This is a genomic window from Frigoribacterium sp. VKM Ac-2859, assembly GCF_013204925.1.
Classification (GTDB): domain Bacteria; phylum Actinomycetota; class Actinomycetes; order Actinomycetales; family Microbacteriaceae; genus Frigoribacterium.
The window spans coordinates 1,059,265-1,116,935 of the sequence record NZ_JABMLC010000002.1 but is presented as its reverse complement, the minus strand read 5'-3'; the positions used below and the strand labels follow the sequence as shown (position 1 = coordinate 1,116,935).

Below are 57,671 nucleotides of genomic sequence, written 5' to 3'. Positions count from 1 at the left end.
ACTCGGCGATGCCGCTGGGCCAGTAGGCGACGCTGTTCGCTTCGACCTGGGTGATGGGTCGTGCGACGCGGTCGCCTTCGACGCGGACCGAGGCGGTGCCGCGGGCGCTGACGAGGGCCGAGGTGACGTCGACGACGGTGCCCCACTTCTGGCACTCGCCGCAGCGCCCGGCCCACTTGAGCGACGTCCACCCGCACTCGGTGCAGCGGAACGGGGGAGTGGTGGTGCGAGCCATGCCGTCAGCCTAGGAGGCGCCCCCGACATCGGCGGAGGCGTCCTTGGGGGACGTGGTGGCGCCTCCTGCGGTGTCCGTCGTCGGGATGTCGCTGCCGGTGCCGGCAGTCGGGGCCGCGGCTGCTGCGGCCGTGTGCGCCGCGACGGCTTCGGCCTCGCGGGCCTCGTGGGTTGTGGCGGCCTCGTCGGCGGCGATGCGGGCGAGGCGGGCGGCGATGGCGGGTTCGAAGGCGGAGGCCCAGACGCGGTACCCGCGGTCGTTGGGGTGGAAGAGGTCTCCGGCCGAGTTGCGGTAGGTGCGGAAGAAGCCCTGGCGGCGGGTGGTCTCGTAGAGCGGGGCGACGGTGAGGCCGAACTCGCCGGCGACGCGGCGGACGATGGCGTTGGCCTCGACGAGCTTCTTCTCGCGGTCGGGAATCCACATGGCGGGCAGGTCGCCGACGATGGCGTGGGAGGGCAGGGCGCCGTAGATGACGCGGAGGTTCTTCTCGAACGACTCGGGGTTGAACTGGATGATGTCGTTGGCGCCGATGGCCACGGTGACGACGTCGGGTTCGTACTTCTCGAACTTCGGCAGCTGGTCCCTGCGGCAGAGCCAGGTGGTGGAGCCGCTGACGCTGAGGTTGACGACGCGCAGCGAGGTGTGGCTCTGGCGGCGCATGTACGCGGAGAGGCGGCCGACGTAGCTGCGGGCCGGGCTCGAGGCTCCGATGCCCTGGGCGGCGGAGTCGCCCATCGCGACGTAGAGCAGTTTGCCCTTGCGGTCGAAGCGGTCGCGCCACCAGGCGGAGTGGACGGGCAGCAAGGCGTTCAGGTCGGCGGCGGCCGCGTTGCGGCGCTGCATGAAGCGGCTGACGCCGGCGCCGGCGGCGGCCGTGGTGGCGAGGGTGACGCCGACGCCCGAGACGAAGGCGAGGACGGTGTGGCGTGAGGGCATGGGCCGAGGCTACGCCGGGCTCCGATGCCCGTGCCGGGCGTCCGTGCACCCTGTGCACAACCCCGAGGAGGCGCGGTGCGGTGGACGAGCAATCCCCCGGTTTCGTCCCTGCCGCCGGATGTACTAAACTCGTCCTCGGTACCGTGTCCGAGCGGCCGAAGGATCATGTCTCGAAAACATGTGTGGGGGTTAACTCCACCGTGGGTTCAAATCCCACCGGTACCGCCAAAGAAAACCCCTGGTCATCCGGGGGTTTTCTTCTTTTTTCCGCCTGCCGTGGTGCACACGTGGTGCAGGTATGGGAAAAAGCTTGCCTAGGTGACCCCAGATGACCGTGCACCCGAGCGTTTTGCGAGGAGCTTGCACGCTTCCTGTTCCCGACTTTGCCGACCCCGGCGCGCGAGGATTGGGTAGGGGCGGACAGGTCGTGTCACGAAGGACCCCTTGACGCTGTCGGTGGGCCATTCGTGAGAGTCTGAGCCGTCAGGCCCTCGACCGCCCCAATGGCTTCTCTCCGGCGTTTCGCTCAGTTGGGCGTCGGTAATTCAGTGCAGGCAGGGCCTTCACGACGCGCACGGTCTCGAGGCTGACGGTAATCAAGCGTTGGACTAGCTCGAGGATGTAGCTGGGGTCGTCATGCTCGGTGCCCCAGTCGTTAGGGTCGTTGACGATCCCAGAGGCCTTATCCGTCTTGACCTGGTATCTCTCCAGGACCCAGTCCAGGGCCGAGCGAGAGCCCAACTTGTATTCATGCACCTCTACCGGAATGCCCGTGATGGTGAGCGTGTCCGTAACCCGAATCGTTGTCCGGTCAAGCTTCCCCGGCTTTCCGCCATACCGCATTTTGTCGATCCTGAGATCTGTGGGCACCGGCCCCGACAACTCGACGGGGAACAGCTCCGCCGTTTCGTAGCCGATGTGCAGCTCAGTCAGTTCACGGCCAGCGGCGGCGAACGTGCGAAAGTCTGCCGGGTCCGTCAGCTCAGGGATACGAGGCAGCATCTTGCGAAGATCTGCCGCAAACTCTGTTCGGTACTGTTCAGAGTGCAGGAGCCCGTACACGGCGAAGAACACCTGGTCTGCCGTGACCTCGGCGCCGTACAGCTGCCGGAAGCGGGTGAGGGCTTCGTCAGTGATGTTGTCGCGGCGCTGGGGGCTGTCGAACATGGCAAAGCCGCCGTCGCGTGGCTCGGTCTCGTAGACATAGCGGGGGAAGAACTGTCCGCTGCCAGACCCCCACAAGGCGAGATCCGGCATGACGTTCGTAGCCAGTACAGAAGTAGCGTGTCCTGCTCCCGGCGCCGTCAGGTAGAAACCAGAGTTAGCCCCATCAACCGGGAACAGCCTCGGAAGCTTCGCGCGACGGTCATTCAAGGCCTCATCGAAATAAACATTTTGGCGTTCGAATGGTCGGTACATCGCGGTACGGACCGCTGTCTCGCTGTACTCGATGCTTTCTCGCCGCATAGCGCGTGGCGTGAGACCGGAGGACCAGCTAATTTTCTTGGCATCAGCGGTCAAGTCTGCAGGCGTAGTCACGCCGCCTTCCCCAACCCTTTCGACTTCCAGGTTATATGTGGCGATCATATTGGAGATGTTCTTCTTCAATGCGGGCCGCGAGGAATTGAAGACCCAGGCGTCGCGATTCGTCTTCAATCCGCCGGAGTAGAGGTGAAAGATGCCATTCGATGGCTTTTCCTTGGTGCTACTGGCAATCGGGGTGAAGCCTTCAAATACGTCATTGCGTTGGTTGAGCCAGTCGCCGTGCGCATTGGGGACGATCTGCTGCCAAGGCACGCCGTCAATGCCTCCGTAGTGCTGGATGAGGGCGAGCTTGTCAGCGCGGCTCAAGTAGTCGCCGATGTCGTGGTAGTGAATGGTTCCGGTTGATGATCGTTCCGGGTCCTTCACGAGGAGCGAGATCACGATCGTGGCGCGGCTGCCGGCACCAAAGGTTTGCCCGCCTTCGCGGAGCGCTTGCTCGCCCGAAGTCCTCGTATTGCCTCGTAAGTTGAAGATGTAGAGCTCGGTGAACTCGTCTTGCAATGTGAGCCGCAGCCCCGCTGCGGTATTTCCGTCGAGGAAACCGCCGTTGGTGACGTAAGCGATGATGCCTCGGTCTTTGACGCGGTCCGACGCCCAGCGGATTGCGCGGATGTAGGAGTCGTAAAGGCTGTTTTTGAGTGTGGCAGTAGACCTTGCCGCGTAGGTAGTCGCGATGCGCTGGTCGAGGGACGGGTATTTAAGGTTCTGGTTGTTGTCGTTGGCTGAGTCTTGTCCAGATGAATAGGGCGGATTGCCTACGATGACGCGGATGTCGAGCGCGTTCTGATCCTTGACCCGTTGGTTGTTGTCGCCGAAGATGCCTTCGTCGTCGTACTTGTCGTCGCCCTCGGAAGACTGGAATGTGTCGGTGAGCACTATCCCTGGGAACGCCACATACTCGCCGCCCTGCACCGAGTTGTAAGTCGACTCGATGTTCACGGCAGCGACGTAGTAAGCCAGAAGCACAATTTCGTTGGCGTGTAACTCGTACCGGAACTTGCGTGCCATGTCTCCCGGCTGGATGAGCCCAGATTGCAAGAGCCGCACGATGAACGTGCCCGTACCGGTGAATGGATCTAGGACGTGGACGCCCTCATGGGTAAGACCGGCGCCGAAATGGTCCCGGGACAGTTGGTCGGCACTGGTGAGAATGAAGTCGACGATCTCGTTTGGTGTGTAGACGATGCCGAGACGTTCGGAGGTGTTCCGGAACGCGCCGGTGAAAAACTTCTCGTAGAGCCGCTTGATTGTCGTCTGCTTACCGGCGGCGTCGGTGATGCCGGTCACGGCCCGCTGCACGCCGGCGTAGAACCCAGCGAGGTCCGCGGTCTCTGTATCGAGGTTCTGGTGCTCGAGCGCATCGACCATGCCCTGCATCACCTGCGACACCGGATTGTTATCGGAGAACGCGTGCCCTGAGAACAGAGCGTCGAACACTGGCTGGGTGATGAGGTGCTGGGACAGCATCTCGATTGCCTGCGACTCGGTGACACCCGGATTGAGGTTGTCCTGCAGCCCCTTTACGAATCGGGTGAACGCCGTGCGGAGGTCAGTGTTGGATCCGTCGACGAGACCCGTGATGCGGGTGATCTGTCGGCCAGCTATCTCGGCGACGTCCTTCGCCCAGTTCTCCCAGTAGTCGCGTTCGCCGACTTTGTCGACGATCTTGGCGTAAATTGCGCTCTGCCAGTCGGCACCGAGGACAGACATATCCAAGGGGACTTGGGCCGAGTCTGGGGTCGCATTCTCCGATGTGCCGCTGGGCAGGTCTGCGTCTGATTGCCAGGTCGCGATCACGGGGCCGGTGTCAGTTCGGGCGTTGAGGTCGATTTGTTCGATCTTTGCCTCGAACCGCTCGTCGTGAGCACGGAGTGCACGGAGGACGTCCCAGACAACTTTGAATTTGCGGTTGTCGTTGAGGGCCTGCTCGGGTGTCTGTCCGGCGGGAATCGCGATCGGAAGGACGATGTAGCCGTAGTCCTTGTCGGGGGCTTTCCGCATGACGCGGCCGACGGACTGGACGACATCGACTTGGCTGTCACGCGAGTTGAGGAAGATGACCGCATCCAGCGACGGGACGTCGACGCCCTCGGAAAGGCAGCGGGCGTTGGTGAGGATACGGGCAACGTTGTCGCCTTCGGTATCCGCCTTCAACCAATCGAGGTGCGTATTCCGCTCGAGCACGTTCATAGTGCCGTCTACGTGCCGCGCTTCAAGTGCGTACGTCTGCTGCCCGTTGTCGGTGTCGTCGATGCGTCTTCCAGCGATGCTGTCCGAGCGGACTCCGTCGACCCCGTCGTACCCGTTGAGGAGCCCCTGGACCGCCTTGCTGTCCTTGATGGAGCGGGAGAAGGCGACTGCCCGGCGAAGCGGTTGATGCGCGTTAGGGGCGGTGGTGTCGATTCCTTGGACGCCGCGCTTGGCGAGGCCGTTGTAGATGCCGACGATGCGGGCAGCGTCCGGAATGTTCAGCTCACCGTTCTGGGCGAACTCCTCCTGGAAGGCACTGCTGATCGAGTCCTCATCGATGGTCAGGACTAGCACCCTGTAGTCGGTCAGGAGGTCACGTTCAACGGCTTCGCCGAAGCCAAGACGGTGGAACACAGGACCGTAGGTGGCCTCGTCGTCCATGGACACCAACACGGCTGCTTTTTCGTCGGCTTCCATCCGGACCGATTCGGCGTAGATCTTCGGCGTCGCCGTCATGTACAGGCGCCGCTTGGTCTTGATTGCCTCGTCAGAGTGCACCCGCAGGAATGCGGACTCGTTGCCGTCCTTGAGCGTGAATCCGGCTGTGCGGTGCGCCTCGTCGCAGATGACAAGGTCGAATTCGGCCAAGCCTTCTGCTTGGGCTTTCGCGACAACGTCGATGGACTGGTAGGTGGAGAAAAAGACCGTGAGCCCGTCAGGGGTGCTTGCCTTCGCCACCTGATCCAGCAATTGAGGGGTGGAGGTAGTCGCTGGGTAGGCGAGGTCGGAAACGGTGAAGTCCTCATTGCTCTTACCGACCTTCGTGTCGGAGCAGATCGCGAACGCACGAAGGTCCATCCGTCGTTCTTGCGACCATTCTCGAAGCGTCTGAGACAGCAGTGCTATCGAAGGGACGAGGAACAGCACTTTGCCACCGCGGCCGGCAATGTCCTCCGCGATGCGGAGGCTGGTGAAGGTCTTTCCCGTGCCGCAGGCCATGATCAGCTTGCCGCGATCATGGTCAGCAAAGCCAGCTTGTACTCCGGCAAGAGCCTGCACCTGATGCTTCCGGAGAGTTTTGATCTTCGGCGCAGCAACTTCGTCCGGTTTTGAGAATGAGTATGTAGACCAGTCGATGTCGGACTGATCGAAGTCGTCGACCCCGAGGCGCAGCGTCGTGATCTGTTGACCGTTCAGGGCATCCTCGGCGTGCTTGCCCCACTTGGACGAAGTGGACACGAAGATCCGCGACGAGAACGGGTGCTTGCCGGACGCGGTGAAGAACGAATCGAGGTCCGACTTCTGCATCGTGTGCTCAGGTGCATAGAACTTGCACTGGATCGCGCAGAAATCGCCGGTGTGCCGCTCTCGTGCAACGAGATCGATGCCCGTGTCCGGCTTTCCGTCGCGGCCAGGCCAGTCTTGCCACAGCCACACCTCGTCGTAGAGCGCAGTCCACTTCGGATCCGTGGTCAAGAACGTCCGCGTAAGGCGTTCCAAGAGGAGGCCCTTTGTGCGCTTGTCGGGCGCGATCGAGGCGTATTCGGCCAGCAGGTCATGGATTGTCGTCACAGGTAGCGCCCCTCAACTACCGGCGTTGATTATCCGGCCAGAATCGAGCGTACCGGGGCCCCAACCAAACCCGAATTGGCCATGCCTGACGTGCAGCGCCAGAGCCCTTGCCGCCACAGCCGTTGTTCAAGGCATCCGTTGGATTTGAGTCTCGCCCAAGAACTGCCCTGTTTCGCTGATGCAATGGTGAGAGAGCTTTACTCGACGAAGAAGGCGGCGGCACCGGCTGTGTCCGGTGCACTCAGAGGCGGTGTCGGAGGAGCGCCCTACGGTCCTTGCATGGGAGTTGGCGGATCTGGGGACGTGATGCGGACCGTACTGAGGCGTCTGCCATATCGGCACCCGTACGCGATCCCGGCCTTCCTCGGCGCACAAGGTCTGTGGCTGATCCAGGTCGGCCAGGCCGCCCCGCTCGGGTACGTGAAGAGTCGCACCGTCCGCGGCGGCTACGTCTTCGACGTCTACGCCCACTGCCGAGACGACGCCGGCGGCCGGCCCTGGGTTCACACGGCGACGTCGTTCAACTCCGCCGTGGCGTGGGCCGTGCAGCACGACCCCGAGATCCGCGCGCTGATCGCTCGGTCGGCTCCCGAGCCGGACGTCTGGCCGCCGCCCCAGTAGCCGGCCGCGGGCGTGGATCTGGTCAGAGACCGCGTGAGCCGGCGAAGAACCAGAGCTTCAGGACCTCCCCGATCATGAAGAAGACGACGAGCGGGCAGATGAAGATCCAGATGATCGTCATCAACCAACCGAGGCCGTTCAACTCGGGCAAGCCGCAGGTCTCCAACGCTGGCGCGCAGTCGTAGTTGTACCCGAAGCGCTCGAGGACGGCGTGGCAGACGTAAGCCAGCCCGATGGCGGCGCCGATGATGATGAGGCACGCCCGCCTGCCGTTCCGGATCCCTAGTCGGAGCTTCGTCGGGTCCTCTTCCGTCTGCCAGTTCGTCTGCTCGTCGCTCATCGGTCCCTCACCTGATCGACACGACAGTAGCGGCTACATCCGCTCGGCCAGCAGGTCGTCGAGCGCGCCGAGGGCGCACCAGTACGCAGCGACCTCCTCCGGCTCCGAGTGCGGATCGCACTCTCGGCGGAGGACGAAGAACTCGAACCGGTCACGGAGCTCGGCGGCGCTGATCATGAGACGACGCTCTCGCGACTCGAGGCGGCAGAGCCGTGTCTCCACAGGCCGCTGCCTCTCAGCCGGCCGTTTGGACCGACTGTGGAGGAGAAGCGATCACCCAAGGCGAAGTGGGACTGTGGATGACTAAGCCCCGTGTTGCCGGGCATGCTGTCGGAACATCGGTGCCGTGTGAGACGTCCACGCGGTGCTTGTGCCACCTACCCGTCTCTGAATCTCAGCCTTCAGTACGGGGTCATTGGCGGACGCCCCAGGCATGACATGTCCGTCTTCGGTAACGACGATGTACCCGCTCTCGAAGAGAGCGTCACAACCAAGGAGGCACACAAGCATCGCCACGGACCTGTAGTCGTGACGCTGTTCATCTGAGAGCTGAGCCCGGGGAACAATGTGGCCTGCGATGAGCATGCTCGTGGGCAGGATCAGCGTGCAGATGGCGCACGGAGCAGCCGCACGCCCCTTGAGAAGGAAGGACCGGAGTGCGCCCTGTTCTTTGCGGATGCTTGTGATGACTTCGGCATCGGTGGCGCCGTGTCCGGGCACCCAGTTTTCATGCGGACGCCCCGGCAGCGAGCGAGTCGGTGCGTCGATGTCGAGCTCGGCGAGAATGGCGAGGGCGTCCTCATCGAGGAGGGGCGTCAAATAGGCCTCGCGAGGCATGCCCACCCGCGTCAGCGGTCCAGGCGTTCCCCAAGTGATGATCTCCCTAAACCGATCACGATGGAGCTTCAGCTGGTCAGCGATTACCTCGACGCGGACCAGCTTGCCGTCGTCGTTCTCGTCAGACTCGCGTGGCCCACGCGGGTAGTCGTTAGGCCTCGGGAAATCGACCGCGGCCGTGACGACCCGGCTGACGGCGCGGACGTGGGCGTTGCCGTAGTGGAAGACAATGTCGTCGACTTCTAGCTCCTGCAGGGCTGCCCGTTCCCGGGGCAGCACTCCGTTGACCCGCGGGCGCGTCCACAGCGTGCCGTTGGGGATCGCCGTTCGGTAGTTCTTATTCTGACTCGCCCACCAAAATGCCATAGCCGCGAGTATGCAGCACTCCGTCATTAGGTCCTGCGCGCCCTACTTGATAGGTCAGCTGCACCCGCCGGACGGCACTCCTCAGTTCCCAGTTCCCAGTTCCCAGTTCCCAGTTCCCAGTTCCCAGTTCCCAGTTCACAGGAGCCAGCTCTTGGCTTCTGCGGTTCCGTCCACAAACTGGTGCTTCGGAAAGCGGAGCTGCCCAAGAACTTCAACGCTCTCAACTTCGCCAGACCGCATGGCCTGCTCGATGCTCTTGTCGTCCCAGCCGGAGTGCCCACGCAGCCAGTCCAGAGATCTCGTGCTGGAAATCAGCTCGTAGTCCTGGGTGCTGATCTCGAGTTGAACACCCTGAGCCCAGATTTGATCGCGATTCGGGCGGACAATCACCGTGTATGAGCCTGTGTCGATGAGCTCGTTCAGCATGACGCTGACTGCCCCCTGGCGTGACATGGGGGAGGAATGCAGATCCAAAGTTGCCGTGGCTACGGCCCGGAAAAATGCCGCTGGACTCACTGTGAGGTGCCGCAGCGACTGGATAAATTGCGCAGCCGCCTCTTCGTCCATGTGCATTCCACTCGTCAGCAGCTCCGGACCCAACCCATTTCTCGGGACACGGCCATTTACGCCTGTCGTTGGTGCTGTCATGCTTTGGCTTGTCTCGGACGAGAGCCGGTGTCTGATCGCCCCTCGATCACCACCACTTGTCACCCTCGATGATCTCGGCGATCGCAGCAGGATCCCCGCCGTCGCGCAGCCAGGACCTCGGCGTCTTCCGGCCCTCAGCCACAAGGCTGCGCTGTCTGACGGACATGAAGGCACTGATGGAGATCCAGTCCCAATGCTCGGTCAGGACGGGCAAGACGGTCTCGAGGTGGGGGATGAGCTTTCCGGGTGAGCCGAGGCTGAACTGCCAGCGGGGGAATCGGAGCCTGCCCCGGACAGGAATGCCGTAGATGCGCTGCTCCTCGGCCGCGGCCAGGACTTCCTTTTGCGTCCAGCCCAGAAATTGGGCAGCTGTGTTCGCGGACCATGTCTCTTGGTACGTCCCGAGCCACAGCTCCCCGGCGCTCTTCTCTAGCGACCCTCTCGCGACGCTCCTTTCGGACGCCACGAGCTCGGCCTCCGTCATAGCTCCGGACTCGATGACGAACTTTCGTTCCTCAGCAGTCATGCCTGGTCCTCCACCGCGCTTCTGGCGCCGGAGGAAGTCTGTGAGGCCCTCAACGAGCCAGCGCCCGTCGACGCCAAGGGCATTTACTGTGTCGACGAATTCAGTCACTGCGTCGTCGGACGGGTCGAGGGTTAGCGGGTGCGCCTCGTGGCCGGCCGCATCTCGGTAGAGGGCACTCGGTGCTTGGTTGTCATCGTCACTCATGGGCCGACCGTATGACGCCCCCTGCTTATTCCGACGCAAGCTTTTGGGGCCAAGGCGTCGGCAGGGGACCGTATGTTCAGGGGCGACGATTCGTATGAGAAATGAATCCAAGGTGATCTACACGTACACGAGCAGAATCGTCACATTTCAGATCGATGCAGACTTTCGGAGGTCCCGGCTTGGGTGCAAACCGTTCTGCCATCAGGTCGGGCGTGTCGCCCGAGGCTGGAGTCTGGGCGTTCCGCGGCCTGCCGAGGGGCGTCTACGGGGCGTCTCTTGGACATTCTGTGGCCTGCATCCGACCAACCCGTGGCAGGACAATTGCTGACCGCTGAGTGGCCGCCACCCGACCCTGATGTGGTCGGGTGGCGGCCGCAACTCGACAGGTTGCGACCGTGTTGCGGCCGTTCCTAGCTTCCCTATCGTTCAGCACCTTCTGTGCCCCTGCCGCGCATGGGGTCGTCCACCAGCCGGGCCACATCGTGCCTGGCCGCACGGGCTTTGGCCATGTCTGCCATGAACCGGTCCCGAAGTGGAGTGCCGCCGACTCGCACCTTGTCGAGCCACCGATCGAAGTCGGGCGGAAGCTCCTGCAGCCGGTCGTTCGTCGCCTGCAGCCTGGCCCGTTCCTTCTCGGCCTCATCTCGCGCAACCTTGGCTGCGAACCGCGCCGCTGCTGCTGCGTGCCCGGCGATTTCGGCCGCCTCAGCCGTGCGGCGCGCCTTCTCCTGCTCAGCCATGACCTCTCGCTCCTTCTCAGCCAGGACCGCCTGCTGGGCGTCGAGGTTGCTCCGGCGGACGTCAAGGCTCCGCACGAGCGTCTCGTACGTCGCCTTCTCGTCCTTGATGTCCTGCGCGGCAGCCTCGAGCCGGTTGGCCTTGGCCTGGAACTCGCTGCTGCTGAGATGTTCCGTCGACCGCTCGGTGACACGAACCTCGACGTCGTACCCGGCCTCTTCCATGTGCGCGCGCAGCTCCTTGTGCTGCCGCCTCAGGTCCGAGGGGCCCTTGAAGAAGTCTTTCTGGGCGAGCCGGCCATCTTCCGTGACGGGTGTCATGAGGACTTGAAGCTGGGGGCTGTACTCGTCGAGGTGGAGCGAGAAACCTATGAGGTTTTTCTGGCCGAACTCTTTGCAGGCCCACTCCAGCGAGGCATCCAGGTTGTCGACTGCCGCCTGGTTAATACCGGTCTCTCGCCAGCCCGGGTTGTGCTCCTCGAACCATTTCGGGTCGAGCTGCAGGATGATCCCGCGGATCGGAACAGCGTCCTTCCGGAGGCCTTTAGTGACCGTGGCCAGGCGCTGGTTGAGGTAGTCCTCGAGCTCCTGAGACGGCGGCCGGCCGTCGACCGACTTGAGTGCGCGGAAGTCGCCAGCGCCGTCGTTGACCCGGGTGAAGTTGAGCTTCGTGCGCTCCGGGACGATGTTTTTGTTGACGTGCTGGAAGTGGAAGCCGGCCGCCTGGTCGGCGTCGCGGGCGATGTGTCGAAGGAAGTTCTTGACGTGGCCCCCACCGATCTTGACCTTGTGGGACACGTCGAACGTCATCGTGTAGCTCATGCTTCGCTCCCCTCTACGACTCCCGACAGGTGATCCGCCTTCGGCGCATCGCCTGTCGGGGCCTCCGGCGGCTCTCCCGAGGGGCTTCTACTGCCGCGACTCCGACCACCACCCCAGTGCGCCTTCGGGAGGGTGGTGGTCTCCTTCGCGGCAGTAGAAGGTGTAGCCCCATACACTTCGGCATCGCTCCGCTCGTCGAAGTTCCTGGTGCCCTGCGGGGCGCCTCCGCGCAGAGCGCGTCGAGGACTCCCTGACGGGAGTCCCAGAGACCCGTCGCGCTGGTCGCTTGACGGGCGGACGGCTGCCGAGCGCTGCGCGCCGACGCAGCCACGGAGCGAGGGCTGACGAAGCCCGCGGAGCGAAGGCTCAACCACGGAATGCAGGAGTCGCATCGCGCACCTCCCAACGAGCCTTGTCCAGCTCGGCAGCTTGAGCTCTGGCGTCGGCCTCGTTCCGTTCCCGACGAGCGCGGTCGTCCTCCATCTCCGTGCCAGTGAGGGTGGCGACTCGGTCGAGAATCGCTATGGCTTCGGCGGCCGCGAGAGACCCAGTTGGACGGACGTCCCGGTGCGCGGAGAGCATGCCGCCCAGGACCTTCTGGCCTACGGCGTCGCGGAACTGGTCCTTGCCTTCCTCGGTCTCGATGGCTTCGAGGGTCTGGGCGAGTTCTCGCATATTGCATCGCATCGTGAAGAGGTGGCGAAACGCCTTGTACTCGTCGGTGCCCTCGAAGAAGCCCTCGTTGGCGTAGAACTCGAAAGTCTCCGGAGTGACCTCGGCAACGAAGGGGAAGCGCCGGAATGCCTGCCGATCGTCTTCGGCCTCGTGGTCGGTTCCGTCGGGACTGCGGTAGCTACCAGCGAGGTCTGCAAGGAACTCCCTGTACGGGACCACACCTGTCACGATGTTGACCGCCTGAACCATGCGGACTGAGCCGTTCTTGATGTTGATGTCTGCCCGTCCAGGCGACGTGTCGAAGGCGCGCCAGACGGAGGTGCGGCTGCCGAAACCAAAGATCAAGTCCTTTGGTCGGTAGTCGTCGAGGATCATGACGGGCTGGCCACCGTAGTTCTGAGCGAGGACCTTGGGGTCCCCTGCGTCGTAGTAGCACTCCTCGGGGTCCAGGGCGGGGTAGAGCGCTCTGGCGAACATGCGGGCGAGAACCGACTTGCCGGCGCCTGACTGACCGTGGATGTAGTAGTTGACGCGGACGCTCGGGGGCGGACTCGAAAGCATGAAGTCGCGCCGCAGGTCGTGAAACTTGCGGAGGTTGCGGGCGTACTCGAGAGGGTGCTCGCTGCGCAGCTGGCGAAGTGTCAGCTCGCCGTGCAGGACGCCGAGAAGGAGGCCGTCGAGCTTCTTGGAACCTCCGCCACTACCTCCACTGGACCGGCCTGCCACGTGCTCATCAACGGCGCCTCGGAAATCGAAGTTGGCGCTGACTTCAGAATCGTCGTAGCGGTGCTTCCCGAGCCCCTGCTGCTTGGCGTGCTCGTGAGTCAAGTACTCAACCAGGTCCAGAAAGACGCCATGGCCACTGCGCAACTTGATGAAGTTGGGGGCGATGCCCCACGCGCGAGCTACGGCGGCGAGGGATGTGGCGTTCTTTCTTTCCTCGACGATGTGGACATGAGCGGGCTTCGCCGCCCCGACTACAGCGCGTGGGTTGCTAAGGGCGTCCTCGGAGGTAAACGGGTCCTTGTCGTGGTTGATCCAGGCCGTCCTGAGATTGCCCTTGCGGAGGATGCGCTCCTCGACGACGGCGGGAGTAATCAAGACTTCACCGGTGTCGGGGTGGACCCAATCGGTGGTGATCATAAAGATGCGTCCCTTGAGGCTCTCTGCGTAGTGCCAGGGGCCACCAGGAGCGAATGGATCGGCGGGCGCCGGCTCTTTCTCCTTGGCACTTGCAGGGCTGACACCCTCAGAAGTGCTGAGATCCACACTTTCCACAGTTGGGTGGGCGGGGGGCACAAGCACAGTGCCCCCCGCGTTCAAGCCTGACGATTCGGGGGTTGATGCTTCAATCGGGCCGAGATCCACAGTTTCCTGCGGCATGACGAGCGCCATTAGCGCAGTTCCTCAGATGTGCTCGCGTGCTCCTGGGCCAGGAGCCACGAATCGACGGCCTCAGGCCGATACCGAGGGCTTCGACCCACACGAATGAACTTCGGGCCGCGACCGGTGATACGCCACTCGCTGAGGCTGCGTTCGGTCGTGCCGAGCCGTTCGGCGAGGGTAGCTGGGGTGATGAGGGAGTCGAGCAATGGAGTGCTGACGGGGGCGGAAGTGGGCATGGCTGTTCCTCGAAAGTAAATACTTCCGAAGAGGCCTTCGTCGCCGAACCTGTTAACAGCTCATACTGGCGTGCCTTCTCGTCGAGCCCCGTGGCTCTCGGTCCCTTTCATTCATTCGAACCTGCGCCCAGGATACACACATGTCCACCTAGGCTCACAAGTACACAGTCGAATTCATACCCACAGGGACGCGATGGGCACCGTAAAGCCGTACAGCACGAAGACGAAGGGCCGGCTCTACGAGGTCTGGTACACCAAGCCTGATGGAACTCGCGGTCACGATCGCGGCTTCAAGCTCAAGCGCGATGCCGAGGCGCACCTGGCCACGGTGGAGGTGTCGAAGCTCAAGGGCGCTTACATCGACCGGGCCGATGCAAGGGCAACGGTCGCCCAGCTCGGCGAACAGTGGATGGAGCGTCACCGGTCGAAAATCACGGCCAGCAGTTACCATTCGGTAGATAGCGCCTGGCGGATTCACGTTCTTCCGGAGTGGGGTGGCTATGCGGTCGGTGCTGTCACCAAGCGTCAGGTGGAGGCGTGGCTGACACAGCTTGGCGAACGTCGCTCGCACACGACCGTCGCACGAGCTCGAGACTTGCTCGCGGGCATCTTTGACGACGCGATCGAAGACAATCGCGTTGCGAAGAACCCTGCCCGCGGAATCGTCATCAAGAGGAAACCGATCCCCGATGAGGTCTTCCTGACGCATGTCCAGGTGGAGGCCCTCGCTTCTGCATCGCGGTATCCCGGGCTGGTCCGGTTCCTTTCCTACACAGGACTTCGCTGGGGCGAAGCGACCGCATTGCGGGTGAGGAGCATCGACCCCGAGCGGCGTCGAATCCACATTCGCGAGGCGGTCGCGGAGGTCAACTACAAGCAAGTGCTCGGAGGGGTGAAGTCACACGAACGTCGCATGGTCGCGTACCCAGATTTCCTCGACTCAGAAGTGGCAGCAGCTTGCGCGGGGAAAGCGCCAGAGGACCGCCTCTGGAACGCCGAAGACGGAACGTTTCTGCGGGCCGGACACGCTCACCAAGGATGGTTCGCCGGCGCAGTCAAGCGCTGCGAGAAGGCGGACCCGACCTTTCGCCGCGTGACACCACACGATCTGAGGCACACGGCCGCTTCACTTGCCATTAGTGCCGGCGCCAACGTCAAGGTGGTGCAGCGGATGCTGGGGCACAAGTCGGCCAAGGTCACTCTCGATACCTACGCGGCGCTCTTCCCTGATGATCTTGACAATGTCACGGACGCGCTGGCTCAACAACGGAGTGAACATCTCGGTGCCGAGCGGGACGTCGAGGGACGGCGATCGGGCACCCGGACGGGGATCGTGTAGCGAGCCGTCACAGGACTGAGTCGACAATGCTTGATGGTGAGCTAATCTCGGCGATGGCCACAGGTATCGACCTCTGGCTTGTAGCAAGGGGGAGCAAGTGGTCGCAGTTACTGAAGCCAAACTTACGAGCGCGTGGGACACCGCCCGGCACGGGGACAAGGGTTGGCCTCTCTTCCTAACGTCGGTAGAGATAAGCGGATTGCGCGGATGGTCTGGCGAGATGATCGAGTTCCGCTACCCGGTTGTAGCCATCGCGGGGACCAACGGGGCCGGCAAGAGCACGATTCTCAAGGCGGCAGCGGCTGCGTACCGAGCTCCGTCGGGAAGCTCAGCTTTGTCGTATTCGCCCGATGACTTCTTCCCCAAGACTCCCTGGGAGCATGTGGGCGGTGTCCTGTTGAGATACACCCTGAGGCAGGGTGCGAAGACAGAAACAAGTACCGTCAGGAAGCCGACATCCAGGTGGAAGGGCGCTCCCGAGCGGAAACAGCGCCCTTGTTTCTTTCTTGATATCTCAAGAATCCAGCCCGCTAACACGCAAATCGGCTACGGCCGTAAGGCGCAAGAGGTGATCAGTAGAGGCACGGCGCAAGACTTCGACTCCAATCAACTGAAGCAACTAAACCGGACGCTAGGGCGGAAGTATGAGCAGGCGCGTATCGAGAAGAGCGCGAACAAGCAGATTGGTGTCCTGACGCAGGCGGGAGTTGAGTACTCAAACTTCCACCAGGGTGCGGGGGAGGACTCTGTACTCGATTTGCTTGCTCTCGTTGCCTCAGCTCCGGACAGGTCCCTCATCGTGATCGACGAGGTTGAGGCCTCATTGCACCCGCAGGCGCAACGAGGGCTCATCACCGAGCTACTGGAGATTGCAGAAGAGAAGCGACTGCAGATCATCCTCTCGACCCACTCTCCCTACATCCTCGAGCAACTCCCACCCGTGGCGCGGATGTTCGTCTCCGTAGACCGAGCTGGTAAGCGCGACGTCCTGTACGGCGTCACTCCGGATTTCGCGCTGAACCTCATGGACGATGAGAGGCACGACGAACTCGACATTTATTGCGAGGACGAGGAAGCCAAGTACCTCGTCGAACAGCTCCTTTCACTAGGCAGTGCTGACTCGTTGAAGCGGGTCAAGATCACTCCAGTGGGTCCCGCTGCGACCGTTGTCCTATTGGCAGGTATTGCCGCAGCGGACAAGCTTCCCCGTGCTGGCTTCTGTGTCCTAGACGCGGACCAAGCTGCTGGAGCGGACTACATCACCCTTCCGGGAACCGAAGCCCCAGAAAAAGAACTCTTTGCCGCGTTGAGTGACCCACAATGGGGATTGGTGGCAGCTCTTCTCAGGCGTTCGGAGGGAGAGGTCCTCGACGCTAGGGATCACGCAATCCAAGTTGCAAACCACCACGCGTGGACAGGTCGCATGTCCAAGCTTTTGGGTGGAACGCTGCGCCCCTCAAAAATCTGGGAAGCAATCTCCGACATCTGGGTTCAGGACGTAGTTGGAGAAGCAGCGGCCATTAAGTGGGCTAGGGCCATCGAGGACAAACTCGAAGCCGGCGCGTAGCAGCCTCTTCGGGCTGTCGCTTCTCATACGTCTCCGGGGTTGTGAAGTCCCATCTTCGTGAGCGTGCGTGGCCTCCTGCACCGAGAGCAATATGCAGCGGAAAGAGCTCATTCTCGTGGCGTCAGTGCCCAAAGGGTGTCTTGCCGATCCGGGATGAAAATCGTGAATGGCTTCGGCCAAGAGGAGTGCGGGATGGCCGAGAGCGACACCCTTAGTCAGCAGGAGCGTGACATCCGTGTCCCGGTAGCAGGCGAGGGCCTCAGCCTGGGTGCCCTTGTTGATGCGTCAGGAAGCCAAGCGGGACTGATCTTGCTCACGGCCCTCGCCAAAGATCCGGGCACGGCGAAAAGCTCACACAACATCGTGACCCACGCGTGGGCCTCCGTAATCGGGGCAGGCATTCGCGGCCCAAGAGCGAAAGAGCTTCAGTACCGGATACGGCGTTTCGTTGCTGACGCCTTCGGATGGGCTTTCGCTCGTGGCCTAATCGGACCTGTCGACGGACACCCGGCGCAGGAGTGGATTATCACTACTGAGGGCCTGGCCGTCGTCGCCTCTGGGTCGAGTGCGCATATCGATGCGTCGCTGCGTCTCCACGCCGAACTGCATCTGAAACTTAATCAGACAGCGCGACCGAACTTCGAGCGCGGCGCCTATGCAATTGCAGTATTCGCCGCCACCCATGAAGTCGAGGTTGCGGTCCGTGAGGCGGCCGCATTTGGACATGAAAAGTACGGCGTGCAGCTGATGCGCGACGCTTTCAAGGTCGGCGGCCCTCTTGCCGCTGCTGATGACCCGACGTCGGAGCAGGAAGGCGTGATGTCGCTGTTCGTCGGGATGATGGGCGCGATGAAGAATCCAAGTAGCCACCGAGTAGTCGAGTTCGAGAGCCCGATCGAAGCAGCGAACGTGCTCCACCTTGCGGACACCCTCCTACGGATCGTCGACCGGGCGGCAATGCGCAGGTCCGGAGGCTAGGGCCGGATCGCTGGCTTGACTCCGTCAGCGCATCTGACTGACCGACGCTTCGACGCCGTGGGCAGCCGTCTGTGGTGGTCCACGGGCGCCACTTGCCGCGGATCAGGGCCAGCTCAGTTTTGCTGCCGTGGTGCATTTTGGTGCAGGAGGTTCCGTGAGTCCATGGGTACACATGTGAGGTGATGGAGTCAAATGCCCCGTGCCGCTTGCCTTCTAGAGGCGTTCCCTCCAGGTGAGGCGGTAGTGCCGTGGGTTCAAATCCCACCGGTACCGCCAAAGGGCTGTTCGCGAAACTCAGGCAACATGTTCGCGAAACTCAGTCCAGCAAAAAGGGCCCCCAAGCGGGGGCCCTTTTTTGCTTTGAGCGCTCGCCGCGTGTTCGAGTGGGGCTCACAGCTACGGTTCCTTGGTGCTTGTGCGCATCTGGGCCGGCGCGTGGACGTTGATTAGTCGGCTCTCGTCCTCGAACGTTCGAGGCCTCTCGCTGCCGCCGACCGCCTCGCCTCAAAGTTCGATGCCGCGAGGCTCTGTTTTAGTCGATCTATCCTCACTCGAGCGTTAGTGTGGCGGCCAAGGGGCACGTGCCGTGGGGCGAGGCTGTTGACTTGACGTGCCCTCGATTGCTCGTGCGTGCCTGCGTTGAACCTCGGCGAGCATGGCGCCGATCAGCTCGGTGACGGCCTCCAACGTGGCGGCACCTAGCCGTCCGCGCCTCTCGACATGATTGGGTCAGATGAAGCTACAGACCGTGTCTATTTTTGGTTTCCGTTCAGTCGAGAACCTGGTGGCTCTCCGGGTCGGATCGCCCCTCGTTCTAGCCGGACACAACGACGCTGGTAAATCGACGATCATCGACGCCATCTTGTTTCTCCTGGGCACCTACAAGCTGACCGATTCCGATCGCACCTACCTCGACGAAGGCGAATCTGAAGAAGTCGACGTGCCGCCGGAGCCCCGACGCGTCAGCCAGACGTCAGTCGAGGGTGATTTCGGACTCCGCGAACATGAGGTCGGGGACCATGGCGGGGCCCTCTCCATTCGACTTCGACGAGTTTCCCAAAATGGTGCCGCGGGCAAGCTCGAGATGCTCGTAATGGCGCCCGTAGACGCCCGGTTACGTGACTACGAGACCTTGACAGTGCAGCCGCTGAAGGATCGATTGGCCACGCTTGATCTCGCGCAGAGCGGAACTAAAACGGAACTCATCGAGCGCCTCGCAGAGGCTGCAGCAGGTGCAGATCAGGAAGAGCGCTGGGTCGCGGCACCCTCGAGCCTGGAGCGTCAGCTGCCGACCGTCAAACGATTCGATGCCAGCAGTGCTGTGAACGCCGACGCAGCCATTCAGTCCACCCTCCAGACTGCCTTTCGGGCACACCTCGAATCTGACGAGTTCAGCGGCGACATCCGAGCCATTGAGGAAGGCCTCGAGGGCAAGCTCGTGGCGGACGCTCAGGCCATCCGCGAGCACATCGCCGAGAAGGTTTCTGACGTCGGCGAAGTCATAATTCGGCCCATGGTCAACCTGAGCAACGCCAACGGACTAAAGGCCACACAGGTGACCGTGCAGAACTCGCGAGGAGAGGCAATCGACTTGCGCTTGTCAGGCGCCGGTCGGGCGCGGCGAATCGCACTTGCCGTGTGGGAGTTCAACGCGACGCTGCTAGCGGGGGCCACCGAGGACATCGTGTTGCTGTACGACGAGCCAGACACCCACCTCGATTACGGCCATCAACGTGAGCTAATGCGCCTCATTCACGAGCAGACGAGGAACCCAAACGTCACCGTGGTCATCGCGTCCCACTCGATGAACTTGATTGATGGAACCGATATCGGCGACGTCGCTCACATTAAGCACGTGGGCCATCGAACTGTCGTAGAGCGACTCACCGACGACGCCGGCGTTGGCGATCACCTGGGCGCGATTGCGGCAAGTGTTGGATTGCGTAACACGGTGCTGTTGCACGAGCGCCTCTTCGTCGGTGTGGAGGGTGATTCTGAAGCGCGTGCGTTGCCCGTCCTTTTCCGACTTGCAATGGGGCGCCATCTCGAGTCCTGCGGTATCGCAATTTGGCCCTGCAACAACAACGAGGGGGCTGTCCGGTTCGCCACGTTCCTTGTCCGCCACAGTCGAACGGTCGCTTTCCTTGTAGACAGGGATTCGCAGACAAACGCCAAGCACATCTTCAGCGACGTCAAGCTTAAGAAAGAGGGGCTTGATCCAGAAAAGCACTGCCTCTACATCGGGGAGAACGACGAGATTGAGGACGTCTTTTCGGATGAGCAATGGGCTGCCGCAGCGAACACGCTGTGGCAGCGAGACGGGGAAAATGAAGTCACGAACACTTGGTCTGCGAGCGATTTCGGGGCCCATCGAAGTGGCAAGTTCAGCTCGCAGATTCTCGACATGTTGAAGAACGGGTCAACGTCAGCCCCGTATGGCAAACCGGAAGCGCTCCGTGATCTGGCTCTCACACTTCGAGATGCTTCCGAGGTGCCGGCTCCACTCGTGGAGGTCTTCAAGGATCTAGTTAGGCGCGCCTCTTGACGTTACGAGCGCGCATTCGTGCCAATCGTTGCGCAGGCGTCGGCGACTCCCAGAAGTGCCCTCCGACGGCTCGTGAGTAAGTGTGGCCGTGGGAAGAGCGTGCTCTCCCGCACCAGCGGCACCCGTCGGGGGTGGGAGCACTGTTGTGGCGAACAACAGCTGTTGTTGACGTCATTCGTCTCCTCCTTCCCTTCTTCACACATATCAGCAGGACCCACTGACACTCCGTCTTAAACAGTCCGCGGGGCGGGGTCATCTGGCCCGATGGGGCGGCCGAGGGCTTGTTCCGGGCCACACTCGAGGCATTCGAGTGTGGAGCCGCTAAGCCTTCTGCTTCTGCTTCGCAGCCTCGCGCTTCTCCTTCATCGTCATCCCGCGGTCGACCTCGGGCGCCCGGTAGAAACGGTGGTAGTTCGACGCGCGCTCCTTGTGGGTCTCGACGAACTCGCGGCCCTCAGCGCGGTCGCGCATGAACTTGGCGAGACGGCGGAGGTTGGTCCACACGAGCATCATCGTCAACACGTCGTTCTGGGCGGCAAGGCCGCGCACCCTCCGGGCACCAGCCTCACCCATGCGCTCACGGCCCTCCTTGAGACAGGCGTTCACGCCCCCATGGAGTTCCGGTCGTGCTCGTGCATCGTGTGCCACTCCTTGGACCCGTAGTGGAGCAGCTGCTTGGTGTCGATGCCATCGTGCCGCTCGATCTTGACGGAGGTCTGCTTGCATCTAAGGTCGGGGTGGATCGTCAGCAGGTCTTCGGCGATGAGAGGGCGTGTCTTCTTCGTTGTCGCCTTGGGGTGGAGCTTCCTCAAAGAGCATTCGACCGTGGCGCTGGGGCCGAGGGCAGGGCAGGTCATCGGCTGCACGCCTCGCTCGTCCAGCTTCTCCTTCGGCTTGGGCGGTAGTGTCGGCGCTCCTCAATAAGGTCGTAGTACATGTCTGGGGTAACAACGTCGTCCTCCGCGTCCAGCGTCAGAGTGCGCAGCTTGTCTGGCAGTGCTGGGCAGTACAGGGCCCCCTCAAGCTCCAGAGCTCCTCCGACAGTGTTCTCGCGCACTCCTTTCTCGCCCCTGTTGCAGTCGATGGCGAGCCCGATGCCGCGTTCGGCCCTAGGCAGGTGGAACTTGTCAACGGACATGCCGCCGGAGTAACCCCTGTCGACGGTCAGACGCTTCCCTGGCCAACCTCGCTCGAGGATGGAATCGACGCCAGCGGTGGTGTGCTCGGAGATGCTTCCCCCGGACCTGTGCAGACTCGCTGCAGCGATGAGCTGCGGGTGCGCGAGCGGCTGGTCGGGCTCAGTGACTATGACGAAGTCGTTCGCCGCGTACGAGTGCTCGAAGGCAGAACTATCGCCAGTTGAACTCCTTGTTCTTAGCGCCCTTGTCGATGGGTTACGGAGTCGCGTCGACCTCCATGACGGGACGTCGGACGAGCTCTCCGGTCTTCTTGATCCTGTTGGGAACCTCGGGGCGCCCGGGGAACTCGCCGTCGCGTTGCCACGGCTTGACTTGGCTCGGCGCCTTGAGCGCTGACTGGTCGGCGGACAGGCCGCCCTGCCAAGCGGCCTGCAGGTCGGGGTGTTGGGCACGGAGCGTCATCGCGATGAGTGCGTTCGTGAACCAGCGGGCGCGCTCGCTCTTGACGCGCTGCATCTCGGAGTCTCATGCTGCGATGACTCGCTGACGTTCCTAGAGGTCCATGAGGCGGCGCGGTTCCGCCGCCGGGCTCACAAGTGTTCCTCTTGAAAGCGGTCTTGGACGTTGAAGCCGACTAAGTGAATATCGACATCCGTCGGCGCCGCAGACAGAAGTAGACACCCGCAGCATAGGCACCAGGAGAGACGGAAGTATGGACGGACCTCTAGGCCAGGGCCGTATCCGTGGGGAGGCGTCCGCCGTGTCCTGGTTCGCCACTCGGAAGGACGTCACCTGGTTCGCCATCTCGTTCTATCGGGGGCTCAAATTGAAGTCATGGCAGCCTCTCACAGACATGCTCATTGCGCCCCTCAAAGCAGACGGATGCATCGCAAAAGCGCCTCGTAGCAGTAGCGCAGCGGGTGACGATTTGGGTTGGCAGCTGACAGCTGCCGGACGTTGTCGCAAGGCAGAAGAGAGTTCAGGCTTTGGGTCGCTGCTTGCCGTCCAAGGTCTCGTCCACCTCAGCGAATCATCGGGCGCCGACGGTGCACTGCTCATCGCTCGACTTATCGTCGTATTGAGTGGGCGCACCAGCGCCGCAGGTCAGGCTTCGACGATCTTGATCGGCCACGCGACGTCTCCCCCTCTTCGCGGGCCTCGGCTCAAGCGACCGGCCTGAGAGTCAAGCTTCTCGATCTGACCGTTGACGAAAATGTAGGAGGCGCTGGCGCTTACCCACTCGATATCCTTGCCCGGCATTCCGTGGTTCCGCGGAACGTAGTCACTCTCCGCCAGGACGGTCCAGAAGAGCGAAATGCCCGCCCGCTCCAGCTGGGCCGCGAGCGATCGCCGGAGAAGGAGCACGTTCTGGCCGCCGTGCGCGGGTGACGGGTCATAGACGGCAACGCCGTCGTCGTCCGACCACCGAAAATCCTTCCCGTGGTGAAGGCCCAGGGCTTCGAAGAGCGCCCGGCTGGGGACAAACGCGCGAGTCTCCTCAGAGCCAGACGCATCACGGTCCGTACCGGTCCCGCCGTACCACGCGCCCACTTGGGTCAGGAGCGGCGGCCGGCCGTTCACATCGGGGACGTCTCCCTCGTCGACCTCGCCGGCCGCATCGGCCCAGCCAGGGTCAAATGGATGGCTGCCAAGCAAGACGTTGGCAACTCCTGCGTAGTCGGGCATCCATCGCCCGTACCAGTCCTTACCGACCGCCCAAACTCGGAGGTCCTCGAGTGAACTCGTCGAGACCAGGTAGGCGTGCAACTGCATCCAAGACTCGCGTGTTGGAGGCTTCAAGGCCTCAACCTCGGGTGGAAGACGCTGCTTCCAGTGCGGATTGCTGATCAGACACAGCCACTGGTCTCCGTCAAAGTCTGTAACAGAGAGGAGCTCGAGCGGGTCCGGCAACGCGGACGCATCCGACGGGTAGTCCGTCACGACACCGACTGGGAACACCGCCGCAGCGGGCGAGAACCAAGGTGCCTCGAGTGAGCGCGACGTCCCTGAGGGCTCCCGTACCAGGACGGTCACGTCGATATCGCGGTAAATTAGTTGCTCCGGATACTCATAAGGCGCCGCCTCAGTCGCGCCCCACTCCGGTCTCACAGCAAAAGCGTCGGTCATCATTCCAAGCACTTCGTAGAAACCGATCCATTGGTACTTTTTGCCAAACCGTTCGACGGAGTCTTGGGAACGCGCGTGACGAAGACGCTTGTCGAATTCGCCAAGTTTCTCCGGGGTCCAGCCGAGGCCGATGACGCGGTCAAAGATCAACCGCTTTGCCAGCTCCAAAAAAGCTTCCTCATCGGGAACATGCAGATCCCGGATGGACGGCTCGACGATGTATCGACCGAAATCGCCGTTAAGGGAATTACAGACGGAGCTGTATAGGTGCTCGGGAGCTGCTGCCTTTTCCTCGATGTTTTCGAGCGGCGATGCCTCTTCGGTCCACTGCGTCTTCGCTGGACCAGGCGGAACGCTGAAACCCGCTCGGCTGGCGCGGTCAAAAACGCGGCGAATATAGTCGCGTGTCAGGAGGTGTTTCGGCCACCCCGGGAAGACGAAGACGGCTAGCTTCTCGGCGATTGTGACTATGCCGGCTTCATCGCCGGAGCGGAGTGCAATGCCGCACGCGGCGCCAGCGACGCGTTCCAGGACGTATGGGTCGTTCACCTTCAATAGTCGGCTCAGCGAAACGGCGAAGGCCTGAGGATGCGCTTCTCCTACGGCGACCAGGGCTTTCGTCGCGTGGTCTCGGACCGCCCTGTCGGAGGCAGTTGTGAACCATCCGAGGAGGAGTGTCGACAGCTCCGTCGTTTGCGGAGAGAGTGTCGCTTTGAGGTCAGCGTCGACGGGCCAGACCCACTCGAGAAGTGTTCGGACGGGTGAGTGGGCCTCGAGGTCAAGCGCCCCAGAGAGAAACGTTGTCCACGTCGCGTCTCGATCCGCGACAAGTTGGGCGCTGAGGTAGTCGTGCAACCAAACAGCGTTCAAGGGATGACTCGGGAGACACGCCAGGCGCACCAACTGCGACCAGACATCCGAGGCAAACCGCGGCTCCGTCAGGAGCAAGTTCAGCCAAGATTTAGTCTTCTCTGAAACCACGGCGGCGTCTCGAAGAGTCAAGCTTTCGATGAACCCATCTACGAGGTACGGGGCGATCCTCGCGCCCTCCGCCATGAGGTCTACGAGTTCGACATCGTGCGTCTCGGGTAGCAGGATTGCCAGCGTCGAAAGGACTCCGCGCTCTCGATGAACGGACTTTTCGGGGTCTATCAACCATGCCTTGATTTCGGACAGTGACTGCCCAGTCAGATGTTTCGCACGTGCGATATCCCCGAGGCGCTGATAGCCGAATGCGATGCGGTCGCCACCGACTCTGATGAGGACCCCCTCGTCGAGCATCCCCTTCATTAAGGATTCCGACCACGAGCGTCTGGGAAGGATTTCCTTCGTGATTCGGGAGATTTCGGCGCTCCGCCAGTAAGGCCCCTTGGCCTTGACGATTTCATCGATGGCGGCCTGCACGAGATTGTCGTGGCGGTCGAAGTCACAACGCGCCGCTGCAGACAACCGCTGATTCATGGCTTCGATGAAGGCGTCGGAGACGACGGTCAACCCAGCCGCGCCAAGGATGAACCGCGAGGTGCCTAGCTCTGAGAGTGCCTCGCAGGTGAGACGAAGGTATAAAGCATTGTTGAACTCGGTATTCAGCACAGGAAAAGTGGGGGCATCAATACCATATACCTCGGCGAAACGCTGAATTGCGATGTCGACGGACTCGTCGAAGCCCTTATGCTCTGACTTCGGTAACTTCAGGTCACCGATGACGTCCTCGACGAACTCGGAGCGGCACGACATCACCAGTGCCACGCGGGGGAAGCGTGCGACCTTCGTTTGCAGAGCGCGGGCAGCGTCGGGCCACCGCGCCGGCTTGTCACTTTCATTGACGGCGTCGATGATTAGCAGTGACGTATTACCCGTCGCCTCGGCCGCGGCATCCAGAAGCATCAAGAGCTCATCGGTGCTGCTGGCTGTTTCGGCCAACTCCGGTATCTGAGGGAGCAGAGACCGGTCATCGAAGTCCTGTCCGAGGATCATGATGGTCGGCCGATTAGCTTCGACCCGGCGTCGCGCGACGTCGCAGAGGAGGTGCGACTTGCCGACCCCGGCACGTCCGGTCATGAGCAGTTGCCCGTCCCGAGCGGCACTCATGGCGATGTCCCCGCAGAGGCCATGGGCGTCGACTAGTGCAGAAAGAGCGTCTTGCGCGCTGCGTGAGAGGAAGGCGGCCTCGTCGACAAGATAGCCGGCCGACGAGCGGGAATGCCTATGCAGCAGTTCCAGAACCGTACGGACGGCCGTCAAAGCAGTCGTGACCTGAATGTCGGGCTGCGGCATGGGGGTGAAGGTGGAGAGGCTGTCGACAACGCGCTGGAGAGCGGCGTCAGTGTCGTCCAGGGCTGCTTTGCACGCGGCGAGTGCGTCAGAGAACTTGTCAGCATCGGCTGCTGGCGCCGACCAATAACCGATGCGGGCGCTGCGGAGGCCAGCGAGGACTCGCTGCCACTGTTCTGCGTAGCTCGGCGTCCGCCCGATGCCCTCCAGGACTTGGACGGCGCTCACTTCGACGTGGAGCTGAGGGCTGTAACGAGGTCCGAGCTTCGCCGCCACTTCGTCGATGCGGTCTTGTTGCTCGGCAATCGTCATGACGTTGGTGCCGAACCAGTATCGCAGGCGCCCGGCGTTTTCCTCATGGGTCAGGGCCGTCATCATCTCATGTTCGCCCACGAAGATGAACTCGACGGTGAGGCCCTTGGCGGCCGCCAACGCTTGCCAGTTTTCGACCTCTTCGCCCCAGCGGGTAAAAGCAGACTTACTCTTCTTAGTGTCGCCGGCAGGCCGGTCGCACGGCATTGCGACCAGGTACTTCGTAAGGCGTGGCTCGAGCTCCAACACCCTCTCGAATGAATGCTTGACCTGGCCTGCCGAATCCGAGTCGAACTTGAAGAGGTACTTCGACTGCCAGGCCCAGACGTCCCCGTTGGGCAGGACGCCGTGTCCTTCTCGACCTCCGTCGGGATTTCCGAAGCGTTCGAACTTCGTCCCGGAAGGCCAGTCAGTCCGCTGCTCGATGAGAATCGATGACAGCTCCTCGAAGCCCCCAGCCCGCGATGGCGGATTCCCGTGTGCGCGGATTCGGCTGAAGTCGATATCGGGGGTAGCGGATGGCGTCATTGTGTTCCTTCACCGGTATCCCACCGGAGTAGGTACCGGGCGGGCGGGCGGTGCGAGAAAGAGGGATTTGAGCTGGCCTTACTCGCTTAGAAAGCATATTGGTCAAGGCCCTAGGCCAACGCCATGACGGTCGCGCGACACGCCTCGACCACCAACAGGGACGAAGCTCGTCAGTACGGGTAGATGCCCCGGTAGAACTCGATGACCCATTCGGCCTGGCTGGAACGTGAGGCAGCCGTCTCGCTGTCCACCGCCGGCCTGTATCTTCTACCGGCTGCGGGCAATCTCATCCAGCAGCTCATCAATGGTGTCGAGCGTGGCGGGAACGTCGAGGTCTCGGGCCGCGTACGCCTGGCTGAGGAGTGTCTCTCCGAGGTAAATGTCATTCTTGTCGACCTCCTTGACCGGCACCTCAGCGGCGAGAGTGTACGGGTCCGGAGCGGGGCCTGCCGACACGGCGGCAAGGGCTCCGAGGACTTCATCTGTTGAGGCGTTTCGGCAGAGGATGGTGAGTCCCTCGATGCTGGCGTCCAGTCCCTCCACGGTGAGGAGGATGTTGAGGGTGTTCATGACCTGGCTGCCACGCCACGGGAAGACAATGCAGTCGGTTCCTGACTGAAGAATTTGGGAGGAGCCCAAATCGTATTGGCGATAAGCGTTCCTGCCTTGGTCAAGGAGCGTATTGGCCGTGGTGTCGAGGTACGCGGGTGTCTGGTTGGATTCGTAGAGCCGCCGCATCCTCTGCCGTATGCCGTCGGCGATGCCGACACCTGACGAAAGGAAGACGGGGGCTTGGCCGCCCCCTGCTCGTTCGAGCTGGATGGTTTTGCTCGGCGTGTCGATGGCGAGGACCCGCCACCGTTTTCCGGCGAAGATCATGAGACTTCCGAGCAGGATCGGGTAGTCGACGGGGATGGTCCCGAGAACCCTGCTGTCGGCCATGAGCCGGTACTCGTCGACGCTTTGGAACGCGGCGTAGAACGTGTAGTGGTTGATGAGGAGTTCACCGACTCGACCAGGTAGGAGGGTTCCGTCACCTGCCTGGGTGAGCAGCTCAGCTTGGGCGGCGTCGCGAAGCAGTTGCATGAACATGCTGGTGGTGACCGCATGGAAGGGGCCGTGACTGCAGAGGGCGCTGAACAGTTGCGCAGCTGTCGCCCCGCCATGTTGGGCGATGACGGACAGGATCTGCTGGATCAGTGTGGAGAGGTGGAGGCTGGAGGAGTTTGCGGGTTCGTACCATCGTTCGAGCATCAGCTCGGTGATGGCTGTTGCCTGGAACAGCCCGACTCGGAGCCGGTCGCTGAGGTTGCTGCGTGTGTCGAGGCCTGTCTCGGAGATGTACAACCGTAGGACGGCGGGTTTCCCGCGTCGGCCGGAGCGGCCGATGCGCTGCCGGAGGGCGGAGACGCTGTGGGGCGGTGCGATCTGCGCCACGGAGTCGGCGCTGCCGATGTCGATGCCCATCTCCAGGGTGGAGGTGCAGACGGCGGTAGTCGGCAGGTCGCCTTGTTTCAGGCGTTGCTCGACGTCCTCGCGGAACTCTTTGGAGAGGTTGCCGTGGTGGGGGAGGAACTCGTTCGGGACTCGTTCCTGGTCGCTGATCTGCTGGAAGAGGTCGGTGAACGCTTCGACGGAGGATCGGGAGTTGGCGAAGATGAGGTTGTCGGCGCCGCGAAGGGTACTGAAGAGGTGCTGGGCGATGGAGTGCTTGTCGATGCTGTGGGCGGCTTCATCGGAGTCGGCGCCTTCAAAGTTGGGGACATCTCCGGTGTTGATGTAGCCGCGAAGTTGGAGGCGCAGGTCAGATTGGTCGGCGGTGTCCGATTCGATGACATGGACGTGGTCTCCGTCCCCTGGGCGGATGAAGTCGGTGGCGGTGCGGAAGTCGGCGAAGGTGGCTGAGAGGCCGATGCGGGGGATCCGGCGGCGGGTGGCGAGTTCGATGCGATGCATCAGGGATTGCAGTTGGGCGCCACGTTCTGTACCGATGAAGGCGTGCATCTCGTCGATGACGATGTAGCGGAGGTCCGCGAAGATTGCGGGGACCTTCGGCCCCTGCAGGACGAAGAGAGCCTCGAGTGACTCCGGCGTGATTAGGAGGAGACCGTCGGGTGCGGCGCGGAGGGCTTTGCGTTCGGCGCCGGTGACGTCGCCGTGTCGGCGGTTGAGTTTCAGGCCCGCTACTTCGCAGAGGGATTCCAGGCGCTGGTACTGGTCATTGATGAGCGCTTTGAGTGGACTGACGTAGAGCGCTTTGACGCCGGCGCGTCCGGGTTCGCTCTCCGAGGCCTTGGCGAGGGCAGAGACGATGGGGAGCCAGGCGGCCTCTGTTTTTCCGCTGGCGGTGGCGGCGCTGATGATGACGTCGAGTTGCCCGGCATGGATCGGCCCGACGGCGAGGGCTTGTGTTCGGCGGAGCTCCTGCCAGTTCTGGTCCCAGATCCACTGCTTCACCTTCGGGTGAAGGAGCTCGTAAGCCCGACCGGGTTCCGCGGGCGGCTCAGATCTTGAAGGACTGAAGTTCATCGTCCGCAGTCGTGGAGGATGACCACGCGTCTTGAGAACTAGTGCGCGGGCCATCGTCGGTAACGGGCAGCGGCTCCAGGTCCGGGTTTGATTCGGCGTCGAACTCCAGGGTCGGAATCAGGGTGGACCACGTCTGAGCCGGATTCTGTTCCAGGACGGCGAGTAGATCGAGGAAACCTTTGATGGAGTTTCGGGGTGTTCGAAAGTACGCGTCGCCAATCCGGGTGGAGCAGTGACTCATGAAGGACTGAATGCCGTTGTCGGTGATCGTGTATTTCTCCGGGTCACCTCCCGCTTGCACGTGTCGAAGCCTGGTGAGAAGGACGTAGAAGTCTTCGGGGCTGAGGCTCGCCAGGCGGATGATCGGGCCGGTGTAATCGACGAGGCCTCCCACGGCATAGGTGTTCTCGGCGAGACGGGACTGCAGCGCGGCGTAGGAGTAGAGACCTCGCCTCGGGTCCATCAGGAAGTCGGGAGTGCCGCCCATGACGAACCCGAGACCGCGGGCGGAACCGCTGGTGGCGTCGTTGATGATGCGGAGGATCTGTTCGTAGTTGGAATTTCTCGCCTGCGCGTTGGCGAGCTTGTACAGGTTCACCATTTCGTCGAGGCAGACGAGGAGCCCGCCGAACCCGGCAAGCTGGACGAACAGAGCCAAAAGTTTTAGCTGATCGTAGACGTTGGCGTCGTCAATGATGGTCCGAACTCCGAGGGCCTGCCGAGCATCAGTTTTCGTGCTGAACTCGCCACGGAGCCAGCGGATCGCGTCGCTCTTCAGTTGTTCGTTGCCGGTGTCGTAGCCCTGCCAGTACTTCGCGATGACCTCGGCGAAGTCGTACCCGCCGGTGAGTTCGGTGAGCTGGTCAAGGCCCGCCCGGATGACAGTCTCCGGTTCTTGTGCGGTGCGTTCTGCCTCTTTGCGGGCTTCGGAGATGAACCGTTCGACGACGTTCGACATGGCGCCGCCGTCAGGTTTTGCGCGTGTGGCCATGTTCCGCATCAGCTCGGCGTAGAGGCTTCGAGCTTGCCCGCCGGTGGCTTGGAGGCGGCGGTCGGGTGAGAGGTCGGCGTGGACGGTGACGAGTCTCTGCTGGAGGGCGATGGAGCGCACCAGGTTGAGGAAGAACGTCTTCCCGGATCCGTACTCGCCGATGACGAACCGGACCCCAGAACCGCCGTCGGCGATGCGGTTGATGTCAGAGACGAGCGCGTGGATTTCGGGAGCGCGCCCCACCTGGATGTGCTGCTGGCCGACGCGAGGGACAACGCCGGTGCGGAGGGCTTGGAGAAGGGTGTCCCGGTCACGGGGGCGAATTGTCGACGTCGGGGCATCCGTCATGTGAGCATCTCCTGGAGCGCGTGCGGGTTGATGGTTATCGGGTCTTCGCCCTCGAGGAGGGGTTCATCTGAGGCGTCGAACGCGGCCTCATTGATCGTGTCGATGGTGCCATCCGGCATGAGATTGCGTGCCTCGGTGAGTGCCTCGAAGTCGCCACGAGTGATGCTGTCATGCTCCGCGAGTGTGCGAACTATCTCTGAGTGGATTGCATCCAGGCCGACGACCAGAACTGTCGATGCCCATGCCTGTCCGGTCGGGGTCGCAAAGGCAGCTGGCGGAACTGTCGTCGTGTCGGGCTCGACCACCGCGGCGCTTCTCCGCCCATGGGTGCGGGGTGGCGGTGTCTCGTCTTCGAATATGTCTCGGAGGAGGGTTGCGACCTTGGCGCTCTCGTCCATGGTGCGCTTGATGGTCTCCTCGTCTAGAGTGACCAAGCCCTTCGAGGCAGCGGACGTGGGGGGGCGGGGTGGGATGGGAATACCGGGCTCGCCTGCGACGGCCGTCCGCACGGTGATGGGTCCCTCAGGGGCGGGGCGTCCCATCTGAGCGGCGAAGACACGTGCGCTGACGTCGGCGTCAGGCAGGCCAAGGAGTTTGAAAATCTTCGTTAGCGCACGCATCTCGTCGGCCGTCACGGTTCCATCCGCGATGGCGACGTCAATCAGAAGACCTGCCAGGGATTCCCTCTGGTCGATCTTGAGGCCAGCGATGCGTTTTGTAAGGCCGGTCATTTTGAGAGGCGTTCGTGCCAACCAGATGGCATGCGCCTCGAGACGCGTCTGTTCCGCCGAACTCAGATCCAGAGTCGATCTGATGGTTGGTAGGAACGTACGCACTTCCTCTGGGGTGACGTCACCGTCGGCGGCTCCGACAGCCGTGGCGAGATGGACCAGAGTCGTTGCTGTCTCATACGCCGGTGAGGCGGTGAGCGGCGGTGCGTCGCTTGCAGCGAAGAGTACGAACGAGCTATCTGCAGAGAGTCCGGCCCCACCGAAACGAACGTCAGGCTCTACTTGCACGTGCAAGCCGGCAACGAGTTGCAGGACCATGGTCGAGTCGGTTTTGCTCAGCGTCGCGCCGCTGCTGTGTCCCCACCAGGCGAGAAGGTCCTGACCCGGAATGATGACGGGAGTCCCATTCGGTGGCACGGTCTTTTCAAGCCACGACTTCAGGCCGGTTAGTTGCGAGTTGGTGGTCTCGATAGCGAGAAGTTCAGTCGGCAACAGGGCAAGACCGTTCAGGTCGTGTCGCCCGTCAGGGTGTTTGCCCAGATATCGGCTGTAGGCCGAGAGGTCGTTCTGAACCTCGTTGAGAAGGGGAAGGATCTTGGATTTGACGTCGGGGGTGTCGAAGATGTCAGGGAGATCCGTGCGGATGACCGCAGTTCCGATTCCGGCCGTCGCCGTCTGGTATGTGAGTGCTACAGGATCGTTGCCGCCGGTAACGACGAGCCCTGCTCCGTAGCTCCGGGTGTAACGGTCAGTAAAGAGATGAATGAGTTCGATGCGGCAGCGCTCGGCAGGGGTTCGCGGGTAGAAGCTTTCCTGGTGCCAAGCCCATGACAACGCCCAGTCGGCTGGTATGGGCGTCTTCGTGGCAGCTAACTCCGCGAGGCCTGCGCGAAGCAGAATTGGTACCTCCCAGTGGGCGGAGTTGAGGGGTGGCGTGGTGGCTGTAAAGGCATCGCCAAAATTCATGATGAGAAGGTCGAGAACTTCGAGGAACGCTTGCCCGTATTGACGAAGGGAACTCCATTCGACTGCGTACAGCGACATGAGGGAAACAACCTCGGCTCGAATGCCAGGAAGTTCTCCCTTCAGGGTCGGGTCGGCGAGGATATCGATGAGGGTGCGGCGTTCAAGTCCGTAGAAGAAAAGAAATACGTACCCGAGTGGGGTATCGGGGGTTCGGCGTCCCTCAGCAAGCCATTGCAGGTAGGCGGCACGTGCTCCCGGGGTCAACGCGTCATAAGCAGGCCAATACGACAAGCTCTTGCCGGAAGTGTCGGGGTGCTTCTTGTCGATGGGGAGCGCGGGGTTGATGAGGGACGGTTCGGTAGGGCGTCCGGGCGCCGTGAGGGATTTGCCGACGTAGACGAACCCGGGAATGAAGAACCCTTCCACTTCCACGCGGGTCCCGTCTGGTAGCCATTCACCTTTCCGAATTCGACGGGCGAGAACCGATTCGGCGGGGCCGTCGGACACGGTTATGACGGCGGCGCTCGTGGGTCTTGCGGAAGCCGCTCTCGGTGATGGGCTGCTCGTTTCCGGGGTGACCGGCGGCGAGGCGGGATCGCGGTACTGCTCCGCCCAGGCCGTTCCGTCCCACCATCGCTCAGACGTGGCGGTGACCCGGTCCGGGTACCATCCGGCAGGTGCTGCTGGGTTCTGGTTGACGGTCGTAGCGACCGCGGTCTGCTGATGTGCGCGCGTGTCCGGCAGGCGTTGTTCTCGGCGTGGGGCGGCGCCTTCTTCGAAGGGAATCTTTGGTTGTGCGCTAGCGACTGCACTGTCGAGGGCCGAGGCGAAGGCGTCCCATTCGGCAGCGGCCTTCTGGCCACGACCGGCGGGGATCATGACTGAGTTGATGTCGAACTGCGGTGTCCGAATGGAGGCGGTATCACCAACGAGGGCTACGCGGATCAGTCCGGTTTTCCACGTCGTCGGTCGACGGTAGTGGACGACTGCGATGGCATTCAGGGTGATGACCCTTGGTGATGCGAACTTCTTGACGGACTGTTGTGTCAGGCCGGTGAACGTCAGCGTCAGGGTGTTCTCATCCAGCCGAAGGTGATCCCCTCGGAACGAGATCTCAAGCGGTAGCGACGCGATGGGAGGACGCACTGTTCCGTCAGTGGCCTCGGGAATCGGCAGGTGGGGCTGAGGCTGCTGAGGTGTTGCAGTCTGTTCCGTCCAGCCTGTGCCATCCCACCATCTCAGTGTGTAGGTATTGGTTCCGTCGTCGTACCAACCGGGCGGTGACCCCGATACCCCGCCCCCGTTAGTCATGTCCACAGATTATCTGCAAGTCATTTGCTTTTCTGCTTGCACATGACGAGAACCGTTTCCATGTTGCTGGCTGACCGTCCGTTTGTGAAGAATTGTGCATCGGTAGCCAGCAGCGTTGCGCGGAACGCGCAGGGCAGCGCCCGTGGGGATCAAGCTAGTCGAGCAGCTCGTGCATAGCGGAAAGTAGTCGCTTGCGCGCAGTCCTAGGCGGCGGACCGGCGGGGGTCTGACGGAGCTGATTGATGCGTCCTTCGAGGTGCTGCTTTTTCCGCCTGAGGGAGTCATCCTCGAGTGCGATGGCGCCGGCTTTCAGCGACCACCGCCTTCTTTTGCCGGTAGGCATCGGTGATGTCGCCTGGCCGCGATAACTGAACAAGAGCAATGGCATGACGACCAGAAACACTGCACTGGCAATGAGGGCGCTTTCAGACATCGCCAAGAGATTGGCCGCACCAAGCAGCACGAGCAGACCGAAGAAGATTCCGGCCATGGCGGTAGCCGTCCACCTGCTGCGCCGCTTCGTCTCAACGATGTTGCTCGAGGTGATGCCGCTGACCAGACCGAGAGACAAGGTGCAGAACGTCAACCCGATCAAGAAAGCCGGAAGGAAGAGACGTGGCGCCTCGAGAATCACAGTGACACCGACAAGTAAGCCGACGCCGAGCCCCCTTGCGGCGAGAGAAACGGCAGCCTGGGCGAGGGGCTGGACGTAGGCGGAAAGGCGAGCAATCTGCGTCTCTACGAGCGTCAACTGCTCTTCCGCAAGCTCCAGTTGTCGCCCGTGTCGCGGAACCACGAAGCGACTCACTTCGACCCCGAGCAGCCACGCGGGGAGGGCCGTCGGCACGATGATCAGCAGAGGCGGTATGAGGCTCTGGTCCGCGATGGCGGCGGCGATAGAAAAGAAGAAGAGAGCCATGGTGCTCATCGCAAGAATCGCGCCCATGAAGCCGACAGTCCGTCGGACTCGTGTTCTCTCGGATGCGCTGGGAAAAGCACTCTGTCCGCCGATCGATATCCCGTACAACACAAGTGTCAGCGCGACATAAGCGAGCAACGCGTCGGGCGTCGCACTACTAAGGGCTGAACCCCACTCCGCCATCCATTCGAGACTTATTGATGAGTCCTTCCCTGATCTCCAGGGGCCGCCGGCTATGACCGTGACTTCGACCAGAACTCCCACAACCATGAGGCTGAGCAAGGCGTGGGCATAAAGCCGCTTGACGGGAATTGGATCTGGCTCAATGGTTTTCACAGCCCTCGAATCTACGGGAGCCCAAAGACCCCGGGGCTGCTAGCCATTGCTGCCTTGGCAAACGCCGCCGTCGTTGACGAGATGACCTTTGCGTAAAGTGCCCCCTCGGTCGTAGTCCGGAGCTGACAAGTCCGGCCGCCAGATGTGCGTTGTTCCAAGAGTCCGGAGCTCCTAGCCAGGCCCCGCCGAACCTGGCCCCGACAGGGCCTGGTTGCGCCGAACCGCCGACCGTAGGGTCGGACGCATGGACAACCGAGCCGAGGTCCGCGACTTCCTCGCCACCCGCCGCGCACGCCTCTCGCCCGAACAGGCCGGCGTCGTCAGCGCCGGCGGCCAGCGACGCGTCCCCGGGCTCCGACGCGACGAGGTCGCCCGCCTCGCCGGCGTCAGCGTCGACTACTACACCCGACTCGAACGCGGCAACCTCGGCGGGGTCTCCGACAGCGTCCTCGACGCCATCGCCCGCGCCCTCGGCCTGGACCAGGCCGAGACCGACCACCTCTACGACCTCGCCCGCGCCTCCGTCCCCTCCCGCCGCAAGCCCCCGGTCACCAGCGAACAGAAGATCGCCCAGTCCCCGGTGCAACACATGCTCGACGCCATGACCGGCGCCGTCGCGATGGTCACCAACACCCGCATGGACCTCGTCGCCGCCAACGCCCTCGGCTTCGCCCTCTACTCCGACATGTACCGCAGCACCCTGCGCCCCGCCAACCACTCGCGCTACATCTTCCTCGACCCGGGCGCCCACGACTTCTACCCCGACTGGGAGCGCGCAGCCGCCGTCAACGTCGCCATCCTCCGACGCGACGCCGGACGCAACCCCCACGACGCCGGCATCGCCGCCCTCGTCGGCGAACTGTCCATCCGCAGCGACGAGTTCCGCGCCCGCTGGGCCGCCCACGACGTCCGCCGCCACTACACCGGCGCGAAAGAGTTCCGGCACCCGGCCGTCGGCCTGCTCGAGCTGGACTTCCAGGTGATGGAACTCCAGGACACCCCCGGGCACTCGCTCACCGTCTACACGGCCGTCCCGGGCTCCGCGTCCGACGAGGGGCTGCGCCTCCTCGCCTCGTGGGCGGCGACCGAGAACGTCGTCGAACGGGCACGCTCCGCCGACCCCGTCACCTGACCCGCGCCTCCTTCTTCTTCCCGCACCACTGGGCTCACCCCCAGGAGGCGCATCCCCGCGCCCGAAAGGACCTCACCATGTCGACAGCGCCCGTCCCCACCCACGTGCCCCGCGCCTCCGTCGCCGGAGGGCCCGGCGAGCGGCTGCCGGTGTTCTCGCTGGTCGTCCTGGCGACGATGGGGTTCATCCTCGTCGCGATGGAGACGATGCCGGCGGGCCTGCTACCCGTCATCGCGAACGGCCTCGACACGAGCGAGGGCGCCGTGGGACTGCTCATCAGCGCCTACGCACTCGGCACCGTGGTCGCGACCGTGCCGGCCATCACGTTGACCCGGGGGATGCGTCGCAAGCCGCTCCTCCTGATCGCGATCACCGGCCTGGTCGTCGCGAACACGGTGACGGCGCTCTCGCCCGTCATCGCCCTCGCCCTCGTGTCGCGGTTCGTGGCCGGGGCGTTCTCGGGCGTGATCTGGGGCATGCTCGCGGCCTACGGTCGGCGGATCAGCCCGCCCGATCGTGCCGGCCTGTCGCTCGCGATCGTCTCGGCGGGTGCGCCCGTCGGCTTCGCGTTCGGGACGCCGCTGGGCTCGTGGCTCGGGACGGCCTTCGACTGGCGGTGGTCGTTCGGTGGGCTGACCCTGCTCGGGGTCGTCGTCTTCGCGCTCGTGGCGAGCATCGTCCCCGACGCGGCACCGGCGCCGGCGGGGGCGCGGCTCTCGCTCGGGCGGGTGTTCCGCATCCCGGGGATCGCCGTCATCCTCGCCGTCATCGCCGCGTGGATGCTCGCCCACAACACGATCTACACCTACGTCTCGCCGTACCTGCGGGCCGGTGGGTCGGGGCTGGGCGTCGACGTCACGCTGCTGATCTACGGCATCGCCTCGATCGGCGGGATCGTCGTCACCGGGGCGCTGCTCGACCGGCACCCGCGGGCGCTGCTGCACGGCAGCGTCGCCGTGTTCGTCGTCGCGGGGGTGGTCCTGCTCGTCGGGCACGCCTCGGTGCCGGCGGTGGTCGTCGCCGCGGTGCTCTGGGGCGTCACGTTCGGCGGCGCGTCGGCCCAGCTGCAGGCGGCGCTCACCACCGTCGGCGGCGACAACGCCGACGTCGCGAACGCCTTCCTGCCGGTGGCGTTCAACGTGGCGATCTTCTTCGCGGGGATCGTCGGGGCGGCCTTGCTGACCGTGGCGGACGGGCTCGTGCTGCCGGTGTTGATGATCGGGTTCGGGGTCGTGGCGTTCGCGCTGACGGTGTACGGGCGGCGCAACGCGTTCCCGGCCGGGCTGTGATCGGCCGGTCTCGGCGTCACAGACGACGTGTCACCCCGCGGTGCGACGCCTCACCCCTCCCGCAGCACCTTCGCCATCGGGCGGCCGCGTGCGACCTCGTCCACGAGCTTGTCGAGACGGCGGATGTTCGCGGTCAGCTCGTCGTCGAGGGCCTCGATGCGGACGCCGCAGATGACACCCGTCACGAGCGAGGCCCGGGGGTTCAGATCGGAGGCCGCGAAGAAGTCGCGGAACGTGGTGCCGTCGGCGACGTGCTGGTCGATCTCTCCCTGGTCGTAACCGGTCAGCCAGGTCACGACCTGGTCGACCTCGGCCTTCGTGTGGCCCTTGCGCTCGACCTTGGCCACGTACAGGGGATAGACCCTGGCGAACGGCATGTCGTCCAAGCGGCTCATGCCGGAATCGTACGCGGACTGGTCGACGGGCACCGCGCCTCCTCGGCCGACCTAGGGTGAAGGAGTGCCCTACGAACCGGACGGGACCGCAGCCGCGGCCGACGACACCTCGCCCTTCGCGCATCGGCTCGCCGACCGCTTCCTCGACGACTACGTGCCCGGCCTCACGCTGGAGCACGGCTCGTACCGCGTCACGGCGGACGAGATCGTCGACTTCGGCCGCCGATTCGATCCGCACGACATGCACGTCGACGCCGAACGGGCCGCGGCGACGCCGCTGGGCGGACTCGTGGCCAGCGGCTGGCACACCACCGCCATGATGATGCGCCTGATGGTGGCGTCCTACCTCAACCAGGGCGCCAGCGTCGCGTCGCCCGGTGTCGACGAGTTGCGCTGGTCGGCTCCCGTTCACCCCGGCGACGTGCTCCGCGCCCGGTTCACCGTCGTCGACGCCCGCCCCTCGGCGTCGCGTCCCGACCGGGGAGTGGTCCGCACCCGCATCGAACTCCTCGACCAGCACGACCGGGCCGTGATGACGCAGGTCATGACGAACCTGATCCTGGCCCGCCCCGTCGCCGGCTGACCCCGGCCAGCGATCAGCTGACCCCGCCCTGCCACCGGCCGACCCCGGCCGGCGACCAGCTGACCCCGGCACGGCCCGCGTCGAGCAGCCCGGGTCACCCGGCCCGGGTCTCCGGACGCTCGACGCCGGCGTCCTCGAGGGCGCCGAGGTAGCTCGTGAGGGCGTCGCGGTTGTGGGTGAGGAACTCGATCTTCTCGGTCATCCGGTCGCGCTCGGTCTCGAGCAACTCGACGAGCCCCGGTTCGGCGTTCTCGACGACGATCGTCTGCGGCTGGCCGAGGCAGGGCAGGATGTCCGTCACGATGCGCGTGGGGATGCCCGCGTCGATCAGGCCGCGGATCTTGCCCACCCGGTCGACGAGGCGCTCGTCGTAGTCGCGGTAGCCGTTCGCCAGCCGGGTCGGGGTGATGAGGCCTTGCTCCTCGTAGTAGCGGAGCATCCGCGACGGGACGCCCGTCCTGGTCGACAGTTCACCGATGCGCACGAGTCCTCCTCCGACTTGACCTTCACACTAATGGCAACGTTCATGCTGGAGGCATGTCTGACGTACGAGAAGAAGAACGAGCACACCTGACGATCGGGATCATCGGGGCCGGCTCCATCGGTTCCACCATCGCCCGCCGCCTCGCCCGCCACGGGCACGACGTCGCCATCGCGAACTCCCGCGGCCCCGAGACGATCGACGAGGCGGCCCTCCGCACCGGCGCCCGCGCCGTGGACGCCGCCGAGGTCGCCCGGGGCGTCGACGTCCTGATCGTCTCGGTGCCGATGAACCGCAACGCCGACATCGCCGAGCACGTCCGGTCGGCCCCCGAGGGCGCGGTCGTCGTCGACACGTCGAACTACTACCCCATGCGTGACGGCTCGATGCACGACTTCGAGCAGGGCGTCCCCGAGAGCGTCTGGCTGTCCGAGTTGTTCGGACGCCCGATCGCCAAGGCGTGGAACGCGATCATCTCGCAGTCGTTCGACGCGAAGGCCACCGAGCCCGGCGACCCCTCCCGCGTCGCCATCCCCGTGGCCGCCGACCGCGACGCCGACCGCGCCGTGGCCATGCAGCTCGTCGAGCAGACCGGGTTCGACGCCGTCGACGCCGGCGTCCTCGCCGAGTCCTGGCGTCAGCAGCCCGGCTCGCCCGTCTACTGCACCGACCGCACGCGCGCCGAGATGCCCGGGTGGCTCGCCGCCGCCGAGAAGGAGCGCGTCCCGCAGCGCCGCGACCTCGCGATGGAGGCCATCGGCGGCTACGTCGAGGCCGGCGGCGCCGTCGACGGGCCGTTCCTCGTGGCGATCAACCGCGCCTGCTACAGCTGACGCGACCGAGCGCAGGAGGCGCGGTGCCGGTCGGGCCGGCACCGCGCCTCCTCGACGTCACCGGTCAGCGCGCGGCGAGCTGCGGGTAGAGCGCCTCGAGCGGCGCCGACAGGCCGGCCTTCACCTGGCGCGAGGTCTCGTCGGCGAGGACCTCGTGCTCGCCGGCCTCGAGGGCGTCGAGCACGTCGGCGACCAGGGTCGCCGGGTCGGTCTTCGCGTCCGTGACGCCCGCGGCCATCGCGGTGTCGACGTAGCCCACGTGCACGCCGACGACCTGCACGCCCGCGGGCTGCAGCTCGAGGCGCAGCGAGTTCGTGGCCGACCACAGCGCGGCCTTCGTCGCCGAGTAGATGCCCGCGACGGCGAACCACGACAGCGCCGAGTGGATGTCGACGATGGCCGTGCCGCCGCCGTGCGCCGAGAGGAGCGGCGCGTAGGCCCGGGCGAGGAACAGCGGCCCGAGGAAGTTGGTCTCGACGTTGGCGCGGATCTCGTCGTCGGTGTGGCTGAGGATGCCGGGCGTGGGGGTGCTCGCACCGGCGTTGTTGACCAGCACGGTGACGTCGGGCGCCGCCTCGACGACGGCGGCGATCGAGGCCGGGTCGGTCACGTCGAGGGTGAGGGGCACGACGCGCTCGTCGTCCCAGGTGCGCGGGGTGCGGGCCGTGGCGTAGACCTTCGCGGCGCCGCGGGCGAGGGCGGCCTCGACGAAACGGGTGCCGATGCCCCCGTTCGCTCCGGTGACGAGGACGACGGAGCCGGTGATGTCGGTCATGGGTGTTCCTTCCGGGGTGGTGCGAGGATGAGGCGGCTCGAGACCGAGCCGCCATAGGTGACTCATGTCATAATTGAGTTCAGTCAGTTTCTATTCCGGGAGATCCGATGACGTCGTCAGCCCCGCCGCTCGGCCGGCGCGAGCGAAACAAGCAGGAGAAGCTCGAGCGCATCACGCGGGCCGCGTCCGACCTGTTCAGCCGACACGGGGTCGACGAGGTGACGACGCAGCAGATCGCCGAGGCGGCCGACGTCGGCGCCGGCACGTTGTTCCTGTACGCCCGCACGAAGGGCGAGCTGCTGCTGCTCGCGCAGAACGCGGCCTACGCGCGCTCCCTCGACGAGGGGATCCGCGCCTCCTCGACTGCCACGACCGCGCTGGACGCGGTCGTCGCCGTCCTCGAGCCGATCGTGCACTGCAACCGGGCCCAGGTCGAGAACGGCCGCACCTACCTCCGCGAGATGGCGTTCGGCGACGCCACGGAGCCGCACCACGCCGAGGCGCTCGCGATCGTGGCCAGGACCGAGGAGGCGGTGGCCGGGATCGTCGCGCGCCTCACCTCGGCGACGCCCTCCGACGCGGCCGCGTTCGCCCACGTCGTGTCGGCGGTGATGATGCTCGCGATGTCGTCGGCGGTCGACGAGTCCGTGCCGGACGACGAGATCGTGGCGGGGGTGCGACGTCAGCTCGAGGTGATCCTGCCGCGCTGACGTGCCACGTCGGCCGTGGTGCCGGCCGTCACGTCGGCCGTCACGGGAGGGTGACGACCGCCTTGCCGCGGATGCGGACCTTCCCGAGGCCGTCGAGCGCGGTCGCCGTCTCGGCGAACGGGTGCGTCGCGCCGACGACCGGTCGGATCGCGCCCGCGTCGACGAGGGCGGCGATCTCTCGCAGCTGGACGCCGTCGGCGTGCATCCAGAGGAACTCGTACCGGACGCCGAGCTTCCTCGCCCGGGCTCGGACCCCACGGCTGAGGGCCGCGATGGCGAGGCGGACGACCGGGTTCAGTCCGGCGTCCTTCGCGAAAGCGGGGGTGGGCGGCCCCTGGATGCCGATGGCGATGCCGCCGGGGCGGAGCACCCGGAGCGACTTCGCCAGGTTCTCGGCGCCCAGGCTGTCGAGGACGAGGTCGTAGCCGGACAGCTCCTGCTCGAAGGCCTGGGTGCGGTGGTCGACCACGACGTCGGCACCGAGCTCGCGCACGAAGTCGGCGTTCGACGAGGAGGCGGTGGTCGCGACGTGCGCGCCGAGGTGCTTCGCGAGCTGGATCGCGATCGAACCGACCCCACCGGCACCCGCGTGGACGAGGACCTTCTGACCGGGCTGCACGTCGCCGCGTTCGACGAGGGCCTGCCAGGCGGTGAGGGCCACGAGGGGGAGCGACGCGGCCTCGACGGTGCTGATCGAGGTCGGGGCGAGGGCGACGTCGGCCTCGTCGACGGCGATGCGCTCGGCGAAGGTGCCGATCCGGTGGTCGCGGGGGCGGGCGAAGACCTCGTCGCCGGGCTTCAGGCTGCGGACCGAGCCGCCGACCTCGACGACCGTCCCGGCGACGTCGTGGCCGAGGACGAGGGGCGTCCGGTACGGGAGGATCAGCGTGAACTCGCCCTCGCGGATCTTCGCGTCGAGGTGGTTCAGACCGGCGGCGGCGACCGCGATCAGGACGTCGTGGTCACCGACGGTCGGCTCGGGCACGTCGACTTCGTGCAGGGGCTGCTTGTAGGCGTCGAAGGCGAAGGCTCGCATGGGGATGCTCCTGGGGGCTGGGGCTGAGGGCTGAGGGCTTGGGGTGTGGCTGTGGGTGACGGGGCCGGCGGGTAGGGCGCGCGACGCGGCGTCCACGCATGCCACTCGGCACCGGCCCGAGCGTACTCAATTCTGAGCGCGCTCAGTAAGAAAGTCAAGGATCTTGTCGGCGTCATGTGTCGCGTAGATCGCGCAGACCGTCTTGCGCGCAACGCGCAGCACATGTCATGCTCGATCGATTCCGACTGTCAAGGGAGACACCGTGAACACGAGCCAGAACGGCCCGCAGACCACCGATCTGCCCGCGGCCGCCGCGGCTGCCGCGTCCACCGCGGACGCGAGGCCCACCCCGTCGAGCGAGGTCCGCGACCCCTACGCCCTGCGGGCGCAGGACGTCGCCGCCGCCCCGAGGACCTTCCTCCAACGCTTCCGCTACCTCGGCCCCGGCCTGATCCTCTCGGCCGCCGTCGTCGGCTCGGGCGAGCTCATCACGACCACGGCCCTCGGGTCGAAGGCCGGCTTCGTGCTGCTCTGGCTCGTCATCGTCAGCACGGGCGTCAAGGTCTGGGTGCAGATGGAACTCGCCCAGTGGGCGATCCTCCACGGCAAGACCGCCCTGCAGGGGTTCAGCGAGGTGGGACCGCGCACCGGCCGGGGCGGCTGGATCAACTTCCTGTGGATCTTGATGGACTTCGCCAAGGTGCTGCAGCGCGGCGGCATCATCGGCGGTGCCGTCGCGTGCCTGTCGATCATGTTCCCGGTGGCGGGCGAACCGCTGAGCACCCCGTCCCTCTGGTTCTGGACGATCGTCGTGCTCGTCGCGGCCGTCACCCTCATGCTCTCGGGCCGCTACGGCATCGTCGAGCGCGCCTCCCTGGTCTCGGTCGTCCTCTTCACGGTCATCACCGTCGCGCTCGCCGTGGGCCTGCCCCTCACCCCGTTCGGCTACGGCGGCGGCGACCTCGCGAGCGGTCTCACCTTCGCGCTGCCCGCCGGAGCCATCGGCTTCGCGATCGCCATGTTCGGCATCACCGGGGTCGGCGCCGACGAGATGACGACCTACACCTACTGGTGCCTCGAGAAGGGGTACGCGCGCTGGACCGGCCCCGACGACGGCACCGAGGAGCGAGCGCGCCGCGCCGAGGGGTGGATCAAGGTCATGCGCCTCGACGTGCTCGTCTCGTGGGTCATCTGCACCCTCTGCACGCTCTCGTTCTACGTCATCGGCGCCGCCGTGCTGAACCCGCAGGGCCTCGTGCCCGAGGGCAACCAGATGATCGTGACCCTGTCGCGCATGTACTCGGACACCCTCGGCACGGCGGGCTACTGGGTGTTCCTGGTCGGCGCCCTCTTCGTGCTCTTCTCCACGCTCGTCGCCTCGACGGCCTCCGTGCCGCGGCTGTGGTCGAACACCCTCGCGATCCTGGGCTTCTACCGGTGGGAGGACGTCGCCACGCGCCTCCGGATCATCCGCGTCCTCACCGTCGTCATGCCGACCATCTGGGCCGCGAGCTTCCTCGTGATCAAGTCGCCCGTGCTGATGGTCCAGATCGGCGGGGTCGCCGGCGGCGTGTTCCTGCTGGCGGTGGTCGTCGCCGTCTGGAAGCTGCGACGCTCGGTGCCGCGGCGGTTCCGACGGTCGGCGTTCTGGACGGTCGCCCTCACCTTCAGCAGCGTCGCCGTCACCGCCGTCGGCGTCTACTCGGTGCTCACCGTCGTCGGCGTGGAGTTCGCGTGAGCGCCGCCGACGCACCCCGGGTGCTCGTGACGACGCCGAGCTTCGGCCAGCAGTCGCCCCGCCCCTGGGAGGCGCTGGTCGCCGCGGGTCTCGAGGCCAGCCTCCCCGAGGGGACGCATCCGCTCTCGGGCCCCGACCTCGCCGCCGAGCTGGTCCGCACGGGTGCCTCCGCGGTCGTCGTCGGACTCGACGCCGTGGACGCGTCGGTGTTCTCCGCCGCGCCCGCCCTGCGGGTCGTCGCCAAGCACGGGGTCGGCGTCGACAACATCGACCTCGACGCCGCCCGCGCGGCCGGCGTGGTCGTCGTGAACGCGCCCGGCAGCAACTCGGGAGCCGTCGCCGACCTCGCCCTCGGCGCGATGCTCGCGCTCGCGCGGCAACTCGTCCCGGCCCACGCCTCGATGCTCGCCGGACGGTGGGACCGCTTCGCCGGCGTCGAACTGACCGGCCGGACGCTGGGCCTCGTGGGCTTCGGACGCATCGGGCAGGCGGTCGCCCGCCGCGCCTCCGGGTTCGACATGGACGTCGTGGCCTACGACCCGTTCGTGCCGGACGAGGTCTCGGACGCCGCCGGCGTCCGCCGCGCCTCCCTCGAGGAGGTCGTGACCGGCTCGGACTTCGTCAGCCTGCACCTGCCCGGGACGCCCGGCGAGCCGCCCCTGGTCGACGCCCGGCTGATCGAGGGCATGCGCCCGGGCGCCTACTTCGTCAACGCGGCCCGTGGCGGGCTCGTGGACGAGGAGGCGCTGGTCGCCGCCCTGCGCGACGGCCGTCTCGCGGGTGCCGCCCTCGACGCCTTCGCCCACGAGCCGCTCGGGGCCGACGACCCGCTCGTCACCGCACCGAACGTGCTGCTCACCCCGCACATCGGTGCCTACACCGACGTCGCCAACGCGGCGATGGGCGTGGCCGTGGCCGAGGACGTGGCCCGGGTGCTCGACGGCCTGCCCCCGCGCAACCCCGTGGCCTGACGCCGGCCGCGGGGTGCCCGGGCCGGGGTGCTCAGCCCACGGGGTGCCCCGGGCGGGGTGCTCAGTCCTCGGGGTGCAGGCTCTCGTCGGCGGCGGACGTCGTCCACGAGGTGAAGTGCACGGTGAGGTCGGCGCGCGAGGGGGCGCAGCAGAAGGGGCCGGCGCTCGCCGCGGCGTCCGGGGAGAGCGGGGCGACGCGGACCAGGCGCCAGGGCTCGGCGTCGACCCGGGCCCGGATGGTGAGCGCGTCTCCGGAGCGGCTGGCTCGGATCGTCACGGTGCGGCCGGTCCACTCGACGGGGGAGAGCGACCAGTCGGACTCGCCCCGCGTCACGACGGCGCCGAGGCTCTGCTCGCCGTCGCTGAGCTCGACCCCGGCCTTGACCCAGGTCTCGGGGTCGACCGAGACGAAGATCCCGGCCTGGTCGAACTGGGCCGAGAAGTCGAGGACGAACGACACCTCCATGGCGGTGCCCTGCTCGAACGGGGCGACCAGGGCGTGCTCGGTGTCGTGGACGAAGCCGTACGACGTGAGGCGCCAGGCGTCGCTGCCCTCGGCCGCCGTGACGCGCATGCCGTCGTCGGCGACGTCGACGGCCGTGGGCTCGGTGGTCCAGGTGCCGGTGGTCCAGGGGATGTCGGTCATGGGGGCCTCGTGCTCGGTGGTGGTCGGGGGGATTGGCGGTGGCGGTGGCGTCGGCGGTGCCGTCCGGGCTGCCGGCGTCAGCGCTCGTGCGTCGGGGCGTCGCCGGCCTCGAGGGCGGCGTGCTGCCTCTCGACGCGCCGGGTCACGGCCATGGCCCGCAGCCCGACCACGATCGAGGCCGACCCGCTGAGGATCATCAGCACGCCCACGAGGTCACTGCCACCCCTCGTCAGCAGCGCGCCGCACACGACCACGGCGGAGAGGATGAGCTGCAGGGTCGTCCACGTCGTCGTCGTCATCCCTCGACCCTACGAGCGTTCGGCCGCGAACGGCTCGGCCGCGCGACGGAGCGACCCGAGGAGGCGCGGTACCGGTTCGAATCGCACCGCGCCTCCTCGGCGACTTCCTGGGGTCTCGGCGCCTCAGCCGGCGTCCCGGCCGGCGTAGTCCTCGTCGGTGATGCGCTCGAGCCAGGTCGTGGTGGTGGCCGGGTCGTCGGCGGCCTCGAGGATGGCGACGTGCTCCATGAAGCTGCCCTCGGCGGCGGCGTGGAAGTGCTCCTCGCCGGGCGCGAGGTAGATCGTCTGCCCGGGGTGGACGTCGACGACCTTTCCGTCACGGGTGCCGAACCGGGCGACGCCCTCGGTGACGTACAGGAACTGGCCCCGCGCGTGGTGGTGCCAGGCGGTCCGCGCGCCGGGCGCGAAGCGGACCTTCGCGACCGTCGCGCGCTGGTCGTCGGTCTGCGGGGTGACGATGGGGTCGAGCCACACCTGGCCCGGGAACTGCTCGTCGGGGTTCAGGGTCGTGGGCTGCGGGGGCAGGATCTTCACGGGTTCCTCACTTCTCGTCGGTGTCGTCGTCTGCGTCGTCGGTGAAGAGCTCCTGGGCGACGCCCATGGCGGCCATCCCGCGGGGCCAGCCCGCGTAGAGCGTCACGTGGGTGATCGCCTCGACGAGCTCGTCCCGGGTGACGCCGTTCTCGACGGCGCGGCCGAGGTGGAACCGCAGCTGCTCGGTGTTGCCGCCGGCGGTGAGCACCGCGACGGTGACCAGGCTGCGGTCGCGCGCGGACAGTTCGGGGCGGTTCCAGACGTCGGCGAAGAGGACGTCGTCGGTGAGTTCGGCGAGCTTGGGGGCGAAGTCGCCGAAGAGGGTGCGCCCTCCGCCGACCTGGACGGGCTGATCTGACATGGCTGAGCTCCTGGTGGTGGGTGTCGGGGCCGGGACGTCCGGTGCCGGACGCCGGCTCCGGGCGGCGGGGTGCCCGCCGGGCCGGGTCGCTCTCGACGCTAGGACGGCGCGGGCGGGGCAGGGAGGCTCCGCCAGGGTCCCTCAGCCCCGACACGCACGCGACATGGACGACGCGGCCACCGCAGGAGGCGCGGTGCCGGTCGAGCCGGCACCGCGCCTCCTGCGGGTGTCAGGACCCGCGCAGTCGGGTGATGCGCTCGCGGATGCGGGTGTCGAGGTCGTCGAACTCGTCGAGGACGTCCATCGCGGCGTAGGCGCGCCCGCGGACACGTTCGGTGACTGCTTCGACCACGTGGTGTTCCACGAGCACCTCGACGCCCCTGTAGACGCTTCGCTCGGGCAGGTCGCGCATCTCGTCGACGAGCTGCTCGACCGTGAAGACCGGCAACGTCAGCAGGACGGGCAGGAGGCGGTCGGCCGCGCTGCCGGCTCGGGGTGCCGCCTGGTCGCGCCAGGCGTCCACGTACCCGGCGAAGAGACGTGCCGTGCCTCGGGCCTCGCGGGCCGCGGTCTCGACGCAGAGCGCGAGGTCCGTCACGATCGGGGCGACGTCGCCGGAGCGGTAGGCGGTGAGCAGCGAGAAGTAGTGGGTGGTGTCCGCCGCGAGGGCGCTGGCCAGGGGAAGCACCGTGTGCGGCGTCACGCCGCGGCGGCGGAGGATCGCCCCGATGAGAGCGCGGCCGATGCGACCGTTGCCGTCCGTGAACGGGTGGATGCTCTCGAACTGCGCGTGCGCGATCGCCGCCTGGGTGGTCGGCTCGACGTCGTCCCGGTTCGAGAACGCGACGAGGTCGTCGAGGAGGGCGGGCACCTCGGCCGGCGGCGGCGGGACGTAGAGGGCGTTCCGCGGGGAGTGTTGCGAGCCGCCGATCCAGTTCTGCACGTCGCGCACGCGCCCGGCGTACGGTCGCTCGGCCAGGTCCGGGTCGTCTCGCATGAGAGCCTCGTGCGCGGTGAGGATCTCGTCGAGCGAGATGGTCGCGCCGGAAGCAGCGATGAGCTTCGCGATGGCGGCGCCGGCGGCGACCATCGACATCGCCGAGGTGTTCTCCTTCAGACCGCCGATGGCTCGGGCGAACGCGAGGGATGACGCCTCGACGTGCTCGATGCGGCTCGAGGCCACCGACTCCATGCGGATGAGGAAACCGGCGAGCGGGCTGAGCACGCCGTCGGCGACGCGCTCGAGGTCGACGGCCTCGTAGCGGGCTCGGGAGAGATCGCGGTCGGCGACCACGGGGACGGCGAGGTCGGCGATCATCGGCGGGATCGACGCCTGGATCTCGGCGAGCACTCGATCTTCTCGGGTGCCACGACGACTCGAGCTGGTCCACGGCACGGTGCGCGTCGAGTGTGCCGGCCAATTCGCCATCGGTGATCCAATCGTCAACAACTGAGCCGATGATGACACTTATCGATGTTTTGTGACAATAGCGGACGAGGTGCTGCTGACGGGAGCCGACGGATGTGGTCGACGCTCGCCTCCTCGGGGTGCGACCCCGGCAGCCACCGGATGGGGGATCGTGGCCCACAGGTCGACCTCGTCGTCGGCGTCAAGACCGAGGGCCGCGGCCGTCTCGTCCGGGGTCGACGCGACGATGGTGACGGCGGTGCCGGACTCGGGGTGGCCCGACCGGACGACGACGCGGCTCGACCGGACGGGCTCCAGACGGCTCGCGACGTCGTCGAGCAGGGCGTCGAGGGTCTCGGGTGGGATGTCGTCGAGTCCGCCGTCGTCGAGCACCTGCACGAGCGACCCCCGGCGCCGCAGCGCCTCGACGCTCGCCCGGACGGCGTCGTTGAGCAGGCCGCGCCCCCTGATCTCGTCCCGGAGCGCCTGCTCGAGCACCCGGCACTCGGCCCGGGTGGCCTCGTCGAGGTGGCCCCGGGCGTCGACGACGTGCCGAAGGGTCGGGGCGACGGTGCGGTGGGCGTGCTGCAGCCGTCGATGCCGTTCGTGGTGGACGGCGTCGAGCTCGGCCTGCGCGATGGTGAGCTCGCGGTGCCGGCCCGCGGCGACCCGGGCCGCCGAGGTGACCTGCCGGATCGCGTGGTGCATCAGCAGGGCGGCCACGACGACGACGATCTCGCCGGCGAGTCCCAGGCGGATGGCCCCGGTGGGTCCTGCCCACAGCGTGATCTGCGCGACGAGCACCGCGACGGCGACGGCGGGCGGCCCCTTCCGTCCGGCCATCCACCCCATCACGGCTCCGGCCAGGACGCCGCACGTGTACCGGGCGATGGACACGTAGTCGAAGGTCGCCGGGTCGAGCCCGATGGTGGCGACGGCGCAGAGCAGGCAACTGACCGCCGTCGTGCCCCACGCCGTCCGGCTCGACATCCAGCCCCGTCTCGCCCCGCGGACGAGCGCGGGCAGGATCAGCAGGCCGAGGAGCGAGGCGACGACGGAGCCGTACGCGTGGGTGACGAGGACGGCGTCGACGGTGGCGATGAGGACCGCCACGACGATCACGACGCCGAGGGCGCGGGACAGCAGGCGCCGGGGGATCAGGTTCAGCAGGCCCTCGCCCGGGCGGCGGGTGACGGTCGGGGTGCCGCTGGTCGGGTGCCACTCCAGGACGACGGCGGTCCCGCGACCCGGTGCCGACCGGATGCTCGCGGTGCCCCCCACGAGCCTCACGCGCTCGAGGATCGACACGCGCACCCCGAGCCGCTCGGGGGAGACCCGTTCGGGGGCGAAGCCCGCTCCGTCGTCCGAGACGGCGATGCGGAGCCCGCCGCCCTCGAGGCGCGTGGCCGTCACCGCCCGGTCGGCCGAGGCTCCCGCGTGACGGACGCTGTTGGTCAGGGCCTGCAGCGTCGCCGACACGAGCGCCTCGGCCGCGGCGGGCGGCAGCAGGACGTCGCGGACCGCGGCCAGGTCGACCCGGGCGGCGCCGCGCAGCGGGGCGAGCTCGGGCTCGGCGGCCGAGAGGGCGTCGCCGAAGGGGGCCGTCGTCGGCTGGAGCGTGGCGCGGTGGCTCTCGTCCGACACGATGTCCAGGGCCGACCGGGCGACGGCCGCGGTCCGCTCGGGCGCGTGGTCGCCGCCGGCCGTGAGGAGCGCGACCAGGACGGTGTCGTGCAACAGTGCGTCGGTCCGCACCCGTTCGACCTCGGTGGCCTCGTGCCGCTGCTGGCTCTCGAACAGCAGTTGGGCGCGGTGTTCGGCCGCGTCGGCCCGATCGGCCCGGGCCCGGAGGGCCTTCACGCCCGTGACGAGCGCTGCGGCGAGCAGGCCGAGGCCGATGAACTCGAGGAGGTTGTCGACGAACGGGAACCGTCCCCAGTAGGCAGCGGCCAGAGCCGCGTCGATGCCCCCGCAGATGATCCCGGCACGCACGGGGTCGACCTCGGCCACCGCCGTGCAGGCGAACGCGACGAGGGACAACCCCACCAGCCACGGGATCGTCCCCTCGTCCACCGGTTCGCGGTGGGTCTGGAACGGTTCGATGACGAGCAGGCCGACGTAGGCCGCGACGGGGATCCACAGGCCTGCCCGGACGGGCCCCGGCCGCCGGAGCAGCGCGAGCGGCAGGGCCGCGAGCATCGACCCGCCGAGGAACAGCGACACGACGACGAGCGGCGTCATCCCCGGCAGGTGATCCGCCGTGAAGTCCGGCAGGGCGAGCAGCACCAGCAGGGACGCGGCGACGGCCAGCGTCGCCGCCATGCTCCGCTCCGTCCCGTGGCGGAGGGAGTCGTCGTCGGTCGGCGGACCGACGCGCGGTGCCTCGCGGGCGTCCCTGGGCGCGGCGAGGCTGCGGGCAGACGTCCGACCCACGACACCCGCTGACACCCCTCAACGCTACGGGGGACGACGTCGTGAGACGAGGCCCCAGAACGGGCCGCGAGCGGCCGGCCCCGGTCAGGAGGCGCGGTGCCGGCCCGACGGGCACCGCGCCTCCTTGGTTGTCTGGAGTGCGGCGCGTCAGCGACCGCGACGCACGAGAGAGAAGAGACCACATGTCGACCTGGTTGATCACCGGCTGCTCCACGGGGTTGGGGCGAGCCTTCGCCGAGGAGGCGCTGGCCCGCGGACACGACGTCGTCGTCACCGCGCGCGACGCCTCGGCCGTGCAGGACATCGCCGACGCCCACCCCGACCACGCCGTCGCCACCGCCCTGGACGTCACCGACCCCGACCAGGTGACCGCGGCCGTCCACCTCGCCACCGAGCGGTTCGGCGGCGTCGACGTCCTCGTCAACAACGCCGGCTACGGCTACCGCTCCGCCGTCGAGGAGGGCGACGACGCCGACGTGGCGCGCCTGTTCGACACGCACTTCCACGGCAGCGTCCGCACCGTCAAGGCCGTCCTGCCCGGCATGCGTGCCCGCCGCAGCGGCACGATCGTCAACCTGTCGTCGATCGGCGCCCGCCGCACGGGCCCCGGCTCGGGCTACTACGGCGCCGTCAAGGCCGCGATCGAGCAGATGACCATGGCCCTGCGCACCGAACTCGCCCCGCTCGGCATCACGGCGACGGTCGTCGAACCGGGCTCGTTCCGCACCGACTTCTCGGGGCGCTCGCTCACGCAGTCCGCCACGCCCATCGCCGACTACGCCGAGACCGCCGGTCGTCGCCGCATCGAGGCCGACACCTCGGACGGCACCCAGCCCGGCGACCCCGCCGCCGGTGCCCGCCTGCTCGTCGACGCGGTCGACTCGGGCGAGGCTCCGTACCTGCTGCTGCTCGGCTCGGACGCCGTCGAGATCGTCACGGGCGCACTCGACGACCTCCGCCGCGACGTCGACGCGTGGGCGGAGCGCAGCCGCGCCACCGACTTCGACGCCTGAGCCGGTCGCCTCACCTGCAGGAGGTGCGGTGTCGGTTCAGACGACCCCGCTCCTCCTGCAGGCCGTCACCTCCGGAGTGCCCGCGACCCCCCGCGGTCACCCCGGCCCGACCGGTGACGCCCCTGCCACGACGACCCGACGGCGCCTCGTCGCCCGGGCCGGCCCACGCCGGTGACGTCGGCTGCCGGCGACGAGGTGACGCGATCGGCTGACGCGTGGCTTCGAGGTCACGCTAGTCCAGTTGGTACTAGTCATCAATGGACGGGACGAAAAAGGTGCCCCGCTCTACGAGGCCCTGGGTTCACCGATCTCGCCGTCGCGCGAGTAGTCCTCGACCCAGGCCCGCTCGCTGCGCAGCTGGTCGAGCAGGTGCCGGAACATCGCGACCGACTGGACGGGGAAGCGCGTCGCGTCGTCGTCGCTGGCGTCGAGGTAGGCCTGGGCCGTCGCCATGCGCTCGTCGAGGGCCTGGAGGCGTGTGGCGAAGATCGTCGCCCGCGTCGCCTCGTCGACCAGGTCCAGCAGCGCGAACCGGACGTAGAACTCCTCGTCGTCGCCGGCGCGGGAGAGGGGGAAGTCGGCGACCCGCCCGATCAGCAGGTCGCGGCCCGCGTCGGTCAGCGAGAACACCTGGCGGTTCGGGCGACCCGTGGTCTCCACGGTGCGACGGTCGAGCGCGCCTCGGTCGTGCAGGCGCTTCAGCGTCGTGTAGACGGCGTTGTTGTTGACCACGCCGAGGCCCGGGCGCCGCACGTTCCGCTTGATGTCGTACCCGTGCTGCGGGCCGGCGAGCAGGTTGCTCAGGATGAGGATCTCGGTGACCATCCCCACATCATGGGGGGTCGCGGCCGGGTCGACGCGACCGCGGCGCAACCGGCCCTGCCGCGGCGCCACCACACGCGGGAGGCGCGGTGCCGGTCGGACCGGCACCGCGCCTCCTGGGGGCCCCGACGTCAGTCGGTCGGCGGCGTGTAGAACTGCAGGTCGTTGCCCTCGGAGTCCTTGAAGGGCAGGATGCGGCCCCACGGGTGCTCGCTGATCGTGCCCGTCACGTCGGCGCCGCGCGCCTGCAGGTCGGCCAGGGCGTCCTCGAGGCTGCCATCGGGCTGGAACGTGATGACCGCCCCGCCCTCGCTCGACGCCGCGGCCTCTTCGCGACCGTTGAGGCCGATCATCAGGCCGTTCGCGTCGATCTCGGTCCAGTCGTCGCTCTCGTCCTTCACCGTGAGGCCGAGCGCGTCACGGTAGAACGCCGTCGCCCGCCCCATGTCGGTCACGGGCACCCATACCGTTGCCACTCCGCTTGCCATGTCGACTCCTTCGTCCGGCACCGGACCACCCGGTGCTGCGTCTGGCTCCTTGCTACGCCGCGCACCGCGCGAGCCGAGCCGCGAGTCAGGGCACTTTCCCACCCGGAAGCGTGTCTCACGGTGACCGGTGCCCGAGCGGACCACCCGCAGGAGGCGCGGTGCCGGACGGACGCGCACCGCGCCTCCTGCGGGCCGTCGCGTCGGGGGCCCTGCCAGGGCCTCCCACGATCGGCGCGGGGGCGTAGCGTCGATGACGAGGAGCCCGTCGTCGAGCACCGCGTTCCGACCCGCCCCTCGTCCCCGTACCGAATCCACCCCCAGGAGACCCATGCGCACCGTCAACGCCTACGCGGCACCGTCCGCCACCGAGCCCCTCGTCAAGACGACCATCGAGCGCCGCGACGTCGGCCCGAAGGACGTCATGATCGACATCGCCTACGCCGGCATCTGCCACAGCGACATCCACACCGTCCGCGGCGAGTGGGGCGAGATCCAGTACCCGCAGGTCGTCGGTCACGAGATCGTCGGCACCGTCTCGGAGGTCGGCTCCGAGGTCACCAAGTACGAGGTCGGCGACCGTGTCGGCGTCGGCTGCATGGTCAACTCGTGCGGCGAGTGCGAGTACTGCAAGCGCGGCGACGAGCAGTACTGCGCCAAGGGCAACGTCGGCACCTACACGGGCGTCGACCCGGCCGACGGCAGCATCACCCAGGGCGGCTACTCGCAGGCCGTCGTCGTCACCGAGGACTTCGTGCTGCGCGTGCCCGAGTCGCTCGACTACGACAAGGTCGCACCGCTGCTCTGCGCCGGCATCACGCTGTACTCGCCGCTGCACCACTGGGGCGTCACCGAGGGCACCAAGGTCGCCATCGTCGGCATGGGCGGCCTCGGCCACATGGGCGTCAAGATCGCCGCCGCACTCGGCGCCGACGTCACCGTGCTGTCGCAGACCACCTCGAAGAAGGAGGACTCGCTGCGTTTCGGCGCCAAGGCGCACTACGCGACCAGCGACGAGCAGACCTTCACCGACCTGGCGAACTCGTTCGACCTGATCATCAACACCGTCTCGGCGAAGGTCGACATGGGCGCGTACCTCGGCCTGCTGGCCGTCGACGGCACCCTCGTCAACGTCGGCGCCCCGTCCGAGCCGCTCGAGGTGCCCGCGTTCGCGCTGATCCCGGCGCGTCGCAGCTGGGCCGGTTCGGCCATCGGCGGCATCCGCGAGACCCAGGAGATGCTCGACTTCTGCGCCGAGCACGGCATCGTGCCCGAGACCGAGCTGATCGACGCCGACCAGATCAACGAGGCCTACGACCGCGTCCTCAAGTCCGACGTGCGCTACCGCTTCGTGATCGACGCGGCGACCTTCGCCTGATCCGAGCCGTTCCGACGGACGCCTCCGCACCATGTGTGCGGGGGCGTCCGTCGTCACCGGGGGGCCGTGGGCGCACCGCACCGCGTTTCGTGCACTGCACCCGGACTAGACGCGGTGCAGTGCACGAAACGCGGTGCAGTGCGTGAGCCGAGCCGAGCCAAGCCGGGGCACGGGACGCGAGGGATCAGCGGCCCCGCAGGGCGCGCATCGTGGGTGCGGCGATGGCCCCGGCGACAAGGGCTGAGGGCCACGGGACGACCGTGACGGCAGCCAGGACGACGGCGGCGAGACAGGCGCCGACGACGGCGACCAGTCCGATCGTCCGCGACCGGCGCGCCACGGGACGGTCGATCCGAGGAGCATCGTCGGTGGAACGCGGGCGATCGTCCGGCGACGAGCCGTCGGGGGTCGTGACGCCGGCGCGCGGCCGGCCGACCCCCAGGGCGACCCCGACTGCGACCAAGAGGCCGACCACACCGAGTGCGACGAGGGACGCGATGCCCGGGTCCGGTGCCGACCAGGGATCGCTCGTGGCGAGTGAGGGCGCGACGAGCAGCGGTAGTGCACCGGCCAGGACGAGAGTCAGCCCGGCCAGGGCGCCGACCGTCGATCGGTGTCCGAGCTTGACCGAGTCGCTGGTGACGCGGGCCAAGGCCAAGAGCAACCAGGTGGCGACGGCGGGGACCGCGACGGAGGCGACCGTGACGGCCAGGGGGCGGACGGTGGTGACGTCTCCTGCAGACCACTGGTTGGCTACTTCGGCGGGAAGGCGTGGGGCCCACGAGACCACCGTGGCCACTCCGGCGACGATGGCGCCCGCGAGGGGCAACTGCACGAATGCCCAGAGTCGATCGCGCCGGATCTCGACGTCGTCGAGGTGTCTGTTCTCGGTGAGAGCGGTCATGCTGATCCTCCGGCCTGGTCGCTGTCCTTCCGCATCCGCTGACACGCTGTCAGGACTGCGAGGAGGCTGTCAACCGCATCTTTCGCATCTCCTCCGCGAGGAGGAGGTGTGGCGCACGTGGCTGCACACGTCATGACGAGGCAGCGGGGTCGAGGAGGAAGAGCCCGGCCAGACGACCGTCGGGGTGGCACGAGACGCGACCGACCATGTCGCCGGCCTCGAAGTGGAGGGGGACGTCCACGACGGTGAAGTCGCCGGAACGACGCGCCGTGGGCGTGCCGCTCGACTCGAACGCCCCGACGGAACCGAGGATGTGGCTCCACACGTCGCCGAGCTGCGTCGGGCCCATGGCTCTTTTCATCTCGTCGTCGAAGAGGGTGTGGACCTCGTCGGGGCGACCCGTGCTGAGCAGGTCGAAGACGGTCGTCGCCCGCTCGACGGAACCCGACGTGACGTCCTTCTCGAGCGGGCGTCCCGTCCTCGGGTCGATCACCTGGCCGAACCTCTGGTATGCGGCTTGACGTGAGATGGACATGACGTCTCCTACTTCCTGCCAGGTCGCCCCGGCATCGCGGGCATCGGTCACGAGGGCCGTGAGGACCGCCTCGAGGTCGGCCTTCATGCCCGCCGCGCGCTGTACCGCGGCGAGGGTCGAGGACCGATCGTGTCGACCGTGCACCGACGCCGCGAGACCCTGGACCCGGGCGAGAAGGCTCGCGAGCAGGGACGGGGTGCGGGAGGGGGTCGACATGTGTAAAGACTAGGTTGACGCAAGTTGAGGCGTCAAGTGCGGGTTTCGTTGTGGCGACCGTCGATGACGGCGGTATCCGGCACCCGACGGCGGACGGCTCAGCCCTTCCGCTGCGCCCGGTACGCCGTCGGTGAGACCCCGTGGACGGCCTTGAACTGGCGGGCGAAGTAGAAGGGGTCGACGTAGCCGACGCGCTCGGACACGAGGCCGACCGGCGAGTCGGTCGTGTCCAGCAGCTCGCGGGCCCGCGCCATGCGCAACTGGGTCTGGTACCGCAGCGGCGTGACGCCGGTCTCGCGGCGGAAACGGGTGGCGAAGTGCGAGGGGCTCAGCCGGGCCATCGCGGCGAGCTCGTCGACCGAGACGCGCTCGGTGACGTGCTGGCGCAGGTACTCCTGGGCCTGACCGACCGCGGACACCCGTGGTGCCCCGGCCGTCCGCTCGGACGACACGAGCGCCATGAGGTGCCACGCGGCTCCCGAGGCGGCCAGGGCGCTGGCGAAGGTCTGGTCGCGCTCCATGGCCTGGACGACCTCCTCGACCAGGGCCACGATGCGGTAGACGTCCGACAGCTCGCGCACCGGGGCGCCGGCCCGGACCCCCGCGACGCGGAGGAACTCGGCGAGGTCGTGCCCGGCCACGTGCAGCCACCAGAGGGTCCAGGGGGTGGCGTCGTCGGCGCCGTAGGCGTGCGCGACGCCCGGGGGCACGATCACGACCTGCCCTGACCGCACGGGGTGTCGCACCCCGGCGACCTCGCACCAGCCCGAACCCCGGGTGCAGACCAGCACCACGCACTGGTCGACGCCGTCGGGCCGGGTCATGCCGTGCGCCCGGGCCCGGGGGAAGTAGCCCGCGTCGGTGACGACGAGGTGGGACGTGCCCGGCCGCGAGAGGGCGGCCCGCACCCGGGGTCGGGGCATGACGAGCAGGCGTTGACCGGGGAAGCCGTCCTCGAGGAGCATGCGGACGAGTCTGGCCCGCCGCAGTGGTTTCGTCCAGGCAGTCGGCAGGATCGGTCGTTCCGACGGGCTCGGGGCCTCCGTACGCTCGGACCATGCTCACCGCCGAGTCGAAGATGGCTCTTCCCCCCGTGCCCACTGATCAGGCCGACGCCGGAGTCGCCGTCTGGTCGGAACCCCTCGTCCTCGACACCTACCTGCCGGGCGAGCCCGACCGGTACCCCGCCTTCCTCGACGCCCGCGTCTACCAGGGATCGTCCGGGCGGGTGTTCCCGTTGCCGTTCCACGAGCGCATCTCCGCCGAGAAGCGGCCGCACGAGTGGCAGGCCGTCCACCTCGAGAACCGCTGGCTGCGCCTGGTGATCCTGCCCCAGCTCGGCGGACGGCTGCACGTCGCCTACGACAAGACCGCCGACTACGACGTCTTCTACCGCAACAACGTCATCAAGCCGGCCCTGGTCGGCCTGGCCGGTCCGTGGATCTCGGGCGGCGTCGAGTTCAACTGGCCGCAGCACCACCGCCCCGCGACCTTCCTGCCGACCGACGTGTCGATCGAGCGCGAGGCCGACGGGGCGGTGACGGTGTGGTGCTCCGACCACGACCCCTTCGCCCGGATGAAGGGCATGCACGGCATCCGCCTGCGCCCTGACTCGTCGCTCATCGAGGCCAGGGTGCGCCTCTTCAACCGCAGCGACGAGACGCAGACCTTCCTCTGGTGGGCCAACGTCGCCGCCGCCGTGGGCGACGACTACCAGTCGTTCTTCCCCACCGACGTGCGGCACGTGGCCGACCACGCCAAACGGGCCGTCGTGACCTTCCCCCGGGTCGAGGGCGACTACTACGGCGTCGACTACCCGGCCCGCGTCGACGACGAGCACCCCGACGCCGACCGCCTCGACTGGTACCGCAACATCCC

The 57,671-nt window shown here is 66.2% G+C and carries 48 protein-coding genes, 1 tRNA gene and 1 pseudogene (2 of these 50 only partly in view); 16 read left to right on the top strand and 34 right to left on the bottom strand.

Annotated features, from left to right (window positions below; genetic code table 11):
* Window positions 1–235 carry the beginning of a DNA repair protein RadA gene (gene radA, locus HQQ78_RS13075; protein WP_173153890.1) on the bottom strand. 1,130 nt of this gene lie to the left of the window's left edge, so only the first 235 of its 1,365 coding nucleotides appear in the window; its start codon is at window positions 233–235; the stop codon falls past the left edge of the window.
* Between the two features lie 9 nt (window positions 236–244).
* Window positions 245–1,171 carry an SGNH/GDSL hydrolase family protein gene (locus tag HQQ78_RS13070; protein WP_173153887.1) on the bottom strand — a complete coding sequence of 309 codons (927 nt, stop codon included), beginning with the start codon at window positions 1,169–1,171 and terminating at the stop codon, window positions 245–247.
* Between the two features lie 137 nt (window positions 1,172–1,308).
* Here HQQ78_RS13070 and HQQ78_RS13065 point away from each other — a divergent pair.
* Window positions 1,309–1,399 (top strand) — tRNA-Ser (locus tag HQQ78_RS13065).
* A gap of 255 nt (window positions 1,400–1,654) precedes the next feature.
* Here the strand turns inward: HQQ78_RS13065 and HQQ78_RS13060 are convergent.
* Complete coding sequence (locus HQQ78_RS13060) at window positions 1,655–6,478, bottom strand: DEAD/DEAH box helicase (RefSeq protein ID WP_371740445.1); 4,824 nt, start codon at window positions 6,476–6,478, stop codon at window positions 1,655–1,657.
* A gap of 303 nt (window positions 6,479–6,781) precedes the next feature.
* Between HQQ78_RS13060 and HQQ78_RS13055 the strand changes: the two genes are divergently transcribed.
* Window positions 6,782–7,099, top strand: coding sequence for a hypothetical protein (locus HQQ78_RS13055; protein WP_173153884.1), 318 nt, complete (start codon window positions 6,782–6,784; stop codon window positions 7,097–7,099).
* Window positions 7,100–7,121: 22 nt separating this feature from the next.
* On the opposite strand, the gene HQQ78_RS13050 is transcribed toward HQQ78_RS13055, so the two are convergent.
* The 7 genes from HQQ78_RS13050 to HQQ78_RS13020 all read right to left on the bottom strand — a co-directional run bounded on the left by HQQ78_RS13050 (window position 7,122) and on the right by HQQ78_RS13020 (window position 13,397).
* Window positions 7,122–7,439, bottom strand: coding sequence for a hypothetical protein (locus HQQ78_RS13050; protein WP_173153881.1), 318 nt, complete (start codon window positions 7,437–7,439; stop codon window positions 7,122–7,124).
* Window positions 7,440–7,472: 33 nt separating this feature from the next.
* The gene (locus HQQ78_RS13045; RefSeq protein ID WP_173153878.1) at window positions 7,473–7,616 is read right to left on the bottom strand and encodes a hypothetical protein; all 144 of its coding nucleotides are present in this window, start codon (window positions 7,614–7,616) and stop codon (window positions 7,473–7,475) included.
* 126 nt (window positions 7,617–7,742) lie between these two features.
* A complete protein-coding gene (locus tag HQQ78_RS13040) occupies window positions 7,743–8,642 on the bottom strand; it encodes a hypothetical protein (protein ID WP_173153875.1) in 900 nt (299 codons plus the stop codon).
* A 135-nt stretch (window positions 8,643–8,777) separates the two neighbouring features.
* Entirely contained in the window at window positions 8,778–9,209 is a 432-nt protein-coding gene (locus HQQ78_RS13035; protein WP_173153872.1) for a hypothetical protein, read from the bottom strand.
* A 127-nt stretch (window positions 9,210–9,336) separates the two neighbouring features.
* Window positions 9,337–10,020, bottom strand: coding sequence for a hypothetical protein (locus HQQ78_RS13030; RefSeq protein ID WP_173153869.1), 684 nt, complete (start codon window positions 10,018–10,020; stop codon window positions 9,337–9,339).
* A gap of 419 nt (window positions 10,021–10,439) precedes the next feature.
* Window positions 10,440–11,579: a plasmid recombination protein gene (locus HQQ78_RS13025; RefSeq protein ID WP_173153866.1), complete on the bottom strand. Its 1,140-nt coding sequence runs from the start codon at window positions 11,577–11,579 to the stop codon at window positions 10,440–10,442.
* A 366-nt stretch (window positions 11,580–11,945) separates the two neighbouring features.
* Window positions 11,946–13,397 carry a hypothetical protein gene (locus tag HQQ78_RS13020; protein WP_173153863.1) on the bottom strand — a complete coding sequence of 484 codons (1,452 nt, stop codon included), beginning with the start codon at window positions 13,395–13,397 and terminating at the stop codon, window positions 11,946–11,948.
* Between the two features lie 672 nt (window positions 13,398–14,069).
* Here HQQ78_RS13020 and HQQ78_RS13015 point away from each other — a divergent pair.
* The 4 genes from HQQ78_RS13015 to HQQ78_RS13000 all read left to right on the top strand — a co-directional run bounded on the left by HQQ78_RS13015 (window position 14,070) and on the right by HQQ78_RS13000 (window position 20,305).
* Window positions 14,070–15,215, top strand: coding sequence for a site-specific integrase (locus tag HQQ78_RS13015; protein ID WP_173153860.1), 1,146 nt, complete (start codon window positions 14,070–14,072; stop codon window positions 15,213–15,215).
* 97 nt (window positions 15,216–15,312) lie between these two features.
* Window positions 15,313–16,782 (top strand): AAA family ATPase, encoded by a 1,470-nt coding sequence (locus tag HQQ78_RS13010; protein ID WP_173153857.1) that lies wholly within the window; start codon window positions 15,313–15,315, stop codon window positions 16,780–16,782.
* A 192-nt stretch (window positions 16,783–16,974) separates the two neighbouring features.
* Entirely contained in the window at window positions 16,975–17,760 is a 786-nt protein-coding gene (locus HQQ78_RS13005; protein ID WP_173153854.1) for a TIGR02391 family protein, read from the top strand.
* Between the two features lie 733 nt (window positions 17,761–18,493).
* Window positions 18,494–20,305, top strand: coding sequence for an AAA family ATPase (locus HQQ78_RS13000; RefSeq protein ID WP_173153851.1), 1,812 nt, complete (start codon window positions 18,494–18,496; stop codon window positions 20,303–20,305).
* Between the two features lie 321 nt (window positions 20,306–20,626).
* Here HQQ78_RS13000 and HQQ78_RS12995 read toward each other — a convergent pair whose 3' ends face one another.
* The 9 genes from HQQ78_RS12995 to HQQ78_RS12955 form a co-directional block, all read right to left on the bottom strand.
* Window positions 20,627–20,911 carry a hypothetical protein gene (locus tag HQQ78_RS12995; protein WP_173153848.1) on the bottom strand — a complete coding sequence of 95 codons (285 nt, stop codon included), beginning with the start codon at window positions 20,909–20,911 and terminating at the stop codon, window positions 20,627–20,629.
* The gene (locus tag HQQ78_RS12990; protein WP_173153845.1) at window positions 20,908–21,117 is read right to left on the bottom strand and encodes a hypothetical protein; all 210 of its coding nucleotides are present in this window, start codon (window positions 21,115–21,117) and stop codon (window positions 20,908–20,910) included. Before HQQ78_RS12990 ends, HQQ78_RS12995 begins: the two co-directional genes overlap by 4 nt.
* 41 nt (window positions 21,118–21,158) lie before the next feature.
* Complete coding sequence (locus HQQ78_RS12985; protein WP_173153842.1) at window positions 21,159–21,443, bottom strand: hypothetical protein; 285 nt, start codon at window positions 21,441–21,443, stop codon at window positions 21,159–21,161.
* A 256-nt stretch (window positions 21,444–21,699) separates the two neighbouring features.
* Window positions 21,700–21,960 (bottom strand): hypothetical protein, encoded by a 261-nt coding sequence (locus HQQ78_RS12980; RefSeq protein WP_173153839.1) that lies wholly within the window; start codon window positions 21,958–21,960, stop codon window positions 21,700–21,702.
* A 588-nt stretch (window positions 21,961–22,548) separates the two neighbouring features.
* Window positions 22,549–26,685, bottom strand: coding sequence for a hypothetical protein (locus HQQ78_RS12975; protein ID WP_173153836.1), 4,137 nt, complete (start codon window positions 26,683–26,685; stop codon window positions 22,549–22,551).
* A gap of 267 nt (window positions 26,686–26,952) precedes the next feature.
* Window positions 26,953–29,142 carry a DEAD/DEAH box helicase gene (locus HQQ78_RS12970; protein WP_173153833.1) on the bottom strand — a complete coding sequence of 730 codons (2,190 nt, stop codon included), beginning with the start codon at window positions 29,140–29,142 and terminating at the stop codon, window positions 26,953–26,955.
* 46 nt (window positions 29,143–29,188) lie between these two features.
* Window positions 29,189–30,553 (bottom strand): ATP-binding protein, encoded by a 1,365-nt coding sequence (locus HQQ78_RS12965; RefSeq protein ID WP_173153830.1) that lies wholly within the window; start codon window positions 30,551–30,553, stop codon window positions 29,189–29,191.
* Window positions 30,550–33,561 carry a TerB N-terminal domain-containing protein gene (locus tag HQQ78_RS12960; protein ID WP_173153827.1) on the bottom strand — a complete coding sequence of 1,004 codons (3,012 nt, stop codon included), beginning with the start codon at window positions 33,559–33,561 and terminating at the stop codon, window positions 30,550–30,552. The genes HQQ78_RS12965 and HQQ78_RS12960 overlap by 4 nt, the downstream gene beginning before the upstream one ends.
* Window positions 33,562–33,715: 154 nt before the next feature.
* Entirely contained in the window at window positions 33,716–34,816 is a 1,101-nt protein-coding gene (locus HQQ78_RS12955) for a hypothetical protein (RefSeq protein ID WP_173153824.1), read from the bottom strand.
* A 244-nt stretch (window positions 34,817–35,060) separates the two neighbouring features.
* Between HQQ78_RS12955 and HQQ78_RS12950 the strand changes: the two genes are divergently transcribed.
* Complete coding sequence (locus tag HQQ78_RS12950; RefSeq protein ID WP_173153821.1) at window positions 35,061–35,948, top strand: helix-turn-helix transcriptional regulator; 888 nt, start codon at window positions 35,061–35,063, stop codon at window positions 35,946–35,948.
* Between the two features lie 77 nt (window positions 35,949–36,025).
* On the top strand, window positions 36,026–37,237 hold the full coding sequence (locus tag HQQ78_RS12945) for an MFS transporter (RefSeq protein WP_173153818.1): 1,212 nt from the start codon (window positions 36,026–36,028) through the stop codon (window positions 37,235–37,237).
* A gap of 50 nt (window positions 37,238–37,287) precedes the next feature.
* On the opposite strand, the gene HQQ78_RS12940 is transcribed toward HQQ78_RS12945, so the two are convergent.
* Window positions 37,288–37,632, bottom strand: coding sequence for a DUF2200 domain-containing protein (locus tag HQQ78_RS12940; RefSeq protein ID WP_173153815.1), 345 nt, complete (start codon window positions 37,630–37,632; stop codon window positions 37,288–37,290).
* A 64-nt stretch (window positions 37,633–37,696) separates the two neighbouring features.
* On the opposite strand from HQQ78_RS12940, the gene HQQ78_RS12935 reads away from it, so the two are divergent.
* A complete protein-coding gene (locus HQQ78_RS12935; RefSeq protein ID WP_173153812.1) occupies window positions 37,697–38,215 on the top strand; it encodes a MaoC family dehydratase in 519 nt (172 codons plus the stop codon).
* 94 nt (window positions 38,216–38,309) lie between these two features.
* Here the strand turns inward: HQQ78_RS12935 and HQQ78_RS12930 are convergent, their stop codons facing one another.
* Complete coding sequence (locus HQQ78_RS12930; RefSeq protein ID WP_123571417.1) at window positions 38,310–38,699, bottom strand: MerR family transcriptional regulator; 390 nt, start codon at window positions 38,697–38,699, stop codon at window positions 38,310–38,312.
* A 47-nt stretch (window positions 38,700–38,746) separates the two neighbouring features.
* Here HQQ78_RS12930 and HQQ78_RS12925 point away from each other — a divergent pair.
* Window positions 38,747–39,529: pseudogene (locus HQQ78_RS12925) on the top strand (NADPH-dependent F420 reductase); the annotation flags it as partial.
* Window positions 39,530–39,593: 64 nt separating this feature from the next.
* Here the strand turns inward: HQQ78_RS12925 and HQQ78_RS12920 are convergent.
* Entirely contained in the window at window positions 39,594–40,304 is a 711-nt protein-coding gene (locus HQQ78_RS12920; RefSeq protein ID WP_173153806.1) for an SDR family oxidoreductase, read from the bottom strand.
* A 107-nt stretch (window positions 40,305–40,411) separates the two neighbouring features.
* Here HQQ78_RS12920 and HQQ78_RS12915 point away from each other — a divergent pair, with 107 nt between their 5' ends.
* Window positions 40,412–41,014, top strand: a complete 603-nt coding sequence (locus HQQ78_RS12915) for a TetR/AcrR family transcriptional regulator (RefSeq protein ID WP_173153803.1) — start codon at window positions 40,412–40,414, stop codon at window positions 41,012–41,014.
* A 40-nt stretch (window positions 41,015–41,054) separates the two neighbouring features.
* Here the strand turns inward: HQQ78_RS12915 and HQQ78_RS12910 are convergent, their stop codons facing one another.
* Window positions 41,055–42,050 (bottom strand): NADP-dependent oxidoreductase, encoded by a 996-nt coding sequence (locus HQQ78_RS12910; protein WP_173153801.1) that lies wholly within the window; start codon window positions 42,048–42,050, stop codon window positions 41,055–41,057.
* A gap of 262 nt (window positions 42,051–42,312) precedes the next feature.
* Between HQQ78_RS12910 and HQQ78_RS12905 the strand changes: the two genes are divergently transcribed.
* Both HQQ78_RS12905 and HQQ78_RS12900 read left to right on the top strand, forming a co-directional pair.
* A complete protein-coding gene (locus HQQ78_RS12905) occupies window positions 42,313–43,788 on the top strand; it encodes an Nramp family divalent metal transporter (protein WP_216844339.1) in 1,476 nt (491 codons plus the stop codon).
* Window positions 43,785–44,759, top strand: coding sequence for a phosphoglycerate dehydrogenase (locus HQQ78_RS12900; RefSeq protein ID WP_173153797.1), 975 nt, complete (start codon window positions 43,785–43,787; stop codon window positions 44,757–44,759). Before HQQ78_RS12905 ends, HQQ78_RS12900 begins: the two co-directional genes overlap by 4 nt.
* 61 nt (window positions 44,760–44,820) lie before the next feature.
* Here the strand turns inward: HQQ78_RS12900 and HQQ78_RS12895 are convergent, their stop codons facing one another.
* From HQQ78_RS12895 to HQQ78_RS12870, 6 genes are all read right to left on the bottom strand, one after another.
* Window positions 44,821–45,405, bottom strand: coding sequence for a DUF1349 domain-containing protein (locus tag HQQ78_RS12895; RefSeq protein ID WP_173153794.1), 585 nt, complete (start codon window positions 45,403–45,405; stop codon window positions 44,821–44,823).
* Window positions 45,406–45,482: 77 nt separating this feature from the next.
* Window positions 45,483–45,704 carry a hypothetical protein gene (locus tag HQQ78_RS12890; RefSeq protein ID WP_173153791.1) on the bottom strand — a complete coding sequence of 74 codons (222 nt, stop codon included), beginning with the start codon at window positions 45,702–45,704 and terminating at the stop codon, window positions 45,483–45,485.
* Between the two features lie 123 nt (window positions 45,705–45,827).
* Window positions 45,828–46,238 (bottom strand): cupin domain-containing protein, encoded by a 411-nt coding sequence (locus HQQ78_RS12885; RefSeq protein ID WP_173153789.1) that lies wholly within the window; start codon window positions 46,236–46,238, stop codon window positions 45,828–45,830.
* A gap of 7 nt (window positions 46,239–46,245) precedes the next feature.
* The gene (locus tag HQQ78_RS12880; protein ID WP_173153786.1) at window positions 46,246–46,599 is read right to left on the bottom strand and encodes a carboxymuconolactone decarboxylase family protein; all 354 of its coding nucleotides are present in this window, start codon (window positions 46,597–46,599) and stop codon (window positions 46,246–46,248) included.
* Between the two features lie 229 nt (window positions 46,600–46,828).
* Window positions 46,829–47,950, bottom strand: coding sequence for a Fic family protein (locus HQQ78_RS12875; RefSeq protein ID WP_173153783.1), 1,122 nt, complete (start codon window positions 47,948–47,950; stop codon window positions 46,829–46,831).
* Window positions 47,951–48,067: 117 nt separating this feature from the next.
* Window positions 48,068–50,329, bottom strand: coding sequence for a sensor histidine kinase (locus HQQ78_RS12870; protein WP_173153780.1), 2,262 nt, complete (start codon window positions 50,327–50,329; stop codon window positions 48,068–48,070).
* Window positions 50,330–50,622: 293 nt separating this feature from the next.
* Between HQQ78_RS12870 and HQQ78_RS12865 the strand changes: the two genes are divergently transcribed.
* Window positions 50,623–51,453 (top strand): oxidoreductase, encoded by an 831-nt coding sequence (locus HQQ78_RS12865; protein ID WP_123571410.1) that lies wholly within the window; start codon window positions 50,623–50,625, stop codon window positions 51,451–51,453.
* Window positions 51,454–51,738: 285 nt separating this feature from the next.
* Here the strand turns inward: HQQ78_RS12865 and HQQ78_RS12860 are convergent, their stop codons facing one another.
* Together HQQ78_RS12860 and HQQ78_RS12855 are read right to left on the bottom strand one after the other, a co-directional pair.
* Window positions 51,739–52,278, bottom strand: a complete 540-nt coding sequence (locus tag HQQ78_RS12860) for a PadR family transcriptional regulator (RefSeq protein WP_173153777.1) — start codon at window positions 52,276–52,278, stop codon at window positions 51,739–51,741.
* Window positions 52,279–52,406: 128 nt separating this feature from the next.
* Window positions 52,407–52,763 carry a VOC family protein gene (locus HQQ78_RS12855; protein ID WP_173153774.1) on the bottom strand — a complete coding sequence of 119 codons (357 nt, stop codon included), beginning with the start codon at window positions 52,761–52,763 and terminating at the stop codon, window positions 52,407–52,409.
* A gap of 328 nt (window positions 52,764–53,091) precedes the next feature.
* On the opposite strand from HQQ78_RS12855, the gene HQQ78_RS12850 reads away from it, so the two are divergent.
* Window positions 53,092–54,138, top strand: a complete 1,047-nt coding sequence (locus tag HQQ78_RS12850; RefSeq protein WP_056043968.1) for an NAD(P)-dependent alcohol dehydrogenase — start codon at window positions 53,092–53,094, stop codon at window positions 54,136–54,138.
* 184 nt (window positions 54,139–54,322) lie between these two features.
* Here HQQ78_RS12850 and HQQ78_RS12845 read toward each other — a convergent pair whose 3' ends face one another.
* From HQQ78_RS12845 to HQQ78_RS12835, 3 genes are all read right to left on the bottom strand, one after another.
* Window positions 54,323–55,042: a hypothetical protein gene (locus HQQ78_RS12845; RefSeq protein WP_173153771.1), complete on the bottom strand. Its 720-nt coding sequence runs from the start codon at window positions 55,040–55,042 to the stop codon at window positions 54,323–54,325.
* Window positions 55,043–55,172: 130 nt separating this feature from the next.
* The gene (locus HQQ78_RS12840; protein ID WP_173153768.1) at window positions 55,173–55,793 is read right to left on the bottom strand and encodes a DUF3887 domain-containing protein; all 621 of its coding nucleotides are present in this window, start codon (window positions 55,791–55,793) and stop codon (window positions 55,173–55,175) included.
* 98 nt (window positions 55,794–55,891) lie between these two features.
* Window positions 55,892–56,758 (bottom strand): AraC family transcriptional regulator, encoded by an 867-nt coding sequence (locus HQQ78_RS12835; RefSeq protein WP_043594638.1) that lies wholly within the window; start codon window positions 56,756–56,758, stop codon window positions 55,892–55,894.
* A 92-nt stretch (window positions 56,759–56,850) separates the two neighbouring features.
* Here HQQ78_RS12835 and HQQ78_RS12830 point away from each other — a divergent pair, with 92 nt between their 5' ends.
* Window positions 56,851–57,671, top strand: the 5' portion of a protein-coding gene (locus HQQ78_RS12830; protein WP_173153765.1) for a DUF5107 domain-containing protein. The gene runs 2,623 nt beyond the window's last position; the window shows 821 of its 3,444 coding nt (coding positions 1–821); the start codon lies at window positions 56,851–56,853; its stop codon lies off the right edge, out of view.

Bases quoted from the DNA above. Each gene is read 5' to 3' on its own strand.
- HQQ78_RS12845 (WP_173153771.1), bottom strand. From the start codon at position 55,042: ATGACCGCTCTCACCGAGAACAGACACCTCGACGACGTCGAGATCCGG.
- HQQ78_RS12890 (WP_173153791.1), bottom strand. From the start codon at position 45,704: ATGACGACGACGACGTGGACGACCCTGCAGCTCATCCTCTCCGCCGTG.
- HQQ78_RS12920 (WP_173153806.1), bottom strand. From the start codon at position 40,304: ATGACCGACATCACCGGCTCCGTCGTCCTCGTCACCGGAGCGAACGGG.
- HQQ78_RS13070 (WP_173153887.1), bottom strand. From the start codon at position 1,171: ATGCCCTCACGCCACACCGTCCTCGCCTTCGTCTCGGGCGTCGGCGTC.
- HQQ78_RS13030 (WP_173153869.1), bottom strand. From the start codon at position 10,020: ATGAGTGACGATGACAACCAAGCACCGAGTGCCCTCTACCGAGATGCG.
- HQQ78_RS13015 (WP_173153860.1), top strand. From the start codon at position 14,070: ATGGGCACCGTAAAGCCGTACAGCACGAAGACGAAGGGCCGGCTCTAC.
- HQQ78_RS12835 (WP_043594638.1), bottom strand. From the start codon at position 56,758: ATGCTCCTCGAGGACGGCTTCCCCGGTCAACGCCTGCTCGTCATGCCC.
- HQQ78_RS12865 (WP_123571410.1), top strand. From the start codon at position 50,623: ATGTCGACCTGGTTGATCACCGGCTGCTCCACGGGGTTGGGGCGAGCC.
- HQQ78_RS12945 (WP_173153818.1), top strand. From the start codon at position 36,026: ATGTCGACAGCGCCCGTCCCCACCCACGTGCCCCGCGCCTCCGTCGCC.
- HQQ78_RS12850 (WP_056043968.1), top strand. From the start codon at position 53,092: ATGCGCACCGTCAACGCCTACGCGGCACCGTCCGCCACCGAGCCCCTC.
- HQQ78_RS12855 (WP_173153774.1), bottom strand. From the start codon at position 52,763: ATGGCAAGCGGAGTGGCAACGGTATGGGTGCCCGTGACCGACATGGGG.
- HQQ78_RS12895 (WP_173153794.1), bottom strand. From the start codon at position 45,405: ATGACCGACATCCCCTGGACCACCGGCACCTGGACCACCGAGCCCACG.
- HQQ78_RS12985 (WP_173153842.1), bottom strand. From the start codon at position 21,443: ATGTCCGTTGACAAGTTCCACCTGCCTAGGGCCGAACGCGGCATCGGG.
- HQQ78_RS12950 (WP_173153821.1), top strand. From the start codon at position 35,061: ATGGACAACCGAGCCGAGGTCCGCGACTTCCTCGCCACCCGCCGCGCA.
- HQQ78_RS13025 (WP_173153866.1), bottom strand. From the start codon at position 11,579: ATGAGCTACACGATGACGTTCGACGTGTCCCACAAGGTCAAGATCGGT.
- HQQ78_RS12910 (WP_173153801.1), bottom strand. From the start codon at position 42,050: ATGCGAGCCTTCGCCTTCGACGCCTACAAGCAGCCCCTGCACGAAGTC.
- HQQ78_RS12860 (WP_173153777.1), bottom strand. From the start codon at position 52,278: ATGGTCACCGAGATCCTCATCCTGAGCAACCTGCTCGCCGGCCCGCAG.
- HQQ78_RS13035 (WP_173153872.1), bottom strand. From the start codon at position 9,209: ATGGACGAAGAGGCGGCTGCGCAATTTATCCAGTCGCTGCGGCACCTC.
- HQQ78_RS12880 (WP_173153786.1), bottom strand. From the start codon at position 46,599: ATGTCAGATCAGCCCGTCCAGGTCGGCGGAGGGCGCACCCTCTTCGGC.
- HQQ78_RS13050 (WP_173153881.1), bottom strand. From the start codon at position 7,439: ATGAGCGACGAGCAGACGAACTGGCAGACGGAAGAGGACCCGACGAAG.
- HQQ78_RS12915 (WP_173153803.1), top strand. From the start codon at position 40,412: ATGACGTCGTCAGCCCCGCCGCTCGGCCGGCGCGAGCGAAACAAGCAG.
- HQQ78_RS13000 (WP_173153851.1), top strand. From the start codon at position 18,494: ATGAAGCTACAGACCGTGTCTATTTTTGGTTTCCGTTCAGTCGAGAAC.
- HQQ78_RS12980 (WP_173153839.1), bottom strand. From the start codon at position 21,960: ATGCAGCGCGTCAAGAGCGAGCGCGCCCGCTGGTTCACGAACGCACTC.
- HQQ78_RS12940 (WP_173153815.1), bottom strand. From the start codon at position 37,632: ATGAGCCGCTTGGACGACATGCCGTTCGCCAGGGTCTATCCCCTGTAC.
- HQQ78_RS13005 (WP_173153854.1), top strand. From the start codon at position 16,975: ATGGCCGAGAGCGACACCCTTAGTCAGCAGGAGCGTGACATCCGTGTC.
- HQQ78_RS13045 (WP_173153878.1), bottom strand. From the start codon at position 7,616: ATGATCAGCGCCGCCGAGCTCCGTGACCGGTTCGAGTTCTTCGTCCTC.
- HQQ78_RS12965 (WP_173153830.1), bottom strand. From the start codon at position 30,553: ATGACGGATGCCCCGACGTCGACAATTCGCCCCCGTGACCGGGACACC.
- HQQ78_RS12975 (WP_173153836.1), bottom strand. From the start codon at position 26,685: ATGACGCCATCCGCTACCCCCGATATCGACTTCAGCCGAATCCGCGCA.
- HQQ78_RS13040 (WP_173153875.1), bottom strand. From the start codon at position 8,642: ATGGCATTTTGGTGGGCGAGTCAGAATAAGAACTACCGAACGGCGATC.
- HQQ78_RS12960 (WP_173153827.1), bottom strand. From the start codon at position 33,561: ATGACTAACGGGGGCGGGGTATCGGGGTCACCGCCCGGTTGGTACGAC.
- HQQ78_RS12870 (WP_173153780.1), bottom strand. From the start codon at position 50,329: ATGGCGGCGACGCTGGCCGTCGCCGCGTCCCTGCTGGTGCTGCTCGCC.
- HQQ78_RS13020 (WP_173153863.1), bottom strand. From the start codon at position 13,397: ATGATCACCACCGATTGGGTCCACCCCGACACCGGTGAAGTCTTGATT.
- HQQ78_RS12840 (WP_173153768.1), bottom strand. From the start codon at position 55,793: ATGTCGACCCCCTCCCGCACCCCGTCCCTGCTCGCGAGCCTTCTCGCC.